The 56,229-nt window shown below is 69.3% G+C and carries 55 protein-coding genes, 2 pseudogenes and 1 riboswitch (2 of these 58 only partly in view); of the genes and pseudogenes, 29 read left to right on the plus strand and 28 right to left on the minus strand.

Translation table 11 applies throughout. The features are described 5' to 3' along the window. Positions 1-996 carry the 3' portion of an O-succinylhomoserine sulfhydrylase gene (locus tag OG947_RS12810; RefSeq protein ID WP_027506211.1) on the plus strand. It extends 210 nt beyond the left edge of the window, so 996 of the gene's 1,206 nt are visible here — the last part of the coding sequence; the start codon falls outside the window, past its left edge; it ends in the stop codon at positions 994-996. 72 nt (positions 997-1,068) lie between these two features. On the opposite strand, the gene OG947_RS12815 is transcribed toward OG947_RS12810, so the two are convergent. Together OG947_RS12815 and OG947_RS12820 are read right to left on the minus strand one after the other, a co-directional pair. After that, the gene (locus OG947_RS12815; protein ID WP_328812005.1) at positions 1,069-2,154 is read right to left on the minus strand and encodes an isochorismate synthase; all 1,086 of its coding nucleotides are present in this window, start codon (positions 2,152-2,154) and stop codon (positions 1,069-1,071) included. Beyond that, the gene (locus OG947_RS12820; protein WP_037186095.1) at positions 2,151-2,912 is read right to left on the minus strand and encodes an HAD-IIA family hydrolase; all 762 of its coding nucleotides are present in this window, start codon (positions 2,910-2,912) and stop codon (positions 2,151-2,153) included. Before OG947_RS12820 ends, OG947_RS12815 begins: the two co-directional genes overlap by 4 nt. A gap of 163 nt (positions 2,913-3,075) precedes the next feature. Between OG947_RS12820 and OG947_RS12825 the strand changes: the two genes are divergently transcribed. After that, positions 3,076-3,792, plus strand: coding sequence for a GNAT family N-acetyltransferase (locus tag OG947_RS12825; protein WP_308119324.1), 717 nt, complete (start codon positions 3,076-3,078; stop codon positions 3,790-3,792). Beyond that, positions 3,792-4,991 carry a GNAT family N-acetyltransferase gene (locus OG947_RS12830; protein ID WP_328812006.1) on the plus strand — a complete coding sequence of 400 codons (1,200 nt, stop codon included), beginning with the start codon at positions 3,792-3,794 and terminating at the stop codon, positions 4,989-4,991. Before OG947_RS12825 ends, OG947_RS12830 begins: the two co-directional genes overlap by 1 nt. Before the next feature lie 69 nt (positions 4,992-5,060). Here OG947_RS12830 and OG947_RS12835 read toward each other — a convergent pair whose 3' ends face one another. Both OG947_RS12835 and OG947_RS12840 read right to left on the minus strand, forming a co-directional pair. Beyond that, a complete protein-coding gene (locus OG947_RS12835) occupies positions 5,061-5,306 on the minus strand; it encodes a hypothetical protein (protein WP_307109663.1) in 246 nt (81 codons plus the stop codon). Positions 5,307-5,360: 54 nt separating this feature from the next. Further along, positions 5,361-5,465: pseudogene (locus OG947_RS12840) on the minus strand (DUF2510 domain-containing protein); the annotation flags it as partial. Positions 5,466-5,687: 222 nt separating this feature from the next. Between OG947_RS12840 and OG947_RS12845 the strand changes: the two are divergent. The 5 genes from OG947_RS12845 to OG947_RS12865 are packed head-to-tail and all read left to right on the plus strand — an operon-like array spanning position 5,688 to position 10,789. Beyond that, positions 5,688-6,599 carry an LLM class flavin-dependent oxidoreductase gene (locus OG947_RS12845; RefSeq protein WP_328812007.1) on the plus strand — a complete coding sequence of 304 codons (912 nt, stop codon included), beginning with the start codon at positions 5,688-5,690 and terminating at the stop codon, positions 6,597-6,599. Beyond that, entirely contained in the window at positions 6,596-7,906 is a 1,311-nt protein-coding gene (locus OG947_RS12850) for an LLM class flavin-dependent oxidoreductase (RefSeq protein ID WP_328812008.1), read from the plus strand. Before OG947_RS12845 ends, OG947_RS12850 begins: the two co-directional genes overlap by 4 nt. After that, on the plus strand, positions 7,903-9,030 hold the full coding sequence (locus OG947_RS12855) for an LLM class flavin-dependent oxidoreductase (protein ID WP_328812009.1): 1,128 nt from the start codon (positions 7,903-7,905) through the stop codon (positions 9,028-9,030). Before OG947_RS12850 ends, OG947_RS12855 begins: the two co-directional genes overlap by 4 nt. Continuing rightward, positions 9,027-9,821, plus strand: a complete 795-nt coding sequence (locus tag OG947_RS12860) for a DUF1684 domain-containing protein (RefSeq protein WP_027506217.1) — start codon at positions 9,027-9,029, stop codon at positions 9,819-9,821. The genes OG947_RS12855 and OG947_RS12860 overlap by 4 nt, the downstream gene beginning before the upstream one ends. Next, positions 9,818-10,789: an isopenicillin N synthase family dioxygenase gene (locus OG947_RS12865; protein ID WP_328812010.1), complete on the plus strand. Its 972-nt coding sequence runs from the start codon at positions 9,818-9,820 to the stop codon at positions 10,787-10,789. Before OG947_RS12860 ends, OG947_RS12865 begins: the two co-directional genes overlap by 4 nt. Here the strand turns inward: OG947_RS12865 and OG947_RS12870 are convergent. Next, on the minus strand, positions 10,779-11,549 hold the full coding sequence (locus OG947_RS12870; protein ID WP_222646309.1) for a 2-phosphosulfolactate phosphatase: 771 nt from the start codon (positions 11,547-11,549) through the stop codon (positions 10,779-10,781). The genes OG947_RS12865 and OG947_RS12870 overlap by 11 nt on opposite strands. Further along, positions 11,546-12,205, minus strand: coding sequence for a DUF998 domain-containing protein (locus tag OG947_RS12875; protein ID WP_328812011.1), 660 nt, complete (start codon positions 12,203-12,205; stop codon positions 11,546-11,548). Before OG947_RS12875 ends, OG947_RS12870 begins: the two co-directional genes overlap by 4 nt. An 80-nt stretch (positions 12,206-12,285) precedes the next feature. Here OG947_RS12875 and OG947_RS12880 point away from each other — a divergent pair, with 80 nt between their 5' ends. Beyond that, a complete protein-coding gene (locus OG947_RS12880; protein ID WP_328812012.1) occupies positions 12,286-13,632 on the plus strand; it encodes an HNH endonuclease signature motif containing protein in 1,347 nt (448 codons plus the stop codon). Here the strand turns inward: OG947_RS12880 and OG947_RS12885 are convergent. Beyond that, positions 13,614-15,434 carry an FAD/NAD(P)-binding protein gene (locus tag OG947_RS12885; protein WP_328812013.1) on the minus strand — a complete coding sequence of 607 codons (1,821 nt, stop codon included), beginning with the start codon at positions 15,432-15,434 and terminating at the stop codon, positions 13,614-13,616. The two genes, OG947_RS12880 and OG947_RS12885, sit on opposite strands and share 19 nt — an antisense overlap. A gap of 255 nt (positions 15,435-15,689) precedes the next feature. Between OG947_RS12885 and fgd the strand changes: the two genes are divergently transcribed. After that, positions 15,690-16,703 (plus strand): glucose-6-phosphate dehydrogenase (coenzyme-F420), encoded by a 1,014-nt coding sequence (gene fgd, locus OG947_RS12890; RefSeq protein WP_328812014.1) that lies wholly within the window; start codon positions 15,690-15,692, stop codon positions 16,701-16,703. Here fgd and OG947_RS12895 read toward each other — a convergent pair. Beyond that, positions 16,663-17,133 (minus strand): MarR family winged helix-turn-helix transcriptional regulator, encoded by a 471-nt coding sequence (locus OG947_RS12895; protein ID WP_307108174.1) that lies wholly within the window; start codon positions 17,131-17,133, stop codon positions 16,663-16,665. The two genes, fgd and OG947_RS12895, sit on opposite strands and share 41 nt — an antisense overlap. Continuing rightward, complete coding sequence (locus OG947_RS12900) at positions 17,126-18,532, minus strand: DHA2 family efflux MFS transporter permease subunit (RefSeq protein WP_328814019.1); 1,407 nt, start codon at positions 18,530-18,532, stop codon at positions 17,126-17,128. The genes OG947_RS12895 and OG947_RS12900 overlap by 8 nt, the downstream gene beginning before the upstream one ends. Positions 18,533-18,691: 159 nt before the next feature. Here OG947_RS12900 and pta point away from each other — a divergent pair, with 159 nt between their 5' ends. After that, positions 18,692-20,809: a phosphate acetyltransferase gene (gene pta, locus OG947_RS12905; protein WP_056441380.1), complete on the plus strand. Its 2,118-nt coding sequence runs from the start codon at positions 18,692-18,694 to the stop codon at positions 20,807-20,809. Beyond that, the gene (locus OG947_RS12910) at positions 20,806-21,993 is read left to right on the plus strand and encodes an acetate kinase (protein ID WP_027506225.1); all 1,188 of its coding nucleotides are present in this window, start codon (positions 20,806-20,808) and stop codon (positions 21,991-21,993) included. The genes pta and OG947_RS12910 overlap by 4 nt, the downstream gene beginning before the upstream one ends. Here the strand turns inward: OG947_RS12910 and OG947_RS12915 are convergent, their stop codons facing one another. Genes OG947_RS12915 through OG947_RS12925 form a run of 3 tightly spaced genes read right to left on the minus strand, consistent with a single transcriptional unit; the run spans position 21,994 to position 26,599 of the window. Further along, positions 21,994-24,315, minus strand: coding sequence for a serine/threonine-protein kinase (locus OG947_RS12915; RefSeq protein ID WP_328812015.1), 2,322 nt, complete (start codon positions 24,313-24,315; stop codon positions 21,994-21,996). A gap of 2 nt (positions 24,316-24,317) precedes the next feature. Next, a complete protein-coding gene (locus tag OG947_RS12920) occupies positions 24,318-25,289 on the minus strand; it encodes a glutamate ABC transporter substrate-binding protein (protein WP_027506227.1) in 972 nt (323 codons plus the stop codon). Beyond that, complete coding sequence (locus tag OG947_RS12925; RefSeq protein ID WP_051613449.1) at positions 25,289-26,599, minus strand: hypothetical protein; 1,311 nt, start codon at positions 26,597-26,599, stop codon at positions 25,289-25,291. The genes OG947_RS12920 and OG947_RS12925 overlap by 1 nt, the downstream gene beginning before the upstream one ends. Positions 26,600-26,717: 118 nt before the next feature. Between OG947_RS12925 and OG947_RS12930 the strand changes: the two genes are divergently transcribed. Further along, entirely contained in the window at positions 26,718-27,410 is a 693-nt protein-coding gene (locus tag OG947_RS12930) for an NUDIX hydrolase (protein WP_222646304.1), read from the plus strand. A 3-nt stretch (positions 27,411-27,413) separates the two neighbouring features. Here OG947_RS12930 and thiE read toward each other — a convergent pair whose 3' ends face one another. Continuing rightward, the gene (thiE, locus tag OG947_RS12935; RefSeq protein ID WP_056442251.1) at positions 27,414-28,097 is read right to left on the minus strand and encodes a thiamine phosphate synthase; all 684 of its coding nucleotides are present in this window, start codon (positions 28,095-28,097) and stop codon (positions 27,414-27,416) included. A gap of 135 nt (positions 28,098-28,232) precedes the next feature. Next, positions 28,233-28,340, plus strand: a riboswitch (TPP riboswitch). Here thiE and thiO point away from each other — a divergent pair. From thiO to OG947_RS12970, 7 genes are all read left to right on the plus strand, one after another. Beyond that, a complete protein-coding gene (gene thiO, locus OG947_RS12940) occupies positions 28,333-29,427 on the plus strand; it encodes a glycine oxidase ThiO (protein WP_328812017.1) in 1,095 nt (364 codons plus the stop codon). Its footprint overlaps the riboswitch before it by 8 nt. 9 nt (positions 29,428-29,436) lie before the next feature. After that, positions 29,437-29,643, plus strand: coding sequence for a sulfur carrier protein ThiS (gene thiS / locus OG947_RS12945; protein ID WP_222638008.1), 207 nt, complete (start codon positions 29,437-29,439; stop codon positions 29,641-29,643). Beyond that, positions 29,636-30,394 carry a thiazole synthase gene (locus OG947_RS12950; protein ID WP_328812019.1) on the plus strand — a complete coding sequence of 253 codons (759 nt, stop codon included), beginning with the start codon at positions 29,636-29,638 and terminating at the stop codon, positions 30,392-30,394. The genes thiS and OG947_RS12950 overlap by 8 nt, the downstream gene beginning before the upstream one ends. A gap of 102 nt (positions 30,395-30,496) precedes the next feature. Next, positions 30,497-31,456 (plus strand): ABC transporter ATP-binding protein, encoded by a 960-nt coding sequence (locus tag OG947_RS12955; RefSeq protein ID WP_056442255.1) that lies wholly within the window; start codon positions 30,497-30,499, stop codon positions 31,454-31,456. Continuing rightward, positions 31,453-32,247 carry an ABC transporter permease gene (locus OG947_RS12960; protein ID WP_027506235.1) on the plus strand — a complete coding sequence of 265 codons (795 nt, stop codon included), beginning with the start codon at positions 31,453-31,455 and terminating at the stop codon, positions 32,245-32,247. The genes OG947_RS12955 and OG947_RS12960 overlap by 4 nt, the downstream gene beginning before the upstream one ends. A 25-nt stretch (positions 32,248-32,272) precedes the next feature. After that, positions 32,273-33,757, plus strand: a complete 1,485-nt coding sequence (locus tag OG947_RS12965; RefSeq protein WP_328811127.1) for a M28 family peptidase — start codon at positions 32,273-32,275, stop codon at positions 33,755-33,757. Between the two features lie 42 nt (positions 33,758-33,799). After that, positions 33,800-34,618 (plus strand): adenylate/guanylate cyclase domain-containing protein, encoded by an 819-nt coding sequence (locus tag OG947_RS12970; RefSeq protein WP_197027813.1) that lies wholly within the window; start codon positions 33,800-33,802, stop codon positions 34,616-34,618. Here the strand turns inward: OG947_RS12970 and thiD are convergent. After that, positions 34,580-35,434, minus strand: coding sequence for a bifunctional hydroxymethylpyrimidine kinase/phosphomethylpyrimidine kinase (gene thiD, locus OG947_RS12975; protein WP_328812020.1), 855 nt, complete (start codon positions 35,432-35,434; stop codon positions 34,580-34,582). The genes OG947_RS12970 and thiD overlap by 39 nt on opposite strands. Before the next feature lie 210 nt (positions 35,435-35,644). Between thiD and OG947_RS12980 the strand changes: the two genes are divergently transcribed. After that, complete coding sequence (locus tag OG947_RS12980; RefSeq protein ID WP_056442260.1) at positions 35,645-35,971, plus strand: GNAT family N-acetyltransferase; 327 nt, start codon at positions 35,645-35,647, stop codon at positions 35,969-35,971. An 87-nt stretch (positions 35,972-36,058) separates the two neighbouring features. Continuing rightward, positions 36,059-36,439 (plus strand): GNAT family N-acetyltransferase, encoded by a 381-nt coding sequence (locus OG947_RS12985; protein ID WP_051613451.1) that lies wholly within the window; start codon positions 36,059-36,061, stop codon positions 36,437-36,439. On the opposite strand, the gene OG947_RS12990 is transcribed toward OG947_RS12985, so the two are convergent. From OG947_RS12990 to OG947_RS13000, 3 genes are read right to left on the minus strand one after another with little or no spacing between them, the layout of a single operon-like run. Then, complete coding sequence (locus OG947_RS12990; protein ID WP_328812021.1) at positions 36,346-37,179, minus strand: exodeoxyribonuclease III; 834 nt, start codon at positions 37,177-37,179, stop codon at positions 36,346-36,348. The genes OG947_RS12985 and OG947_RS12990 overlap by 94 nt on opposite strands. An 11-nt stretch (positions 37,180-37,190) precedes the next feature. Next, complete coding sequence (locus OG947_RS12995) at positions 37,191-38,120, minus strand: N-acetylglutamate synthase, CG3035 family (protein WP_328812022.1); 930 nt, start codon at positions 38,118-38,120, stop codon at positions 37,191-37,193. Then, positions 38,117-38,713 carry a peptide deformylase gene (locus OG947_RS13000; protein ID WP_027506240.1) on the minus strand — a complete coding sequence of 199 codons (597 nt, stop codon included), beginning with the start codon at positions 38,711-38,713 and terminating at the stop codon, positions 38,117-38,119. The genes OG947_RS12995 and OG947_RS13000 overlap by 4 nt, the downstream gene beginning before the upstream one ends. Positions 38,714-38,984: 271 nt before the next feature. Between OG947_RS13000 and OG947_RS13005 the strand changes: the two genes are divergently transcribed. The 4 genes from OG947_RS13005 (at position 38,985) to OG947_RS13020 (ending at position 41,835) form a co-directional block, all read left to right on the plus strand. Beyond that, the gene (locus OG947_RS13005; RefSeq protein WP_027506241.1) at positions 38,985-39,293 is read left to right on the plus strand and encodes a DUF3263 domain-containing protein; all 309 of its coding nucleotides are present in this window, start codon (positions 38,985-38,987) and stop codon (positions 39,291-39,293) included. Between the two features lie 129 nt (positions 39,294-39,422). Continuing rightward, the gene (locus tag OG947_RS13010; protein WP_222632640.1) at positions 39,423-39,899 is read left to right on the plus strand and encodes a LytR C-terminal domain-containing protein; all 477 of its coding nucleotides are present in this window, start codon (positions 39,423-39,425) and stop codon (positions 39,897-39,899) included. Between the two features lie 47 nt (positions 39,900-39,946). Continuing rightward, the gene (gene sodC / locus OG947_RS13015) at positions 39,947-40,678 is read left to right on the plus strand and encodes a superoxide dismutase[Cu-Zn] (RefSeq protein ID WP_222649848.1); all 732 of its coding nucleotides are present in this window, start codon (positions 39,947-39,949) and stop codon (positions 40,676-40,678) included. A 41-nt stretch (positions 40,679-40,719) separates the two neighbouring features. Beyond that, a complete protein-coding gene (locus OG947_RS13020) occupies positions 40,720-41,835 on the plus strand; it encodes a glutamate--cysteine ligase (RefSeq protein ID WP_328812023.1) in 1,116 nt (371 codons plus the stop codon). Positions 41,836-41,850: 15 nt separating this feature from the next. On the opposite strand, the gene mnhG is transcribed toward OG947_RS13020, so the two are convergent. From mnhG to OG947_RS13050, 6 genes and pseudogenes are all read right to left on the minus strand, one after another. Then, a complete protein-coding gene (mnhG, locus tag OG947_RS13025) occupies positions 41,851-42,198 on the minus strand; it encodes a monovalent cation/H(+) antiporter subunit G (protein WP_204869188.1) in 348 nt (115 codons plus the stop codon). 95 nt (positions 42,199-42,293) lie between these two features. Beyond that, a pseudogene (locus OG947_RS13030) lies at positions 42,294-42,545 on the minus strand (monovalent cation/H+ antiporter complex subunit F); the annotation flags it as partial. After that, positions 42,542-43,174 carry a Na+/H+ antiporter subunit E gene (locus OG947_RS13035; protein ID WP_328812025.1) on the minus strand — a complete coding sequence of 211 codons (633 nt, stop codon included), beginning with the start codon at positions 43,172-43,174 and terminating at the stop codon, positions 42,542-42,544. The gene OG947_RS13035 and the pseudogene OG947_RS13030, both read right to left, overlap by 4 nt. Before the next feature lie 5 nt (positions 43,175-43,179). Continuing rightward, entirely contained in the window at positions 43,180-44,820 is a 1,641-nt protein-coding gene (locus OG947_RS13040) for a Na+/H+ antiporter subunit D (protein ID WP_328811130.1), read from the minus strand. Next, positions 44,817-45,386 (minus strand): Na(+)/H(+) antiporter subunit C, encoded by a 570-nt coding sequence (locus tag OG947_RS13045; RefSeq protein WP_328811131.1) that lies wholly within the window; start codon positions 45,384-45,386, stop codon positions 44,817-44,819. The genes OG947_RS13040 and OG947_RS13045 overlap by 4 nt, the downstream gene beginning before the upstream one ends. After that, positions 45,383-48,208, minus strand: coding sequence for a Na+/H+ antiporter subunit A (locus OG947_RS13050; protein WP_328812026.1), 2,826 nt, complete (start codon positions 48,206-48,208; stop codon positions 45,383-45,385). Before OG947_RS13050 ends, OG947_RS13045 begins: the two co-directional genes overlap by 4 nt. 135 nt (positions 48,209-48,343) lie before the next feature. On the opposite strand from OG947_RS13050, the gene OG947_RS13055 reads away from it, so the two are divergent. Beyond that, entirely contained in the window at positions 48,344-48,754 is a 411-nt protein-coding gene (locus OG947_RS13055) for an NUDIX hydrolase (RefSeq protein WP_027506248.1), read from the plus strand. Between the two features lie 11 nt (positions 48,755-48,765). Here the strand turns inward: OG947_RS13055 and OG947_RS13060 are convergent, their stop codons facing one another. Then, entirely contained in the window at positions 48,766-50,178 is a 1,413-nt protein-coding gene (locus OG947_RS13060) for a hypothetical protein (RefSeq protein WP_328812027.1), read from the minus strand. Beyond that, positions 50,175-51,425: a hypothetical protein gene (locus OG947_RS13065; RefSeq protein ID WP_328812028.1), complete on the minus strand. Its 1,251-nt coding sequence runs from the start codon at positions 51,423-51,425 to the stop codon at positions 50,175-50,177. Before OG947_RS13065 ends, OG947_RS13060 begins: the two co-directional genes overlap by 4 nt. 67 nt (positions 51,426-51,492) lie before the next feature. Here OG947_RS13065 and OG947_RS13070 point away from each other — a divergent pair, with 67 nt between their 5' ends. Next, on the plus strand, positions 51,493-52,242 hold the full coding sequence (locus tag OG947_RS13070; RefSeq protein ID WP_027506251.1) for an isocitrate lyase/PEP mutase family protein: 750 nt from the start codon (positions 51,493-51,495) through the stop codon (positions 52,240-52,242). A gap of 1 nt (position 52,243) precedes the next feature. On the opposite strand, the gene OG947_RS13075 is transcribed toward OG947_RS13070, so the two are convergent. Beyond that, positions 52,244-54,436: an AAA family ATPase gene (locus OG947_RS13075; RefSeq protein WP_328812029.1), complete on the minus strand. Its 2,193-nt coding sequence runs from the start codon at positions 54,434-54,436 to the stop codon at positions 52,244-52,246. A gap of 75 nt (positions 54,437-54,511) precedes the next feature. Between OG947_RS13075 and OG947_RS13080 the strand changes: the two genes are divergently transcribed. Further along, on the plus strand, positions 54,512-55,222 hold the full coding sequence (locus tag OG947_RS13080; RefSeq protein WP_328812030.1) for a type 1 glutamine amidotransferase: 711 nt from the start codon (positions 54,512-54,514) through the stop codon (positions 55,220-55,222). Here OG947_RS13080 and OG947_RS13085 read toward each other — a convergent pair. Both OG947_RS13085 and OG947_RS13090 read right to left on the minus strand, forming a co-directional pair. Continuing rightward, positions 55,219-56,073 carry a CDP-alcohol phosphatidyltransferase family protein gene (locus tag OG947_RS13085; protein ID WP_231476405.1) on the minus strand — a complete coding sequence of 285 codons (855 nt, stop codon included), beginning with the start codon at positions 56,071-56,073 and terminating at the stop codon, positions 55,219-55,221. The two genes, OG947_RS13080 and OG947_RS13085, sit on opposite strands and share 4 nt — an antisense overlap. Before the next feature lie 83 nt (positions 56,074-56,156). After that, positions 56,157-56,229: the end of a phosphatidylserine decarboxylase gene (locus OG947_RS13090; protein WP_056441430.1), read on the minus strand. The gene runs 641 nt beyond the window's last position; 73 of the gene's 714 nt are visible here — the last part of the coding sequence; its start codon lies off the right edge, out of view; it ends in the stop codon at positions 56,157-56,159.

The following is a 56,229-nucleotide window of genomic DNA, read 5'->3' on the forward strand; positions in this document are numbered from 1 at the left end:
CCGACCGTCACCATGTTCGAGGAGCGGCTGCGGTTGCTCGACGGCGCCGAGGCGGCCTTCGGCACCTCGAGCGGGATGTCCGCGGTCTTCACCGGGCTCGGAGCGCTCCTGAAGGCCGGCGACCGACTCGTCGCGGCGCGGAGCCTGTTCGGCTCGTGCTTCGTCGTGTGCAACGAGATCCTGCCGCGTTGGGGAGTCGAGACCGTCTTCGTCGACGGCGACGACCTCGACCAGTGGGAACAGGCGCTCGCCGTGCCCACCACCGCGGTGTTCTTCGAGACGCCGTCCAACCCGATGCAGTCGCTCGTCGACGTCCGGCGCGTGACCGAGATGGCGCATGCGGCCGGTGCGAAGGTGGTGCTGGACAACGTCTTCGCGACGCCCGTGCTGCAGCGCAGCTTCGACCTCGGTGCCGACGTGGTGGTGTACTCGGGGACCAAGCACATCGACGGACAGGGGCGCGTGCTCGGGGGCGCCATCCTGGGATCGAAGGAGTACATCGACGGTCCTGTACAGACGCTCATGCGCCACACCGGTCCCGCGCTGAGCCCGTTCAACGCCTGGACTCTGCTGAAGGGTCTCGAGACGATGCCGCTCCGCGTGCGGCACATGAACGCCTCGGCGCTGGCCGTCGCGGAGTTCCTCGAGGCGCAGCCGGGTATCGGATGGGTGAAGTACCCGTACCTGCCGTCGCACCCCCAGCACGATCTCGCGGTCTCGCAGATGAGCGGCGGCGGCACCGTCGTCACGTTCGAGCTCGAGGGCGGCAAGGCGCGCGCCTTCGAGTTCCTGAACAAGCTGCGCATCATCGACATCTCCAACAACCTCGGCGACGCGAAGTCGATGACGACGCACCCCGCCACCACCACCCACCGGGCCATGGGTCCGGAAGGCCGTGCAGCCGTGGGCATCACGGACGGAGTCGTGCGCATCTCCGTCGGCCTGGAGGACCTCGAGGACCTGCTCGGCGATCTGGCGGGAGCGCTCGCCCGGTAGAGCCGAGTGCATCAACGGCCGGCTTCGGTGCGCTGAGCCGCGGTATCCGCGGCTCAGCGCACCGGATCGACGTCAGAGGCCGAAGGGCCTGAGCACCGTCGCGAACTTCGCTGTCGTCTCCTCCAGCTCGGCGCTCGCGTCCGAGGCGGCGACGATGCCGCCACCCGCGGTCGCGACCCCGCTGAGGCCGTCGGCGGCGATGTCCAGGCAGCGGATGGCCACCATCCACTCACCGTCGCCCGACGCGTCGCACCACCCCACCATGCCGGCGTAGAAGTCGCGGTTGCGTCCGGACTCCAGCAGATCGATGGTCTGGAGCGCCAGGTCGGTGGGGCTGCCCGCGACCGCGGGTGTCGGGTGCAGTGCGAGCGCGAGATCCAGTGCCGTGGTGGCGGGGTCGGCCAGTGTCGCGGTGATCGGGGTCGCCAGATGCCACACGGCCGGCGTGCTGGTCAGCGTCGGCCCGTCGGGGACGGACACCTCCGAGCACAGTGGCGCCAGGGCCTCGGCGATGGCGTCGACGACGAAGCGGTGCTCGGCCAGGTTCTTGGCGCTGGCGAGCAGGTCGGCGCCCGCCTGCTCGTCCGCCACCGGATCCTGTTGTCGTGCAGCAGTTCCGGCGAACGGTCGGCAGATCACCTGGGTTCCGGTACGCCGCACGAGGAGTTCCGGGCTCGAGCCCACCAGGTGGCGGCCGAAGTACGGACCACCCGCCGCGGTGAGATCGACGGCGAAACCGTTGTGCATCGGATTCGCCTCGATGAGCGTGTCCGCGAGCGCCGTCGGGGACAGCGGGGCATCGAACACCAGCGTGATCGACCGCGCGAGAACCACTTTGCGTAGTGCGGATCCGGGATGGTTCAGCACCGTCAGGGCACGCTGCACCCGCGCGACGTGCTTGTCGGGTGGCGGGTTCTGGGAGGCGATCACGGCTCCGGGCAGGGTGCTCTGCTCGGGTGTCCGCGGCTCGTCGCGCCGGTCGAACGTCGACGGTTCGACGAGTGCACACCGCGTGGACGCATCGAACCCGATGGCCCCCACGAGAACCCGCGCCGACCCGTCCTCGAGAGCCTCGCGCGCGTCGTCGATGTGATCGAACGCCTGCCGGGTGCCCGTCGCCTCGACGCTGCGGTCGGGCCGGGAGTAGACGAATCTCATCCGAACGGGTTCGCGGTGTGCCCGATGAGGTCGGCGACCGACTCGATGACACGGGTGGGGCGGAACGGGAACATCTCGACGCTGGCGGGGGTCGAGATACCGGTGAGCACGAGGATGGTCTGGAGACCGGCTTCGAGCCCGGACACGATGTCCGTGTCCATGCGGTCACCGATCATCAGCGTGTTCTCCGAGTGCGCGCCGATGGCCCGCAGAGCGGACCGCATCATCAACGCGTTCGGTTTGCCCACGTAGTACGGCTCACGTCCGGTCGCGCGCGTGATGAGCGCGGCGACGGATCCGGTGGCGGGCAGCGATCCCTCGCGTGACGGGCCGGTGGCGTCGGGATTGGTGGCGATGAAACGGGCTCCGCGTTCGACCAGCCGAATGGCGGTGGTGATGGCCTCGAAGGAGTACGTGCGGGTCTCGCCGAGCACCACGTAGTCGGGATCGATGTCCGTGATGATGTAGCCGATGTCGTGCAGGGCCGTCGTCAGGCCGGACTCCCCGACCACGTAGGCGGTACCGTTCGGCCGCTGGTTCCCCAGGAAGGTGGCGGTGGCGAGTGCCGACGTCCAGATCGACTCCTCGGGGATCTCGAGGCCGGTCCGTCGCAGGCGTGCCTGCAGGTCGCGACGGGTGCGGATCGAGTTGTTCGTCAGGACGATGAACGGGGTGTTCGTGTCCTGGAGTTCCTTCAGGAAGCGGTCCGCTCCGGGGACGAGGTGCTCCTCGTGCACCAGGACACCGTCCATGTCCATCAGGTACGTCCACGGGGGTGTCCCCGTCGTGGACGGAGCATCGTCAGGTCGCACGGCGTCGTCAGGACTCACTCTGTCGGGGCTCACGACACCATTCTGCCCCTCCGGAATCGTCGCGAGTACAACGCGCCGCGGCGTCGGAGCCGACCCTTACAGTGGCCTGGTGCAGTGCGACGACCGAGTTCCGGTGATCCCGACCCTCCCCGACGCGCATCCGCTGGACGATCCCATCCGATCGTCCCTCGTCGGCGCCCACTCCCGGTTCGCCGAATGGCGGGGCCGGATCGCGCGTTACCACCCCGAGGTGGCCGGGTTCTTCGGTCACCCCGAGGACATGACGGCGGAGGACTGGGCGGATCTCGGCGCCCTGCTCCCGGTGGGTGAGCAGGCTGCACTGCGGGGCGACGGCATCACCCCGCCCGCCGGGTGGCGCGTTCTCGACCGGATCGGGCTGCTGCAGTTCGACGGATCCGCGCTGGTGGTGGAGCCGGAACCGGCCGCGCAGGTGCTCACCGCCGACGACGTGCCGGAGATGCTCGATCTCGTGCACCGCACCCGGCCGGGACCGTTCCGCTCGCGGACCATCGAGATGGGCACGTACCTGGGCGTCCGGGACGGGTCGCGGCTCGTCGCCATGGCCGGGGAGCGCATGCATCCCGACGGCTGGACCGAGATCAGCGCCGTGTGCACCGACCCCGAGTACCGAGGGCAGGGCCTGGCCACCCGCCTCATCCGCGCTGTCGGGTACGGCATCCGGGAGCGGGGCGAGGTGCCGTTCCTGCACACGAGTGTGACCAACACCCGCGCCGTCGCGCTCTACGACACCCTCGGATTCGTGCTCCGCCGACAGACCACCCTGACGATCGCCGAGGTCGCCTGATGGTCGACATCCGCATTCTCGAGTCGCGGTCCGACCTGCTGGAATCGCAGCGCGTCTTCCGTGCCGCGATGGTGGGACTGCCCACGCTGCAGGTCACCGAGGACGAGATCGCGAGTCTGCGCGAGCCCGGTCGGACCTACGGCGCCTTCGACGGCGATCGACTTGTCGGGACCACCGATTCGGCCCGCGGAACCCTGACGCTGCCGGGCGGCGCTCGGGTTCCCCACCTGGCCGTCACCCATGTCGGGGTGTTGCCGACCCACACCCGCCGCGGTGTCGTGTCCGCTCTGCTGCGGCGCCAGCTGCGGGACGCGCGCGATGCCGGGGACGTCGTCGCCTCGCTCCGTGCGTCGGAGGCTGTCATCTACGGCCGCTACGGCTACGGCGTCGCCACCTCGTCCGTGTCCGCCGAGGTCGTCACCGCGCGTGCGTCGGTGCGGGAGGAGGCCGTGTCCAGCGGCACCGTCCGCCTCGTCGACGACGGGGACGTGTTCGACGTGCAGGCCGGCATCGTCGCGTCGCACCCGTCGAGTCGACCGGGCACCATCACCCGACTGCCCGTCTGGTGGAACGCGTCGAGGCTGCGCGGGCGGACCGACACCGGTCCGGTGTGGAACGCGGTGCACTCCACCGGCGGGGTCGACGACGGATACGTCCGGTACCGCCCGCGCGACCCGCGGACGTGGTGGTCCGGGAACGACCGCCGGGTGGTCGTCGAGGACCTCCATGCGCCCGACGACGCGGTGTTCGCCGACCTGGTCCGCTTCCTCCTGCGACTCGACCTCGTCGACCGCATCACGTTTCCCGCACTGCCCGTCGACACCGTGCTGCCACTGCTGATGCACGATCGCCGATCCGTACGACTCGATCGCACCGAGGACGAGACCTGGCTGCGCATCCTCGACGTGTCCGCGGCACTGTCCGCGCGCACGTACGGGCCCGGGGACGCTGTGACCATCGCCGTGCAGGACCAGGACCTGCCGGAGAACGCCGGGACCTACGCCGTCGCACCGGACGGCGTGCGGGTGGTCGACGCGGCGCCGGATCTGACGGTGCACGTCCGAGATCTGGCGTCGGTGCTGCTCGGCGGGACGTCGTGGGCGGCCCTGGTCACCGCCGGTCTCGCGGAGGGTGAGGCATCGGCTGCCGACGAGCTGTTCCGGACTCCGCAGGCCCCCTTCGCCGGAGTGGGCTTCTGACCTTCCGGATCTTGGTGTTCGGCTCCCGTCGCCAGTACGGCGTGCCCTACACGCCGACGTGAGGGTCGATTACTGATCGAACACACGCGACAGTTCGCCGCGTCTTTCCGACATCTCGTTCTCGATAGTCACTGCGTTCACTACACCCAACACCAGAGCTAACACCGCGAGAAGGCGCACGATCGTTGAGGCTCCAAGGAAGAAGGCCAGAGCCGTTCCCACAGCGATGACCGCGACACCTGTCCAGATGGGCCCGGAGCCGGTGAGGAGGCTCACCGATTGCATGGACATGAGTAGCCCGATGGCGACGAGCACGAAAGCACCGAAGTTGGCGGCTGCCCTACGGCCCTTGCCTGTCGGGCCTGCTGCTGCTGGACCGGCGGGCCCCACCCACGAACGTCCATCCCAGTAGATGTGGCGACTCGCGTCGGATGGATCGGGATACCACCCTGGTGGTGGAGGGGCTGGGTTCATCGGCTGAGATTATCAAGATGACCGCCCGGTTTATTCGCAATCCGAACACGCCCGGGCTTCGATTCGAGGCGCCACTGAGCGCAGCGGAGCACTGTCGTCGAGTGAGTTCATAACGAACAGGTGGCGAAGCATTCCCCTCCGATCTCTGCGATTCCAACCCGTGTGCCGGGTGCGGATCCCTCCTAACCTCGGGTGTCCGGGGGCGATACGAGGGAGCGCACGATGACCAGGACGGTGACACTCGGCTTCGACGTCGGGGTCGGTTCGGCCGACGGACGAGCCGTGGCCGCCACGGTGACCGCGGCCGAGAACGCAGGATTCGGCTACGTCACGTTCGACGACGACGACGTGGCGACGGGTGGTGTCGACGCCGTCACGCGCGCGGCCTTCGTCGCCGCGACCACCAGCACGGTGGGCCTCGTCGCCACCGCCAGCACCACCTACGCGGAACCGTTCCACCTCTCGTCGCAGCTCGCGTCGTTGGACTACGCGTCCCGCGGCCGGGCGGGTTGGGTGGCATCCCGGTCGCTGGCACCCGACGTCGCGGCAGCATGGGGTCGCGAAGTCGTCTCGGCCGATACCGATCTGGTTCGTGAACAGCGTGATTCGGTGACCGTGGCGCGTGGACTGTGGGACTCGTGGGAGGACGACGCGGTGATCCGCGACTTCCCGACGGGCCGGTTCCTGAACCAGCAGAAGCTGCACTACGTCGACTTCGTCGGGGAGGAGTACTCGGTGAAGGGCCCCGCGATCGTGCCTCGCCCGCCGCAGGGTCAGGTGGTGGTGTTCGGCCGATTCGGCGAGATCGACGCCGATCTGCTCGACGTCGTCCTCGTGGAGAACGAAGCGGACGCGCGCGCGGTGACCGGGGCGCACGTCGTTCTCGACGTCGAGGCCCCCGGAAGCCCGACGGCCGCAGCGGCTCTCGTCGAGCGCATTGCTGCCCTCGACGACGCGATCGGCGGGATCAGGTTGCGTCCTGACCTGATCGACGACGATCTCCGCGTCGCCGCACGCTACGTCCTTCCTCAACTGTTCGAGCGGGACCTGGCCCATCGGCCGGTCCCGGCCACGACGCTGCGTTCCACTCTGGGCCTGGCCCGCCCGGTCAACCGATTCGAGGCTGCGCGATGACCGCTCTCTTCCGTCCCGACGCCACCGTCCACCTGGGTGTCTTCTACCAGGGCGTCAACCACACGACGATCTGGTCGGACCCGGCCAGTGGCTCGCAGATCGACTTCGAGACGTTCCGTCGGCTGATCACGACCGCCGAGCGCGGACTGTTCGACGCCTTCTTCCTCGGTGAGGGGCTCCGACTGCGCGAGCAGGGCGGCAAGATCCTCGACCTGGACATCGCCGGTCGTCCCGACGCCATCACACAGTTGGCGGCGCTCGCCGGCATCACCACGAACATCGGACTGGTGGCCACCCAGAACACCACCTACAACGAACCGGTGGACCTCGCGCGTCGACTGTCGGGACTGGACGTGCTGTCCGGTGGTCGCGCCGGCTGGAACGTCGTCACGACCGACAACGCGTGGACCGGCGAGAACTTCCGACGCGGCGGCTACCTCGACCACGCGGACCGCTACGTGCGCGCCGGAGAGTTCCTCGACGTCGCCAGAGCCCTGTGGAACGCAGGAGGCACGCCCGACTCCGTGCGCATCCAGTCCTCGCAGTTCGACATCGCCTCTGCTGCACCGATTCCCCGCAGTCCGCAGGACCACCCGGTGATCTTCCAGGCGGGAGATTCCAGCACCGGTCGCGACTTCGCCGCCCAGCACGCCGACGTGATCTTCTCCGCGCACGGCACCCACTTCGACGACGCACTCGACTTCGCGAACGACATCCGCGCGCGACTCGTGGCCCGAGGGAGACCGGACGACGACATCAAGATCCTGCCCGGCACCCAGATCGTCCTCGCGGACCACGAGCGGGACGTGGACGAGAAGGTGCGCTGGGTCAAGGAGGGTCAGTTCACCGGCCCGACGACGCTGTCGATCGCCGGCCAGGTGTGGGGGCGCGATCTGTCCGATCGTGATCCCGACGGACCACTCCCCACCGAGGATCCGATCGTCAGTGGCGTCGTCGGTGCTCGTGGCTCGGCGTTCAACGGCATCGATGTGGATGCACGCGTGCGGGAATGGCGGTCGCTCGCCGAGGCGAAGAACCTGTCGCTGCGGCAGGTCGTCATCGAGACGTCGGCGCGTACCGGATTCGCGGGTACGCCGAGCCAGGTCGCGGACGAGCTCACCCGGTGGGTCCGCGGAGGGGCGAGCGACGGCTTCAACATCACGCCGTACCTCGTGCCGAGCGGGCTCGACGACATCGTCGACAAGCTGGTTCCCGAACTGCAGGAACGTGGTTCGTACCCAGCCGCCTACGGGGGGTCGACCTTGCGGGAGCACCTCGGACTACGTCGACCCAGCATCGGCGAGTGAGATTCCACTGGTTCCTCCCCACCGGGGGTGACGACGAGAGGCTCGGTGCGCGCTCGCACGGAGTCGCCATCGGCGGTGGGGGCGCCTCGGCAGCGGGTGCGGGACATCGGGACGCGACACTCGACTACCTGACCGAATTGGCCGTGACCGTCGAGGAACTCGGTTTCGAGGCAGTGCTCACTCCGACGGGCGGACACTGCGAGGACGCGTGGTTGGTCACCGCGGCGCTGATCCCGGCGACCACTCGTCTGAAGTTCCTGGTGGCGTTCCGGCCGGGCCAGGTCTCGCCCGTGACGTCGGCGCAGATGGTCAGTACATTCCATCGACTGTCCGGTGGCCGAGTGCTCCTCAACGTGGTGGTCGGGGGCGACGACGTCGAGCAGCGGTCCTACGGCGACCGTCTGGCGAAGGAGGGCCGCTACGCGCGGGCGGGTGAGTTCCTCGGCATCGCGCGCGCCGTCTCCGACGGCCGGCCGGTGCGGCCGTCCGGCGACCACTACGCTGTGGACCGACCGAACGGCGGCGGTTTCGGCGGGCATCCTCCGGTGCCGCTTCCCGACGTCTATCTCGGCGGATCATCGGACGCCGCACTGGATGTCGCCGCCGAGCATGCCGACGTCTTTCTCACGTGGGGCGAGTCTCCCGAGGCGGTGGCCGAGAAGATCTCCCACGTGCGGGAGCGTGCGGCTGCCCGCGGCCGCACCCTGCGTGCCGGACTGCGGATGCACGTGATCACCCGCGAGCGCGCGAAAGATGCGTGGGCTCGAGCCGAGGACCTGATCGCCGATGTCGACGACGCGACCGTCCGGACCCGACAGGCACAACTGGGCGCCGTGGGATCGGAAGGCCAGCGACGCATGCTGGCGTTGCACGGCGGTGATCGTCGGAACCTGGTGGTGGGCCCCAACCTGTGGGCGGGCATCGGTCTCGTCCGCGGCGGCGCCGGCACCGCGCTGGTCGGCAGCCACGACGAGGTGGTGGCCCGCATCGAGGAGTATCGCGAGGCAGGTGTCGACGAGATCATTTTGTCGGGGTACCCCCATCTCGAGGAGGCACGTCACGTCGGCGCCGGTGTCCTCGGCAGAATCGCATCGTCACCGTCCGAGAAGGAGTACGCATCATGACAACATCCGTCACCACGTTCGAGCAGGACTGGGCTGCATGGCATTCCGATCGCGAGGAGTACTTCCGCGATCCGTTGGGCTGGGTCGCGCTCACAGGTCTGTACTGGCTGACCGAGACCGACGCGGCCGTGGGGGATCTGCCCGGTGTGTGGCGCGCCGACGACGACGCTCTGCACGTCACCGCGAGCACGGGCGACGGGTTGTCGGTCGACGGGGTGGTCGTGGACGGGACTGTCGCTCTGCACCCTGTCGAGGGGGCTCCCGGCCTCCTCGTGGCCGCCGGTGAGCGGCGCGTCGAGGTGATTCGCCGCACCGGCTCGGTGGCCCTGCGCGTGCACGACCCCGCGGCCCCCACCTTGGCGTCGTTCGGCGGGATCCCCACCTTCGCACCCGACGAGAAGTGGCGCGTGAGTGGCACGTTCACGCCGTACGACTCCGAGCGCACGGTCACCACCGCGGCCGTCGTCGAGGGTCTGGAGCACCACCACGCCGGGCTGGGCGTCATCGACTTCACGCTCGGGAACGCACCGCAACAGTTCGTCGCATTCCGAGGGAAGGCGGGCGGCTTCCACATCCTCTTCACCGACGAGACCAGCGGCGTGAGCACCTACCCCGCGTGCCGGTCCCTCGCCGTCGGCGATGCGGACGCCGACGGCCTGGTGACACTGGACTTCAACCGCGCGTCCAACCTGCCGTGCGCCCTCACCGACTACGCGACGTGCCCGGTGGCACCTCCCGAGAACCGGCTGACCGTCGCGGTGGAGGCCGGCGAGAAGCTTCCGATCAGGTGACAGCTCTGCCCGTTCTCGACATGTCGACCGCGGATGTCGACGGGTTTCGCTCGGCAGTGCGCGAGGCCACCCACGACCACGGCTTCTTCCACCTGACCGGTCATGGTGTCGACCCCGAGCTCGTGTCGACGGTCCTGTCGCTGGCGCGCACCTTTTTCGCGCTGCCGGCGGACGCCAAGGACGAGATCAGTCAACTGAACTCGCCCCAGTTCCGCGGCTACAGTCGGCTCGGCGGCGAGCTGACCAACGGCGCCGTCGATTGGCGAGAGCAGATCGACATCGGTCCGGAGCGCGAGGTGATTCCCGCGGCGCAGGGATACTGGAACCTGCAGGGCCCCAACCAGTGGCCGTCCGCGCTACCCGAACTGCGTCCCGCGTTCGAGGCCTGGGACGCCGCCCTGTCGGACGTCGGGCTGCGGCTGCTCCGACACTGGGCAGTCTCCCTCGGCGCGGCCGAGGACACATTCGATGCCGCCTTCGCCGAGCTCCCCGCGACGTTGATCAAGGTGGTGCGGTATCCCGGCAGCACCGAGAACCCGCAGGGGGTGGGCGCGCACAAGGACTCGGGGGTGCTGACGTTGCTTCTCGTGGAGCCGGAGTCGACCGGCTTGCAGGTGGAGCTGCGCGGCGGCGAGTGGATCGACGTACCGCCCGTGGCCGGCGCGTTCATCGTCAACGTCGGGGAACTGCTCGAGGTCGCGACGGGTGGGTACCTGCGTGCCACTCGGCATCGCGTCCTCGCGCCGACGCCTGGCACGGACCGGGTGTCCGTTCCCTACTTCCTCAGCCCCGCACTGGATGCGCGCGTGCCGCTCATCGATCTTCCACCCGAGTTGGCGGCGCGGTCCCGGGGCGTCGACACTGATCCGGACAACCCCCTCTTCCGGACCTACGGCGAGAACGCGTGGAAATCGCGTACCCGTGCACACCCGGACGTGGCCGAGAAGCACCACGGCATCAGGCGCTGAGGCCGCCGCTCGCAGCATCGACGAAGATCCCCTGACGGAGAATCGGAACGCCGGCGCTCTCCCCGACCTCCGCTGCCACCGCGACATCGCCGTCGAATCCGAGGGCGATCAGCTCGCGACCGGAACTGCAGTCACGCAGTGCCGTCGACGGATCATCGGCCACCGCCGTCCAGGCTGCCTGCGCTGCGTCGGCCTCGGGAGACGGGTCGAGAAGACGCCCGACGGCGGCGAGTGCCGCGACGACTGCACCCGCTCCCCAGAAGTCCTCGATCGCGGGGCGTAGCGATCCGTCCGGCCATCTCTCGCCCGCAGCGATGATCGCCACGGAGTCGTCCGGTCCCGCGGTGCGCGCGATCCAGTGCGCGATCGCCGTCGCCGTGCGCAGGGACGCCGCTGCCAGGACGGGTGTCGCCGCCAGCGCCTCGGCGATGGTCGATCCGTTGGGTGACGGAAGAACGAGCCGGGCGGGCACGTCGCGCGCGGACCGGATCGATCCGGGGGACAATGTGATGCGGCCCGGAGCCGATTGCGAGCGGCGGAACGCCACGGACGCGTCGTGACGTCGGGCGACCTCCTCGGTGTCGGCGCCCGCGTGCGGGACGACGCCGATCCCTCGGTCGAGAGCGACACTCACCGTGGTGGTGAACGACAGGACGTCCACGATCACGGCGATGTCGGCGTCCGACGCGATCGCCTCGGCTCCGCGCAGGCCCCAGTCCACCCGGGTGCGATGTCGCCGCTGACGGTGCTCGGGGTTCACGGCTGCTCGGCCAGCTCGGTGCCCCGCAGCTCGTAGGACTTCAGTGCCCAGTACACGCCGAAGGTCATGACTGCGACCGCTTCCACCACCAGTACCGCGAGCGCGCCCTGGCGGAGGACGAGCACCAGGGCGAGCGCCGACGCCGGAGCGACGACGACCACGACCGCCACGACTCGATAGGCTCTGCGGTAGCGGCGGATTCGCCGTTCGGAGTCCCGGGACGGATCCAGGGTGTCGTCCGCGCACCGCCAGACCGACACCGCGAAGCTGACGAAGAAGGCCACGGCGGCGACGGCGTGGACCGTCATACGCAGGCCGAAGTCGCTCTGCCCCGGTGGATCCGTGGGCACGAGCGCGACGACGACGAGGAAGGCGCCGGCCGCGTTCAACAGTCCGTTCTCGAGCGTCCCGTGACCGCGGTAGCAGATCAACGCGATACCGGTCCCGGAGAGCACTCCGACGAACACGTCGCGGGCCGGGCTGTAGTAGTACTCGCTCATCGATCCGAGCACAGGAAGGTCGGGATCGAGCAGCGACCAGGCGACGAGCAGGAGAGGCAACCCGACGGCCATGATCGCCATCGCCGCGCGCAACGCGAAATACGTGCCGACGATGTGCTCGGCGAGCGGGTCGGACCAGGCGCGGAGCGGGCTCATGGGCTCGACTCTACGGCGCGCGGAGGGTGTCGGACCCTCGAGTTACCTTCTGCAGGAATCGAGGATCCGGGGGGAGATCGATGAACGACACGGTAGAGCTGCACCCACCGTCGGTGGACGAGATACGGCTGTTCACAGCGCGTTTGGGGCTGGTGGAGGACGGCGGGTCGGCGCGGGAAGGAATCGATGCCGTGACGGCCATCGAAGCCCTGAAGAGCGTGGGCGCGGCGACGCAGGCGGTAGTGACCGCCGGGGTGGCGGCGAGCGTTCGAGCCGATCGGCGTGATCGCGGGCTGCCGAGGAAGCAGTGGGATCTCGGGATCGCGTCGCAGGTGGGTCTGGCACGTCGCGAGTCACACCGGCGTGGTGGCACATACCTCGGACTCGCACGGGCACTGGTGCACGAGATGCCGTACACCCTGCAGTCGATGCGCGAAGGCCGCCTGAGCGAGTACCGCGCGATGCTGCTGGTGCGGGAGACGGCGCACCTCACCGTGGCGGACCGGCGGGAGGTCGATCGCCGGTTGTGCGCCGACGCCTCGACGTTGGAAGGGAAGGGCGACAAGCAGGTGGTCGCGCTCGCGGTGGCCGCGGCGGTCGAGCTCGATGCCGCGGCCGTGGCGCGGAGGAACGCGCGTGCGGCTGCGCAGCGCCGCGTGAGCGTGCGTCCGGCTCCGGATTTCATGGGATACGCGACGGCGCTGCTGCCGATGGACAAGGCGGTGTGCGTGTACGCCACGTTGCGCCGAGACGCGGACGCGCTCGTCGCAGCCGGCCGTGCCGAGGGTCGAACGCGTGATCAGGTGATGGCGGACCTGTTGTTCGAGCGCGTGACCGGGGGAGATGCAGCGGCGGGTCCCCCGGTGGCCGTGCAGCTGGTCATGTCCGACGAGTCGTTGCTCGCCGGCGGTGACGAGGCCGCGCACGTTCCCGGCTACGGCATGGTTCCCGCCGAAGTGGCCCGCCGTGCGGTGGCCGACCGCATCGACGGCGGGAGTGTCGGTGCGACCCTGCGGCGGCTCTACGCCGTCCCGTCGACGGGACAGCTCACGGCGATGGACTCGACGGCGCGTGTGTTCCCGGCGGGACTCGGTCACTACATCGACGTCCGCGACCGGACGTGCCGCACACCGTGGTGCGATGCGCCGATCCGACACCACGACCACATACGCCCCTTCAGGTTCGGTGGCCCGACGACGGCGGAGAACGGCATGGGACTGTGCGCCGCCTGCAATTACGCGAAGGACGCGGAGGGGTGGGAGGCCCAGCGGGTCGTCGAGCACGTCGACGGCGGCCACATCGTCAGATTCCGGACGCCGACGGGCCACACCTACGACTCGGCTCCGCCGGCAGTACCGTTGCCGCTTCCCACCACGATGGTGGAGACGCAGCTGTACGAGCTGCTCGTTCAGCGTCGAGCCGGGTGAGACACAGCACGGTGGCCGGCCACGAGATCCGCGGCGATCGCGTCGTTGTGCCGGAAGAAGCCGGCGTCGATGCCGGGCCGGGCGAAGGCGCCGGACCAGGCGTGGCCCGCCACCCACATTCCCACCGCGTACCGATGGGGGTGCGCCGTGCCCGATGCGTCGATCACGCGGGACGAGCCGTCGACGGCCAGTTTGGCCGGACTCGTCGGAGACGCACTCACCTCGCGGACCTCACCGCGCTCGTGCAGCGATCGCAGCAGGGCGTCGGCGCTGCGCGAGATGGACGCTCTGGGCAGTCGGGCTTCGATGAGCGTCCGCGCTCGCACCACGTCGTGGTGCACGTGCGAGGTCGCCCGGAAGCCGTCACCGTCCGCCTCGAACCGCACCTCGGGGCCGAGGTAGCGAATGACTCCGGCGCGGCCGAGTGCGAGCAGCTGCTCCAGGCGCTCGGGCGGGGGACCGCTCGCGAGGAAGCTGAAGAAGGAATGCAGCTGTCCCTCCACCTGCGACGCGACGTCGTCCGGGCGCAGTCGCTCTGTCCGAACGAGCTCTCCCACAGTCCGATACACCGACAGCAGGGCCGAGAACACGGCGGCGTCCGCGCTGAAGCGGGGGTCGCGCCGTCGTGCCAGGTCTGCCTCGATGTAGCGGTGCACCTGCTCTGCGGCATCGGCCGCTGAGTCGAATCGGGCGTGCCGCAGCGGTCGGTCGAGCGTGTCGATGTCGAAGTGGTCCTCGGGATCGGGGACCATTCGTTCGACCAGTTCACCGACTGCACGGGCGCCGTCACGGCCCAGGGCGGCCTCGAGTTCGATGAACGGCCCGCGGACACGGTCGGGGTGGGAGCGGAACAGCTCGTGATAGTGCGCCCACGCAAGTTCCGCGACCGCGAGAGGCCAGACCGCCGTACGGAAGTCGAGCGTCTCCGTCCCGGGAAAAGCCTCGGGTACGAAGAACCTCGGGAGAGGCGGTGCCGCATCGGCGATGGAGTACGAGATCTTGGCGTGATACGGAACCCCGCGTCGAGATCCGGCGTACACCAGGGATTCCCGGCCGGAGGCCGTGTACACCAGGGTGCCGTCACCGGAGCGCGAGAAGGTGCCGCCGCGTGACTCCGCGAGCAGCACCATCCAGTCCACGAAGGCGAGACCGAGGCCCGAGATCAGGACGGGTTCGGCCTCGGGAACCAGCGCCGGGTCGAGGTCGGCTGTGTATCCCGGCCCGATGTACCGGAGACCGTGGGTCTCGGCATGGGCGGCGAATGCCTGGACGTCTGCCGGCGGCAGAGTGTCGGGTTGGCCCTGCGCCAGAACGACATCGGTCACCTCGAGCACGGTGCCGTCGTCGAGGATCAGACGCTGGTGGACACCCCGATCCTCGATGTCGACGACGCAGGCCCGGTGCACGTGCACTCGAACACGATCCGGCCGCGCCTTCACCGCGCTCTCGAAGACGTGAGCGAGATAGAGGGACTGCAGCGACCGGGACGCGAACGACGACGGGGTGAAACGGAGAACCTCCTCCCGCAGAGCCGGATCCGTGACGAGGGTGTCCCGGTTCGCCGTCACCCACTCCGCGAGGGTGGGACCGCCCGACCCGTCGGGCAGCATGGCCACGTCCGCCGCGACGGAGTTCATCCACAGCAGGGGGTCCTGGTTCCGTCGCCAGATCCGCCCTGCACCCGGCGGGTGGGGGTCGACGACATGGACGTCGATCGGTTCGGTCAGCTCGTCGGCCCGGCCGACGATCCGCTCGAGGATGCCGGTCGCGCGGGGTCCTCCGCCCACGAACGCGATGCTCACGAGTACGGTCCCGCCGTGAAGCCCGCAGCGCGCCGGGAATCGTCCTCGCCCCACAGCAGTGGTTCAGAACGTTCGTTCTGCACCTCGACACCCACCACAGCCTCCTTGCGCTCGTGCAACCTCCCACGGTGCCGGGCCGCCCGCCTCGGTGACAGGGTTGCGCGCACTGCGATTCGAAGGCCTCGGGCGGATCGGAGGCCTCGACTGATAGACATGACGGTGACCGGGGTTCGGCGGTAGATGAGGGAGTTCGGCGTGGCACAGGAACTGAAGCTGGGATACAAGGCGTCGGCCGAGCAGTTCGGCCCCCGCGAGCTCGTGGAGATCGCCGTTCTCGCGGAGTCGTCGGGCATGGATTCGGCGACCGTGAGCGACCACTTCCAGCCCTGGCGCCACGAGGGCGGCCACGCCCCGTTCTCGCTCGCGTGGATGACGGCCGTCGGTGAGCGCACGAAGACCCTGCAGCTGGGCACGTCGGTGATGACCCCGACATTCCGCTACAACCCGGCCGTGATCGCCCAGGCGTTCGCGACGATGGCGTGCCTGTACCCGAACCGGATCATGCTCGGTGTAGGCACCGGTGAGGCCCTCAACGAGATCGCGACCGGATTCGACGGTGAGTGGCCGGAGTTCAAGGAGCGGTTCGCGCGTCTGCGCGAGGCTGTGTCGCTGATGCGCGAGCTGTGGCTGGGCGATCGCGTCGACTTCGAGGGTGAGTACTACAAGACGAAGGGCGCATCGATCTACGACGTGCCCGAGGGTGGGGTCCCGGTGTACGTGGCGGCCGGCGGTCCCGTGGTCGCGCGCTACGCCGGACGCAGCGGCGACGGCTTCATCTGTACGTCCGGCAAGGGTATGGAGCTCTACACCGACAAGTTGATCCCCGCGGTGGCGGAAGGTGCGGAGAAGATGAACCGGTCCGTGGGCGACATCGACCACATGATCGAGATCAAGATCTCGTACGACACCGATGCCGATGCGGCGCTGGAGAACACGCGCTTCTGGGCGCCGCTGTCACTGACGCCGGAGCAGAAGCACTCCATCGACGATCCGATCGAGATGGAGAAGGCCGCGGACGAGCTGCCGATCGAGCAGGTGGCGAAGCGGTGGATCGTCGCCTCCGATCCGGACGAGGCGGTGGAGAAGGTCAAGCCGTACGTCGATGCAGGCCTGAACCACCTTGTCTTTCACGCGCCGGGTCACGATCAGCGTCGGTTCCTGGAGCTGTTCAAGACCGATCTGGAGCCCCGTCTGCGCCGTCTGGGCTGACGACGCCGGAGGACACCGCGCCCGACAGGATCCGGTGCAGCACCGCGGCGTCCTCGTCGCCGAGGTCGGCGAGCGAGTCGGGTACCGGGTCGGTGATCGCGTGTACGCGGTCCATCAGGGCGCGGCCGTCGTCGGTGATCGTGACGCGCTTGCTGCGACGATCGCTGTCGTCGACGGTGCGGCGGACGTAGCCGCGAGACTCGAGTTCGTTGACGCACACCGTGGTCGCCGGTGCGTCCATCGCCGCCGCGGTGGCCACCCCGCTCATCGTCAGCGGTCCGTCGACCAGGCGCCGAAGCACCCGCACCCGGCTGAACGGCATGTCGACCTCGGCCGCCACCCGTCGGCGCCAGGTGTCGCGGTTCTCGAAGACCAGCGAGGTCATCGCGGCCCAGGCCTCGTCTATCGGTCGGCTCCGGCGGTCAGGCACGGGCGGGCTCCGGTGTGCGGAACAGTGCGGCCACGTCGTCCGCGGTCCGCGTGGCCCGTCTGCTGGCGCTGACCAGCCCGAGGCCCGCGACGATCACACCGATGGCGGCCAGAGCCCACCAGACCGTGTGTGTGGAGGCGGCGAACCCCGCGTCGATGCCGGCCGCGGCGCCCGCGGTGGTGAGGCTCCCGCACAGCGCGACGCCGATGCTGACACCGATCTGGCGGCTGGTCGATGCGACCGCCGACGCCGCACCCGCGCGATCGCGGGGCATCCCGCCGACGGCCGCGTTGGTGATGGGGGCGTTGACCAGCCCGAAGCCGACTCCGAAGATCGCGAACATGACCAGCAGTGCGCTGACGGGGGTGGTGGCGGAGAGGCGGGTGAGGGTCAGGCCGGCGACGGCGATGACCACACCGGCGATGGTCATCGAGGGGCGGGCACCCCACCGCGCCACCATCCGCCCGGACAGCGGCGAGCAGATCAGCGTGGCGAGTGCGAGCGGTAGGAAGGACGCTCCCGTGCCGATCGCGCTGAAGCCGCGCACCTCCTGCAGGTACAGAGACATGAGGAACAGGAACGCTCCGTATCCGCCGAAGGCGCACACGGCCACGATCGTCGCCGACGAGAACGGGATGCTGCGGAAGAAGCGCAGATCGATGAACGGATCGACGCGCCTGTTCTCGTAGCGGACGAACGCGACGAACGTGGCCACGGACAGGGCGAACACCGCGAGGGTGATGGGCGACGACCATCCGAGCGAGGGACCCTCGATGAGGCCGAACACCAGGGAGGCCAGCATGACGACACCGAGCAGCTGACCGACCGGATCGAACGCGCGCACGACGGGCGACCGCGACTCGGGGACGAACACGGCGGCCAGAACGAACGCTGCGAGACAGACCGGGATGTTGATCCAGAAGACGGACCGCCACCCGGAGATCTCGATCAACAGTCCGCCGAGCATGGGACCGAGGGCCATGGAGATGCCGACCACGGCGCCCCACATACCGATCGCCCGGGCACGCTCGGCCTTCCCGGTGAAGACCTGCGTGATGATCGACATGGCGACGGGGTTGAGCATCGACCCACCGATCGCCTGGATCATGCGCGCGAGGATGAGGACCGGGGCGGTGGGGGCGAGGCTGCAGAGCAGCGAGCCGACGGCGAAGCTGACGAGTCCGATTTGGAAGACACGGCGCCGCCCCACACGGTCGGCGGTGGTGCCGGACAGCAGCAGCAGACTGGCGAGCACCAGTGTGTAGACGTCGATGGTCCACTGGAGCTGGGACACGGATGCGCCGAGTTCGGTGCGGACGGCGGGCAGCGCGACGTTCACGATGGTGGCGTCCATCGAGACGATGAGCAGGCTGAGGCAGCACGTGGCCAGCACGATCATCTTGTGACGCTGGTCGAGACCGCCTGACGCGACAGTTGTGGGCACACAAGTATTATGCTTGCGTAGGCTAAGAAAGTGCGGAGTTGTTCCCGGGATCACAGCCCGACCGCGGGACATCGTCTCGGACGACCGCGGCGGCGCGCCCATTAGGCTGAGACCATGGTCGCCGCGCCCGCAGACACGCCCAGTTCGCCCGTCTCCAGCATCTACATCGCGTCGCCCGAGGGGGACACCGGCAAGTCGACCATCGCGTTGGGGCTGCTGCGCATGCTCGGTGCCTCGACGGCTCGGGTCGGTGTGTTCCGGCCGATCGCTCGGTCGTCGTCCGAGACCGACTACATCCTCGAGCTCATGATCGACCACACCACCGCGGACACCACGTACGAGCAGTCGCTCGGCGTCACCTACGACGAGGTGCACGCGGATCCCGACGCCGCGCTCGCCGAGATCGTGCGCCGCTATCACGACGTCGCGTCCCAGTGCGATGCCGTGGTGATCGTGGGCAGCGACTACACCGACATCGCCAGTCCCAGCGAGCTGGGGTTCAACGCGCGCGTCGCCGTGAACCTGGGCGCCCCGGTGCTCCTCGCGCTGCGTGGCTCCGAACGCACGCCCGAGGAGATCGCCCACCTCGCCGACGTGTGTCGATCGGAACTGTCGACGCACCGCGCCCATCTGGCCGGCATCGTCGCCAACCGGTGCGATCCCGACGCGTTGGACGACGTCATCGCGCAGCTCTCGACAGAGGACGTGCCGGCGTGGGCTCTGCCCGAGGTACCGCTGCTGGTCGCACCGACCATGGACGAACTGCTGCACGCGATGAAGGGCGAACTCTACAGCGGCGATGCCGAACTGCTGCAACGGGAGGCCCTGCGCGTGATGGTCGGCGGCATGACGGCCGAGCACATTCTCGAGCGACTCACCGAGGGAGTCGTCGTCATCGCTCCGGCCGACCGCTCCGACGTCGTGCTCGCGCTCGTCAACGCCCACGAGGCCGAGGGGTTTCCGTCGCTCGCCGGCATCGTCATGAACGGCGGACTGACACCGCATCCCATGATCGCCAAGCTCATCGAGGGTCTGCAGCCCCGACTACCGATCCTCACCACCGAACTCGGAACCTTCGACACCGCGAGTGTGGCCGCGTCCACTCGCGGGCGGGTGGCCGTCGGATCGCAACGCAAGGTCGACACGGCGCTGGCGCTCATGGAGCGCCACGTCGACGCCGCCGAGATCCTGGGCCGCCTCGACGTCGCGATGCCGTCGGTGGTGACGCCGCAGATGTTCGAGTACCAGCTCATCGACCGGGCCCGCGCCGACCGCAAGCACATCGTGTTGCCCGAGGGGTCGGACGACCGGATCCTGCGCGCGGCCGGACGACTGCTGCAACGGCAGGTCGCGGACCTGACCATCCTCGGTGACGAGGCGGCGATCACGCGCAGGGCCGGGGAACTGGGGGTGGACCTGTCCGAGGCCACCGTGCTGGATCCGACGAACTCGGAGTACACGGACGACTTCGTCGCGGAGTACGTCCAGCTGCGCAAGCACAAGGGCATGACCGAGGACAAGGCCCGCGACATCATGTCCGACATCTCGTACTTCGGAACCATGATGGTGCACAAGGGCATTGCCGACGGCATGGTCTCGGGTGCCGCGCACACCACGGCGCACACCATCAAGCCGTCCTTCGAGATCATCAAGACCATGGACGGGGTCTCGACGGTCTCGAGCATCTTCCTGATGTGTCTCGCGGACAAGGTGCTCGCCTACGGCGACTGCGCCGTGGTTCCCGACCCCACGTCGGAACAGCTCGCCGACATCGCCGTCTCGTCCGCGGCCACCGCGTCGATGTTCGGCATCGAGCCGCGGGTGGCGATGCTGAGCTACTCCACCGGCGATTCCGGATCGGGTGCCGACGTGGACAAGGTCCGGACGGCGACCGACCTCGTCCGCGACCGGGCGCCGGATCTGCTGGTGGAGGGGCCGATCCAGTACGACGCGGCCATCGACCCGTCGGTGGCGAAGTCCAAGCTGCCCGACTCCGAGGTGGCGGGCCGGGCGACCGTGTTCGTCTTCCCCGACCTCAACACCGGCAACAACACGTACAAGGCGGTGCAGCGCAGCGCCAACGCCGTGGCGGTGGGACCGGTCCTGCAGGGACTGCGCAAGCCCGTCAACGATCTCAGTCGAGGAGCCCTGGTGCAGGACATCGTGAACACCGTGGCGATCACCGCCATCCAGGCCCAGTCCGGTACCGACGGTCTGGAGGTCGCGAAGTGAGCACGGTGCTGGTCGTCAACTCGGGATCGTCGTCGGTGAAGTTCCAGGTGGTGGACCCCGACTCGGGACACAGCGTCCTGCAGGGCATCGTCGAGCGCATCGGGGACGCCGACGGGCGCGTGGCCGTCACCCGCGGCGACGACACGACGGAGAAGACGACCGACATCCCCGATCACGTCACGGGCCTCCGGCTGGCGTTCGAGATGATGGCCGACGCGGGACTGCCCCTGGCGGAGGCGGGCATCACGGCAGTGGGGCATCGAGTGGTGCACGGCGGCACCGTCTTCAGCGAGCCCACCCTCATCGACGACTCGGTCGTGGCCACCATCGACGAGCTCAGTGCGCTGGCGCCCCTGCACAATCCGGCCAACCTGCGCGGGATCGAGGTGGCGCGCCGGGAGCTGCCCGACGTGCCGCAGGTCGCCGTGTTCGACACGGCGTTCTTCCACACCCTCCCCGCCGCCGCCTCGACGTACGCCATCGATGCGGCCACCGCCGCCGAACACGACATCAAGCGGTACGGGATGCACGGCACGTCCCACGAGTACGTGAGTGGCCGTGTGGCAGAGCATCTGGGACGGTCGCCGTCGGACGTGAACCAGATCGTGCTGCACCTCGGCAACGGCGCCTCGGCATCGGCCGTGCGCGGCGGCGTCGCGGTGGACACGTCCATGGGCCTCACCCCGCTCGAGGGGCTCGTGATGGGAACCCGCAGCGGCGACATCGATCCCGGCATCGTGATGCACCTGCGGCGCAGTGCCGACATGGACGTCGATGCCATCGACGAACTGCTCAACCGCCGCTCCGGTATCAAGGGATTGAGTGGTGTCACCGACTTCCGTGAGCTCCGGCGCCTCATCGACGACGGTGACGAGGCCGCGGCCCTGGCCTTCGACGTGTACGTCCATCGCCTGCGGCGCTATCTCGGCGCGTACATGATCGAGCTGGGCCACGTGGATGTCGTCACGTTCACCGCCGGCGTGGGCGAGAATTCGGCCGAGGTGCGCGCAGCGGCCCTGGCGGACCTCGAGATGTACGGGATCGAGCTGGACGAGGAGCGTAATGCCGAGCGCGGCAAGGGAATCCGTGTCATCTCGACGGACGATTCCCCGGTGACGGTCCTCGTGGTGCCCACCAACGAGGAGTTGGCCATCGCCCGCGCCGCGGTGGCCCTGATCGGCTGATCAGAAGAGGGACTTGGGCCGCACCGCGTTGGCCAGGTCCACCAGGGCGAAGCGGTGCGATCGGGTGCGCGCGGTCCGGGCGAGAGATCGCAGGGCGGTCTCGGCGCCCGTCCGGAGGCCGTCCCGCGTGAAGGGCACGCCGAGCAGCGGCACCGTGGACTCGGGCGCGTGCCCGGACTCCATCCATTCGAGCGCGGTGCCCAGGACGACCGTCCGCAGTTGCAGCGCACGGGGTTCGCGCGCCGGCAGCGCCTCGACGCGCCGCGCCGCCTCGTGGAGCGCACCCTCGTCCATGTCGGCCGCGGAGCCGGAGAGCAGTGTGAGTACGCCGGTCATCCGTGCCATCGAGTAGTGCCGTGACGTGGCGGGCACCAGATCGAGAGTCATGATGGCGTCGAGCAGCGCACCCCGTTCCGCGAGCCTGCGGGCGAGACCGAACGCGGCGCTGACGATGGTGCGATCGGTGCGCCACACCGTGGTGTACATCGTCTCGGCCAGGGCGCACCACGTGTCGTGGCCGTCGTCGGAGGTCTGCTGCGCCAGCAGTTCCGCCGTCGCCGCGAGCGCGAGCTTGGGTGCGACCTCGCCGGGCATCGCGGAGAGCACCGAGTCGAACTTGTCGGCGGCGTCGACGAAGTTACGGCACAGCAGCGCGATGGTGCCGCGGTGCCAGTCGACGCGCCAGTTGCCCGTCACGTCGTCCAGCCTGCGCATCACCTCGGCGGCCGAATCTCCCTCGCCCAGATCGAGATACGCGCGGGCCTCGGTCAGCACCGCTTCCACGGACCCGACGGAGTCGTCGCCCACGGTGCGATCGAGGCCGTTCTCGCGAGCGAGGCGCAGCGAGTCGAGCGTCTGGTGCGGTTCGCTGTGCACGGCCGCGGCGATGAGCTGCGCGCTCGGGTCCGACGTGTCGATCAGGGGGACCGGAAGCGCGGCCACCACGTCGCGCGGATCCAGCCTGGCCACGCGGTGCCGTCCGTCGATGTACACGTCGGTGACGGCGACCTGCTCGTCGGTGCCGAAGGTGGTGCGCTGCGGGCTGAACACCGACGACAGCGACGGGTGGCTGTCACCCGTCTGCTGCGAGAGGATCTCGCGCAGAACACCACTGAGCTGACTCGCGGCCTCGTCGGCGCTGCGGAACCGGGTGAGCGGGTCGGCGGCCGTCGCGCGTCGGAGCAGCCGGGCGAAGAACTGGTACTCCTGCAGGACGGGCGCGTCCTCGGGGATGCCGTCCACGTACCGCCCGTGCTCCGAGGCGATCTCGAGCGTCAGGACCGCGAGAGTGCGCCCCACGGTGAAGATGTCGGACGCCACCGTGGGTCCGGTCCGCACGATCTCCGGTGCCTGGTACCCGGCCGTGCCGTAGAGGTACCCGTAGTCCTCGAGCTGGCTCACCGCGCCCAGGTCGATCAGCTTGATCTGGTCCTGCGTCACCATGACGTTCTCGGGTTTCAGATCGTTGTACGCCAGACCGATGGAGTGCAGGTAGGCCAGCGCGGGCATCACCTCGAGGAGGTAGGCGATGGCTTCCTGCACAGGCAGTTTCGTGCGCGCCGGGTTGTCGGTCATGATCTGGCGCAGCGTGCGACCGCCGACGTACTCCATGACGATGTACCCCGTCGACGACGGCACCTCCTGCGAGCCGGGCGCGAGGGGGCGGGGGTGCTCCACGAAGTTGTAGATCTTGACGATGCCGGGGTGGGTCACCTCGGCGAGGAACTGGCGTTCCGCCATCGCCACCGCGTGTGCCTCGGCGTTGCCGAAGTGCAGCAGGCCCTTGAGCACGACCCAGCGATCGCTGACGTTGCGATCGATGGCGAGGTAGATCCACCCGAGTCCGCCGTGCGCGATACACCCTTGCACCTCGTACTGCCCGGCCACCATCTCACCGGGTTCGAGTAGCGGGGAGAAGTCGAAATGCGTTCCGCACCTAACGCAGTCACCTGACGGGTGGGCGGGCCGGCCGTCGACGCTCCGCCCGACGGGGGCGTTGCACTTCCAGCAGAACCGCTTGCTCTCCGGGACGCGGGGGTCCGACATGACAGCGGTCGCGGGATCGACCTCGGGAATGCGCGGCAGTTCCACCAGCCCACCACCGAGGCGACGACGCTTTCCGGTTCGTACGCGGCGGCTCGGCCGGGAGGTGCGCCCGGTGGTGTCCTCGCGCAGCGCGGCCCGCGTGGCGTCGTCCTCCTCGGGGCGCACCGAGGCCCTCGTCGCGTCGGAGTCCTGCTCGCGCAGGGCGGCGCGGGTGGCGTCGGGATCCTCGTCGCGCAACGAGGCCCGGGTCGCCTCGAGATCGGGTTCGGTACTCATGATCAGCCGTTGTAGACGGGAAAGGGCGCGCCGGGAGACGGGCCGAGGACGGACAACCACTGGGTGTAGATGCGGTTCCAGGTGCCGTCGCCGCGAATGCGTTCGAGCGTCCTGTTGACGACGCGCACGAGGTCGTCGTGACCCAGCGTCACGCCGATCCCGTACGGCTCCGCGGCGATGGAGAACCCGACGATCTCCAGGTACGGATCCTGGGCGGCGAGTCCGGCGAGGATCGCGTCGTCGGTGCTGACGGCGTCGACACCGCCCTGCTGCAGCACCACGAGACAGTCCGCCCAGCTGGGCACACTGACGATCTGGGCACTGGGCTGCAGACGCTGGATGCGCAGCAACGACGTGGTGCCCGCCGCGGCGCACACGCGCCGACCGCCGAGGTCACCGACACCCGTGATGCCCGAGCCCTTGACGGCCAGAACCCGTTGATCCGCCTGGTAGTACACGGTGGAGAAGGTCACCCGTTCGCGCCGGGCACACGTGATGGTCATGGTCTTGACGACGATGTCGACCTCGCCCTCGGCCAGGGCGTCGATCCGCTCGGCGGACGCGAGGATGCGGTACTCCAGCCGGTCCGGGTCCCCGAACAGATCGCGGGCGACCTCGCGGGCGATGTCGACGTCGAAGCCGACGATCTCACCGCTCACGGGATCGCGGAAGCTGAACAGGTTGCTGCCGGTGTCCAGCCCGACGACGAGGCGCCCGCGGGCGCGGATCGCGTCGACGTTCGGAGCGGGTACGGGTGCGCCGTCGGGCGCGGCGTAGTTGGGCCGCAGGCTCGCACGGGGGTCGCCGCAGTCCTCCGCCGGTGGCATCGGTGCGCCCGGGGTGACGCCGGTGGCCCCGTCGGGCAGCGGTTCGGCGACAGTGGCGCGGTCCGGCGCCTCCGGCACCGGCGTGGTGTCCGCGCAGCCGGTCAGGACGAGGATGAGCGCGGCGGCGATCACGGCCGCGCGGCGCATCACAGGTACTCCCGGATACGCGACCACATACCGCCCACGACGGCGAGCACGGCCAGGCCGCACACGATGCCGGTGCCCACGGTGAGGCCGGCCAGCACGCCCGACGCACGCTGGACGTCGTCTCGCAGGGACGCGCGGGACGCCTCGATCTCCTCGACGAGAGCCGAGTCGAGCCGACCGAACACGTCGCTGGAGTCGCCGGCAGCCGTTCCGGTGGCGATGGTGACCGCCGTGTCGAAGTCGCCGACGTCCAGCGACGCGTTCATCCGGTCGTGCGAGCTGGTCCAGAGCGACACCAGCGCACGGGCGTCGTCCATCCGGGGACTGTGCGTGTCGTCGTCGTGCGCGAGTGTGCCGAGGGTGTCGGCGAGGCCGGACACCGCGTCGGAGTACGACTTCTCGTAGTCGGCGAAGCCGCCGCGCCGCGTCATGCCGATGGTCTCGTCGGCGCGTGCCTGCTGGGCGAGGATCCGGCTGGTGGTGAGCAGGTCCAGGGGCTCCGCGCCGCGCACCAGAGCGCGGTCGGTGGCGGTCGAGGAGATGAGCCCCGCGACGAGCATCCAGCCGAGCAGCAGTACGACGCCCACCGTGGCACCCGCGAAACCGACGTTGACGGTGCGCTTGGTCTTCCGGCTCAGGAACATCTGCGCGCCGACGAGCACGAGCACGGTGATGCCCAGCACGACGAACGCCGACCAGGGTGGTGTCGCGAACTGGCGCTGCGCATCCGACACGTCACCGGACTTCTCCGCGTGCAGTTCCTCGGCCCACGGCAGGATCGTGTTCTGCATGAGGGTCGACGCCTCGGCCAGATACGCGGAACCCACCGGATTGCCGACGCGGTTGTTCGTCCGCGCGGTCTCGATGATGCCGGCGTACAGCGGCAGGTTCGTGGAGATCGTCGCCAGCAGTTGCCGCGACGTCGCGTCGTCGCTCGCGAGTCCGGTGGACGCGCGGACCACCTCGCCCGCCGCCGCTCCGAGCGAGTCCGTGTACCGACCACGGACGTCGCCGGGTTCCAGACCGCCCGAGAGGAAGGCCGTCGCCGCCGTCGCGTCCGCGACCGACAGCTGCACGTACAGGTTCTGCGCCGCATCGGACAGCGGCTCGGTGCGCGCGAGCAGAAGTTCGAGGGTGCGCTGGCGGTCCGACACCGACAGCGTCGTCACGAGAGCGGTGGTCACGAGCGTCGCGACCACCAGCAGACCCACCGCCAACAGCCGGACGGGAGTGGAACGGAGGAACTCCGACCGTTCGGAGCGGGTGTCGACGGGCGCGCGCAGAGTCAGCGCACTCGTCTGCTGTGACACCTCGACCCCTTCCCGCGCGATCGGTCGCCCTCATGTCCGGATTCGAGCATAGGCCCACCGTGGTCCGAGCACAGGCAACGCGAGGAGCAATAAGGTGGGGGAATGCGGACGGTGAACCATGCGCGGTGACGGGGACGGCTGGGTCTTCAGCAGCGACGGGAGCCGGCACTGGGGACGACACGGCGCGGCCGGTCTGCTGTTGCGGGCTCCGACCGGGTCGGCGGGCTCCGTGGTGTTGCTGCAGCACCGTGCGGCCTGGAGTCATCAGGGCGGGACGTGGGCGCTGCCCGGTGGTGCCAGGGACAGTCACGAGAGCGCCGTCCACGCGGCCGTACGCGAGGCCGGCGAGGAGGCGGGCATCACGGACGACCTGCTGACCGTGCGGGACGAGCACGTCACCAAGATCGAGGACTCGGGGTGGTCCTACACCACTGTGATCGCCGACGCGGAGCGCGAACTCGACACGGTTCCCAACGGTGAGAGCACCGAACTGCGCTGGGTCGCCGAGCACGAGGTGGACTCGCTGCCGCTGCACCCCGCCTTCGCCGAGAGTTGGCCGTCGCTGCGCACCGTGCCCGTCCGCGCCGTCCTGGCCGCCGACGCCCCCGACGATCTCCCGGCGCGCACCGTACGACTCGCCGTCGGCAGCTTCGGGTGGATCGTCGACACCGTACGGGCCGAGAACGTGGACGCGGCGCTCGCCGCCGTCCGGAACGACACCGACCTGCGCGTCGTCGTCGTGACGGCCGACGACGCGGTGCGCTCGGCGGTTCCCGCCGACGTCACCGTCCTGTCGCCGGACGGACTCTGACGGTCAGACCGACGGCAGCAGATCGAGCAGTCGACGGGCCGCCGCCTCGGGGTCGCGAGCCTGCGTGATCGCCCGCACCACCGCGATGCGGGACGCGCCCGCCTCGAGCGCCTGCGCGACGTTGTTCTCCTCGACCCCGCCGATGACGAACCACGGCCGGGTGGGATGCGATTCGGCGACCTCACGCACGACGTCCAGGCCCGCGGCCGAACGGTTCGGCTTGGTGGGAGTCGCCCACACCGGTCCCGTGGCGAAGTAGTCGACGCCGTCCTCGATGTCGGCGAGCGTGGCCTGTGCCCGGTTCTGCGTGGAGCGCCCGATGACGACGTCCGGGCCCACGATGCGGCGCGCGTAGTGCACCGGCAGATCGTTCTGGCCGAGGTGCAGCACGTCGGCGCCCGAGGCGAGCGCCAGATCGGCACGATCGTTGACGGCCATCAGCGCGCCGTGACGGCGGCACGCGGCGGAGATGACCGCGAGAGCGGCGAGCTCGTCCTTCGCCTCGATGGCGCCGTACTTTTTCTCGCCCGCCGACCCCTTGTCGCGGAGCTGCACGATGTCGACGCCCCCGGACAGCGCCGCGTCCACGAACTTGGCCAGGTCACCGGTGTCGCGGCGGGCGTCGGTGCAGAGGTACAGACGAGCGGTGGCGAGCCGCTCGCGGGCGGTGGTCCTCGAAGTCGTCACGAGTGTGAATGTAGTACCACCCAGTACTGCGGGAAGGCCGGAGGCCGGTCGGGTGATGGCGGGAAGGCCGGAGGCCGGTCGGGTGATGGCGTGAAGGCCGGAGGCCGGTCGGGTCATCAGCCGGTTAGGGTGAAGGGGAACGAACACGGGAGTCCCGGACGGGGCTGAGAGTGGGCGAGGCCGCCCAGACCGTAACCACCTGACCCGGGTCATGCCGGCGGAGGAAGTGAGTTTCATGCAGCGATCCGTCTCCGTCGTGGGCGGCGGGGTGATCGGCCTGTTCTGCGCCCGCGCCGCCGCGGCGGCGGGATGGTCCGTCACCCTGCACGACCCGACGTTCGGTGCACGCGCTGTCGGCGACGGCGCCGCCAGCTGGGTGGCGGGCGGCATGCTCGCGCCGCTGTCCGAGGGCTGGCCCGGCGAACACGCACTCTTGGCACTCGGTTCCGCGTCGCTGCGGCGGTGGCACGATCCGGTGCTGCGCGCGGACCTGGAGGGTCGGGGCGTCGTCGTGTCGAGTGGATCGTTGACCGTCGCGTTCGACTCGGCCGACGCGGCGGACCTGCGCACTGTCGCCGACTGGGTGGGTGCGCAGGGCCACGATCTCGAGATCCTCTCGCGCAGCGAGGTGCGCACTCTGGAGCCGTCGCTCTCGCCGCGCGTTCGTCTGGGCCTGTCGGCGCCGGGGGAGTTGTCGGTGGACAACCGGGCGTTGGTGCTCGCGTTGGAGTCCGCGGTCCGCGACCGGGGAGTGCGGATCGAGCGTGCTCCCGTCACCGACCTCGACGCGCTCACCACCGATCGTGTGGTGGTCGCCGCGGGGTGGTCGACGTCCCGTCTGCTGCCGGACGTCCCGGTGCGGCCGGTGAAGGGCGAGATCCTGCGCCTGCGTGCGCGCCCCGGCTCCGCGAGTTCGCCGACGCGCACCGTCCGCGCGAGCGTCAACGGTCGCGCGGTGTACCTGGTCCCCCGTGGCGGGGGTCTGGTGGTCGGTGCGACGCAGTACGAGCACGGTGACGACACCGCCGTGACCGTCGCCGGCGTCCGCGACCTCCTGGCGGACGCCGAGGCCGTGTTCCCGGCCGTCGGTGACTACGAGTTGGCGGAGACTGCGGCGGGCCTGCGGCCGGGGAGCCCCGACAACATCCCCGTGGTCGGGCGGTGGGACGACCGCGTGATCGTCGCCGCCGGGCACGGTCGCAACGGGGTGCTGCTCGCGCCCGTCACGGCGGACGCCGTGGTGGCAGAACTGGAGGGCGAGCCGTTGACGGAAGCGGCATGTGCTCTCCCCGAACGATTTTCGAGTCTCACGCGGACTCGGGCACGGTAGGAGACGAACATGACCGCAGTGGGTGTCACCGTCAACGGCGCGGATCACGACCTCGAGCCCGGCACGACGGTGCGGGACATGCTGACCCAGCTGGGTCTTCCCGAGAAGGGCATCGCCGTGGCGGTGGACGGAATCGTGCTGCCGCGCTCGCGGTGGGGCGAGGACGTGGGCCGCGGCTGGACCATCGAGGTGCTGACGGCGGTGCAGGGTGGCTGATCAGTTGACCATCGCCGACCGTACCTTCACCTCTCGCCTGATCATGGGGACCGGGGGCGCGGCCAACCTCGCGGTGCTGGAGGAGGCCCTCGTCGCATCGGGGACGGAACTCACCACCGTCGCCCTGCGCCGCGTCGACGTCTCGGGCGGCACCGGGGTGCTCGATCTCCTCACGCGCCTCGGCATCGCCCTGCTGCCCAACACGGCGGGATGTCGCGGCGCCGCCGAGGCCGTGCTCACCGCGCAGTTGGCTCGAGAGGCGCTGGAGACCGACTGGATCAAGCTCGAGGTGATCGCGGACGAGCGGACCCTCCTGCCCGACGCCATCGAGCTGGTGCGCGCCGCGGAGCAACTCGTCGACGACGATTTCGTCGTGTTGCCCTACACCACCGACGATCCAGTGCTCGCGCGTCGCCTCGAGGACGTGGGGTGCGCCGCGGTCATGCCGCTCGGATCGCCCATCGGGACGGGGCTGGGCATCGCGAATCCGCACAACATCGAGATGATCACCTCGGCCGCAGGGGTTCCCGTGGTGCTCGACGCCGGCATCGGCACGGCGAGCGACGCGGCACTCGCCATGGAGCTGGGGTGCTCGGCGGTGCTGCTCGCCACCGCGGTGACACGCGCTCGTGATCCGCGAATGATGGCCTCCGCCATGGCCGATGCAGTGCGCGGCGGACGATCGGCGGCGCTGGCGGGCCGGATCCCGAAACGGTTCTGGGCGCAGGCGTCCTCGCCCGACGTCGACTGACCACCCCGGGGGCGGCTCAGGGTCGCGTCATCCCTTCGGATGACCCGGGTCGAGACCCGGGAGCGATGTGGTCGGTGGTCCTGCTCGGGCATCCTGATGCACATGATCGAAGTGACAGGTTTGACCAAACAGTTCGGCGCGAAGAAAGCCGTGGACGATCTCTCCTTCACGGTGCGCCCGGGTATCGTGACGGGCTTCCTCGGCCCCAACGGTGCCGGCAAGTCCACCACGATGCGGATGATCCTCGGGCTCGATCAGCCCACGTCCGGAACGGCACTCATCGAGGGTCGGCCCTACCGTGAGCTGAAGAATCCCATTCGCACCGTCGGCGCTCTGCTCGACGCGAAGTGGGTGCACCCCAACAGATCCGCGCGTGCTCACCTGCAGTGGATGGCGGCCTCCAACGGCATAGCCTCGTCCCGCGTCGACGAGGTGCTCCGCCTCGTCGGTCTGTCCGAGGTGGCCAAGCAGAAGGCCGGCGGGTTCTCCCTCGGCATGTCGCAGCGACTCGGTCTGGCCGGTGCGTTGCTCGGTGACCCGAAGGTCCTGATGTTCGACGAGCCGGTCAACGGACTCGATCCCGAGGGCATCGTCTGGATCCGCAAGTTCATGCAGCGCCTCGCCGCCGAGGGGCGGACCGTGCTGGTGTCCTCGCACCTGCTCTCCGAGATGGCGCTCACCGCAGAACAACTGATCGTCATCGGCCGCGGCCGGCTCATCTCGGACTCGTCCGTGCAGGAGTTCGTCGACCGCGCCTCGGAGGCGTCGGTCCGCGTCCGCAGCCCCCAGCTCGACGCCCTGCGCAGCGCGCTCACGTCGGCAGGTCTGACGGTCAAGGAGCCCAGCAGCCTCGATCAGGTGCATCCGACCCTCGTGGTGGCCGAGTCCACCACGGAGGCGATCGGCGAGATCGCCGCGCGCCACAACATCGTCCTGCACGAGCTGGCGTCCCAGCACGGTTCGCTCGAGGACGCGTTCATGAAACTCACCGGTGACGACGTGCAGTACCACGGCGCCGGTACCGGTACCGATACTGACGTGATGGGAGGGGCACTGCGATGAGTGTGCTTGCAGCGGAACGAATCAAACTCACCTCGACGAAGTCGCCGTGGTGGTGCACCGTCATCATCGTGGCGCTCGGGCTGGGCATCGGTGCCGTCATCGGCATCACGGCCAAGTCGACGGTCACCACCGTGCAGAACGACATCGCCGCCGGAAACGACCCCGGCTTCGAGCCGTACCTGCCGACCCTCGCGGACGCCGTCGCCGGCGTCAGCGGGTTCGGCGTTCTCGTGCTCATGATTCTCGCGGCGCTGTCGATCACCAGCGAGTATCGCTTCGGCATCATCCGGACCACGTTCCAGGCCATCCCCAGCCGTGCCTCGGTACTCGGCGTGAAGGCGCTGCTCATCGGCGTCTTCGGTGCGGTGTTGTCCCTGGTGCTCACGCTGGGCGCGTTCTACATCGCGAAGGCCACGGCCGGTCCCGATGCGGGCGCCGCACTCGTGCTCGAGGGTTCGGACGCGTGGCGTGCCATCTACGGTGTCCCGATCTACGCCTTCCTGTGCGTCGTCCTCGCCGTGGGAGTCGGTGCGCTGCTGCGACAGTCGGCCGCCGCGATCGCACTGCTGCTCCTGTGGCCGCTGTTGATCGAGTCGCTGTTCAACCTGTTCGGCAGCATCGGGCGCGACATCATGCCCTTCCTCCCGTTCATGAACGCGAACAACTTCCTCGGCTCGCCCGGCGGAGTGGAGTACCACTGGGGACCGTGGGGCAGCCTGGCCTACTTCGCGGCCTTCGTCGCCGTCGTCTTCGGCGCCGCAGTGGTGGTGGTGAACAAGCGAGACGCGTGACCGCTCTTTCGTTAGGGTGACGTTCATGCGGACGACACGATCGACCCTGTCCATCGCGATCTGTGCGGCGGGAGTGCTCGCGCTGTCGTCCTGCTCCTCCGGCTCGTCCGGTGAGGAAGCCACCCCGTCCGAGGAACCCGTGGCCGCACCGGTCACGGGTTCCTCGCTGTCCGAGGCCGTCACCCTCGACGCGGTGGTGAGCCACCTGCAGGAGCTCTCCGACATCGCCGACGCGCACGACGGGAATCGCGCCGCCGGCACCGCCGGATACGACGCCAGCGTCGACTACGTGGCCGGCGCACTGCGGGACGCGGGCTTCGACGTCGAGACGCCCGAGTTCTCGTTCGACAGCTACACCCTCGACTCGGTGGCGCTGCGCGCTGCCGACCGCGACGTGCCGGTGAGCGCGTTCACGTACTCACCGGCCACGCCCGCCGGTGGGGTCTCCGGTCCGATCGTGGCAGCACCTGCCGACGACTCACCCGGCTGCGAGGCCACCGACTACGACGGCCTCACGCTGACCGGCGCGGTCGCTCTGGTCCCGCGCGGGGTGTGCTCTTTCGCGCAGAAGGGGCAGATCGCCGCCGAGCGCGGCGCCGCCGCGATCATCGTGTCCAACAACGAGGACGGTCCGCTCGACGCCGGCACGCTCGGCGCGAAGGAGGATGCCCGCATCCCGTCGGTGGGTGTCAGCCGTGAGGACGGTGCCGCTCTGGCCGCGGCCCCGACCACCGCGCAGATCACGCTCGCCGCGGAGACCGAGACCACGACCAGCCGCAACATTCTCGCGCAGACCACGACGGGATCCACCGAGAACGTCGTCATGGCGGGAGCGCATCTCGACTCGGTCCCCGAGGGCCCGGGCATCAACGACAACGGCACCGGTACCGCCGCCGTGCTCGAGTCCGCTCTGCAGATGGGTGGCTCGCCGGACGTGACCAACGCCGTGCGGTTCGGGTTCTGGGGCGCGGAGGAACTCGGTCTGGTCGGATCCACGAAGTACGTCGAGGGACTGTCCGACGAGGACAAGGCCGCGATCGCGCTCTACCTGAACTTCGACATGGTCGGGTCGAACAACGCCGGCTACCTCGTCTACGACGGAGACGACTCGGATCAGGTCGGCGAGCCCGCCGGCCCCACCGGCTCGGACGCGATCGAGCGAGTCTTCGAGGAGCAGCTCACGACGCAGGACGCCGACGGCACCGACTTCGACGGGCGCTCGGACTACGGCCCCTTCATCGAGGTCGGCATCCCCTCGGGCGGTGTCTTCAGCGGCGCCGACGACGTGAAGACCGAGGAGCAGGCCGCGCGCTGGGGCGGGACGGCGAACGAGCCCTTCGACCCGAATTACCACACCGCCGAGGACACGCTCGAAAACGTCGACCGGGAGGCTCTCGGCATCAACTCGAAGGCCGTCGCCTACGGCATCGGCACGTACGCCGAGTCGGTGACGGGCCCGAACGGCGTCCCCGTGGGTGCCGATCGAGACGCCGCCCGTCAGGCCGAGTGACGTTTACTGTCACTCGGAGTAACGACAAGATATGGTCGAGCGGTGAAGATCAGCGCAGGTGACGCCGCCCGTCGGGCTGCCGACGCTGCCCGCACCGTCAACCGGACGCCGCGGGTCGTCGAACTGGTCCGCCGCGTACGCGGAGTGCTGCCCGGTGATCCGTCGTTCGGCGATCCGCTCTCGACGGCCGGACCCGGAGCCGCGCGCATGGTCGCGCGGGTCACCGACCGGCTGCAGGGCGACGCTCCCGGCGCCTCGAAGGAACTCTCGCTGGGTGCGCTGCAGGTGTGGCAGGCGGTGCTCGAACGCGCGGGCCGCGGGCGGGGCGAACGCGAGGTCACCATCGTCTTCACCGATCTCGTTGGCTTCTCCACGTGGTCGCTGTCCGCCGGTGACGCCACCACGCTGGTGCTGCTCAAGCAGGTGGCCCGTGCGGTCGAGCGGCCGATGCTCGATCGCGGCGGTCACATCGTCAAACGCCTGGGAGACGGGCTGATGGCCGTCTTCCCGAGCGCGGACAACGCGGTGCGGGCCGTCTTCGAGGCGCAGACTGCTCTGGCGCGTGTCGACGTGAACGGCTACACCCCACGGATGCGCGTCGGCATCCACACCGGCTGTCCGCGCGCCGTGGGATCGGACTGGCTCGGCGTCGACGTCACCGTGGCCGCTCGCGTCATGCAGACCGGTGCCGACGGCAACGTCATGATCTCGAACGCCGCGCTGGATCTGGTGTCACCCGAGGTGCTGGACACCGTCGGGCTGGCCACCAAGCCCTACCGGCGCGGGTTGTTCTCGCCGAAGCTGACCGGTGTTCCCGAGGATCTACGCATCAGCCGACTGGTGCAGTCGCCAGAGCGGTGAGACCGGGCCGTGCCCGTGGCCGAGGTCGTACGCGGCCTCGAGCGACTTCGTGACCCACTCCTTCGCGAACTCGAACGCGTCCGGCACCGCGTAGCCGTGGGCGAGGGCGCACGCCAGCGCTGCGGCGAGGGTGTCGCCGCCGCCGTGATCATTGCCCGTGTCGATACGAGGGTTCGTGAACTCGAGCATCCGCTCACCGTCGAAGAGCAGATCGGTGCTCGACGACGAGGTCCGCAGGTGCCCACCCTTGACGACGGCCCACTGGGCGCCGAGAGCATGCAGTGCCTCGGCGGCCCGTCGCGCCGTCGCCTCGTCCTCGACGTCGATGCCGGTGAGCAGCCGGACCTCGTCGAGGTTGGGCGTGACGATCGTGGCGAGGGGAATGAGTTTGGTGCGCAACGCATCCAGCGCATCGGCGTGCAGGAGGGAATCGCCGTGCATCGACGCCGAGACCGGGTCCACGACGAGCGGTACCGAGCCACCGCGGCCGATCCCGACCTCGGTGCACACGTCGGTGACGGCCTCGATGATGGCGGTGGACGCCAGCATGCCGGTCTTGGCCGCGCCGATGCCGATGTCCGACACCACCGTTCGCACCTGGTCGGCCACCACGGCGGGTGGGATCTCGTGAAAACCACTGACTCCCACCGTGTTCTGCACGGTCACGGCGGCAACCGCGACGCAGGCATGCAGTCCGCACAGAGCGATGGTGCGCGAGTCGGCCTGGATTCCGGCGCCGCCGCCGGAGTCGGTGCCGGCGATGGTGAGGACGCGCAGTGGCGTCGTCCCGGAAGGTGCCAGGGGCAGCGTTGTCACACGCCGAACTGTACTCGAGCGCTTTTCCCGTGAGTTCGCCACATATTCACCCGCTCCCCCGGCGAAGACGCGAATCCTGTGCAATAGTGGTCTACGTCACATGCACCCATGTGATGCACACGACCGCGGCGACGAGGCTGCTCGTGTCCCGCCCCGCGCCCGGGTTCGCACAGGAACCGGGTGAGCCCCACGGCCGCCAGGAGAAGAATGATGCTGTCGGATGCGCCCGTCACCGATGTGACAGACAACCCGCACCAGAACCGGTTCGAGCTCCGGCTCAACGGTGACCTCGTCGGGATCGTCGGGTACTTCCCCGTCGACTCCGTCGGACGCGGTGCGCGTCGTCAGCCCGTCGTCAGCTTCATGCACGCCGTCATCACCGAGGACTTCGGGCATCGCGGCCTCGCCGCCATCATGGTCCGCAACTCCCTCGACGCTGCTCGCGGCTACGGCTGGAAGGTCAAGCCGGTCTGCACCTACGTGCAGCGCTTCGTCGCCGAGAACCCCGAGTACCGCGACATGGTGACCGCCGACTGATCTCGACACCGTGACGACTTCGTCGCGATTGCGCATCAACAGTCACAGGAACACCATCCGTCACAACATCGGTGATGAACTGTTGTCATGGACACCAGTCTCGTGTCGGACGATCCGAGCAACTCGCGCTTCGTCCTGACCGTCGGCGATGCGCTCGTCGGCATCCTCGCGTACGAGGTCGCACCCGACAGCGACACGGTCGTGCTTCAGCACACCGTCGTCAAGGAGGAGTTCGGCGACCACGGGTGGGCAGCGGTCCTCGTGCGCGGCGCCCTCGACATCCTGCGTATCGGTGACCTGTCGATCTGGCCCCAGTGTTCCTACGTGCGGCGATTCATCGGCGCGAACATCGAGTACCTCGACATGGTGGCCGATCAGGCCCCGGCCGGCTCGGTCACCGCGGCGTCCCCACCCAGCTCGACGACGACCGGCGCGTGGTCGCTGGCGCCCTTCCCCTTGCGCTCCTGACGATCGATCGAGGCGTCGGTGACCTGCGCCGCGAGTGCGGGTGAGGCCAGCACGAAGTCGATGCGGAGCCCTTCGCGGCGCGGGAAACGCAGCTGCGTGTAGTCCCAGTAGGTGTAGACACCGGGGCCGGGGGTGAACGGTCGCACCACGTCCGCGAATCCTTCGTCGACGATGGCTCGGAACGCGTCGCGCTCCGGTCCCGAGGTGTGCGTGCGGCCCTCGAACAGCGCCGGGTCCCAGACGTCGTCGTCGGTGGGGGCCACGTTCCAGTCACCGACCAACGCGATGCGTGCCTGCGGATCGGCGGCGAGCCACGACCGGGCGTCGTCGCGCAGGGTCGCGAGCCAGTCCAGCTTGTAGCGGTAGTGCGGGTCCTCGAGGGACCGTCCGTTGGGGACGTACAGGCTCCAGACGCGCACGCCCCCGCAGGTCGCGCCGATGGCCCGGGCCTCGTCGGCGGGCGGGACCTCCGGGTCCTTGCTGAACCCCGGCTGGTTCTGGAACCCGATCTGCACGTCGTCGAGCCCGACGCGTGACGCGATGGCGACACCGTTCCACTGACTCGTGCCCACGTGCGCGACCTGGTACCCGATGTCGGTGAAGCGCTGGTACGGGAACTGCTCGTCCTTGCACTTCGTCTCCTGGATCGCGAGAACGTCGACGTCGGAGCGCTCGAGCCAGTCGACGATGCGGTCGACTCGCGAGCGGACGGAGTTCACGTTCCAGGTAGCCAGGCGCACGGTGAGCGACCCTAGCCCGGGGCGGTGACACCCTCCGGGCTCGCGTAGCGGTAGCGATGATGCTCCGTGAAGCCGAAGCGCTCGTACAGCGATCGCGCCTCGTCGTTGTCCACCTCGACCTGGACGTAGGCGTGCGTCGCGCCGTGGTCGGCTCCCCACCGCATCGCGTCGGCACACACCGCGGACCCGTGACCGCGCCGACGCTCGTCGGGTCGAGTGGCCACCGCGGTGATGCCGACCCAGCGTCGTCCGGTCGGCGATGCGGTGACGGCAGCGCGGGCGACCGCGGTGTCGCCTCGTCGGAGAAAGGTCACGACACCGTCGTGGACCGCGGTGAGGAGGTCCGGACGATGCCGGTAGCGGGGATGGTGCGCCAGCCATCGGTCGTCGGGCGCGGCGATGCGCTCGGTGTCCGTGTCCGTGTCCGTGTCCGGCCCGGTCGACGACGGGATCGGCAGCGTCAGCACCAGTGCCTCGGCCGACAGGCTCCATCCCGCCGGCGCCCCGAGAAGTCGGTCCGGCAACGACAGCGAGGGTTGCAGGTCCCGGTCGCCATACCAGGCGGCGACGGCCGGCAGGTCGACGGTGGACGCGTCGGGACGCAGGGGGCTCGCCGAATTGCCTCGTCGGGTCACGCCGGCGCCGGCGCGGAGCAGCCATCCACCGATCCACTCCTGCTCGAGGCCCGGCCACGCATCGGCCGCCGCACTCTCGAGACCGCGGATCTCCGAATTGCGAACGGGCCGAGGTGCCAACGCCTTGAGTGCGACGATGCGCTCGGCCGGCACGGTCACCGGGTCACCGGACTCCGGCTGCACGGTCACCGCGGTGCCGGACGCCGCGAGGACGCCGATCACGTCGGTGAACGGCGGGGTCGACCCGTCCGGCAGGCGGTACCGCAGCACCACCCGCGAGCCCGGAACCGGGGCGTCCGGAGTCACTCGTCGTCGTCGTGGCCGAACGGATCCGCGACGGTGCCGGGGATCCAGCTCAGCCCGGGTACGCCCCACCCGTTCTTCTTGATGGCCTTCTTCGCCGCCCGCGCGTTGCGTCCGACCAGCACGTCGACGTAGAGGAACCCGTCGAGGTGGCCCACCTCGTGCTGCAGCATGCGCGCGAAGAAACCGTGCCCCTCGATGTCGACGGGCTCACCCTTCGCATCGGTTCCGGTGACCCGCGCCCACTCGGCCCGACCCGTCGGGTGCTGCTCGCCGGGAACCGAGAGGCACCCCTCGTCGTCGTCGTCCGGATCGGGCATCGTCTCGGGAATCTCCGACGTCTCGAGAACCGGGTTGATCACCTCGCCGCGGCGGCGCGTCACCGTGCCGTCCTCGCTGTGGTCGGGGCAGTCGTAGATGAACAGACGGAGCGGTTCACCCACCTGGTTGGCGGCCAGTCCGACACCCTTGGCGGCCTCGAGCGTGTCGTACATGTCCGCGATCAACGTCTCGAGTTCCGCGGGCGACGCCGTGACCTGCTGGGTGGGGGTGTGCAGCACCGGGTCACCGACGATACGGATGGGGAGAATTGCCATGGTCCAGAAGGATACTGCCCGCCCGGTGGACGATTTCTGGTCCGGTCGGCCGGGCCGAGACGCGCCGCGGTGTCGCCGCATCCCGGAGCCCGGTCCGTGGTTAGATTGGCGGCGAACGACACGGATGTGATTCACCGCCGTGCGCGGACCTCTTCGGGTCCGGGGGACGCGCGAGAACACGGTCACGGCCGGGTTCACACGGCACAGCCCGAGGTCGACGGCAGAGCTCGCGAGACGGGATGCCGAGGGCGGCACAGACGACAGGAGTGAGATGGACAGCGCTGCAGCGCGAAGTCACGGGCGAGCCGACGGGGCCGACGAGCCGAGTGACGGACTCTCCCGCCGGGAACACGACATTCTCTCGTTCGAGCGCCAATGGTGGAAGTACGCCGGCGCGAAGGAAGAAGCGATCAAGGAACTGTTCGACATGTCGGCGACCCGCTACTACCAGGTGCTCAACGCCCTGGTGGACAAGCCGGAGGCGCTGGCCGCGGACCCGATGCTCGTGAAGCGCCTGCGACGTCTGCGCGCGAGCCGGCAGAAGGCACGCGCTGCGCGTCGACTCGGCTTCGAGATCTGACGGGTGTCGTCCCGCGCCGCCCCGGGTCACCCGGTTCGGCCGAGTCGCTAGGCTCGCAGCGTGACTGATCAGACCCCCGCGAGCACTCCGACCCCGGACTCGTCCGGCCCACCGTTGCGAGCGCTGGCCATGGTTCTGCTGTCGCTGGCCGTCGTCTTCGCAGGTCTCGGCTTCTTCTCCCTCACGGGCTCGGACGAGGACACGCCCACCTCCACGGCAGCGGCCGTGACCACCACCGCCGCTGCCGCAGCACCCGCCGCGCCGCAGTCCGACGCGAGCGCCGGGTCGGCCGCCACGACGACGACCAGTGCGCCGTCCTCCACCACGGCCGCGGCACAGTCGTTGCGCGTCCTCAACAACAGCAATGTCAGCGGACTGGCCGCCGAGGTGGCGCAGACGCTCGAGTCGGCCGGTTTCACGGTCGGCGAGACCGGCAACTACAGCAGCGGCACCATCGCGGCCTCCACGGTCTACTACGACCCGTCGGTGTCCGGTCAGCAAGCCGAGGCCGAACGCATCGCGACCACACTGGGCTTCGGTGTCGAACCACGTTTCGAGGGCATCGAGTCCTCCACGCCCGGCATCATCGTCATCGTCACCGGGTGACTAGAGTTCAGGTCAGCACGTCCCCACACATCTAGGAGACCTTCACCATGGCCAGCTGGAAGCGCAGCCGAGTCGCACCTCGCACCCTCGTCGTGGCGCCTCTCGCCGCAGTAGCCCTGTTCGGCATGGTGGCCTGCAGCAACGGCGAGGAAGCCAGCGACGTCGCCGGCACGACCCCGCCCGTCTTCACCAGCTCCGCCGCGCCCGCGGGTTCCGAGCACGGCGAGGAGTCCCACAGCGCGGGCGGCGAGGGTTCCGAGGGAGGGGGCTCGGCGACCGAGGCCGCGATGACCGGCGACCTGCGCAGCCCCGAGGGCGAGACCATGGGCACGGTCTCCTTCGCCGAGGTCGACGGACACCTCGAGGTCACTGTCGAGGCTGAGGGTCTGACCCCCGGCTTCCACGGCCTGCACATGCATCAGAACCCCGTGTGCGAGCCCGATTCGGTCGCTCCCACCGGCGGCGAGCCCGGCGCATTCCTGTCCGCCGGCGGTCACCTGCAGGTGAACGGCAACACCGGCCACCCGGCCAGCGGCGACCTGACCTCGCTGCAGGTGCGTGAGGACGGCACCGCCGACCTCACGACGACGACCGACTCGGTCACGCTCGACGACCTACGCGGCGGTGTGGCCGTCATCGTCCACTCGGGCGCCGACAACTTCGCCAACATCCCGACGCGCTACACGCTGCCCGACGGCCAGCCCGTTCCCGACGCGACGACCCTCAGCACGGGCGACGCCGGCAGCCGCGTCGCCTGCGCGGTCGCCGAGTCCGAGTAGACGGGCACGTCCCCCTGAAGAACGAGTCGAGATCGACCACGGTGCCGTTCGCCGGGTCGGAGCGTCCGACCATCGGCGTCGAGTGGGAGATCGCGCTCGTCGACCGCGTGTCGCGGGATCTGTCGAACACCGCGTCCGAGGTGATGGACGGCGTCGTGGAGCTCGCTGGAGCGCACACGCCGCGCGTGACGAAGGAACTCCTGCGCAACACGGTCGAGTTGGTGACCGACATCTGCGACACCGTCGGTGAAGCGATCGACAATCTGAGCGAGTCGCTGGATCTGGTGCGCCGCGCCGCGGATCCGTTGGGAGTCGACCTGTTCTGCGCCGGGACACACCCGTTCGCCGAGTGGTCGTCGCAACAGCTCACCGCGGCCCCGCATTACGACGAGCTGATCGAGCGCACACAGTGGTGGGGTCGGCAGATGCTGATCTGGGGCGTCCACGTCCACGTCGGACTCCGCTCGGCCGACCGGGTCTTCCCGATTCTCAACTCGATCCTGCTGCAGTACCCGCACCTGCTCGCGCTGTCCGCGTCGTCCCCGATGTGGGCCGGGTCGGACACCGGCTACGCCAGCAACCGCGCGCTCATGTTCCAGCAGCTCCCCACCGCGGGACTGCCGTTCCAGTTCGAGACCTGGTCGCAGTTCGAGGGTTTTGTGCACGACCAGATGAAGACCGGCGTCATCTCGCAGCTCGGCGGCATGCACTGGGACATCCGTCCCGTGCCGCGGCTCGGCACCATCGAGATCAGGGTGTGCGACGGGGTGTCCACCAAGCGTGAGCTCGGTGCCCTGGTCGCCCTGATCCACTGCCTCGTGGTGTATCTCGACGAACGGCTCGATGCCGGCGAGCCGTTGTTCACGATCCCGCCGTGGCACGTGCAGGAGAACAAGTGGCGCGCCGCGCGGTACGGGTTGGACGCCGAGATCGTGCTCGACGCCGACAGCAACGAGCGGCTCATGACCGACGACCTGTTCGACCTGCTGGAGAAGCTCACCCCGATCGCCGTACGGCTGGGGTGCGCGGACGAGCTGGGCCGCGTCGCGGACATCCCGCGCCAAGGTGCGTCGTATCAGCGTCAGCGTGCCGTGGCGGAGAGGTCGGGGGGCGACCTCATCGCCGTCGTCGACTCGCTGATCTCCGAACTTCGCTGACCAGAACCTCGCTGATCAGGCTCGGTCGTTGCGCTCGTCGTCGCGGAGATCGTCGACCATGAAGAGGTCGTCCCGGCTGCTGTGCTCGCGGTAGGCGACCTGGCCCACGGTGTGCGCGATGATCGGCGCCGTGAGCACCGTGAAGACGCCCACGAGGAAGATCATCCAGATGTCGACGTTGCCGCGCAGGCTGATGAACGCGCCGATGAGAATCAGGATCAACCCCACCACCTGAGGCTTGGTGGCGGCGTGCATGCGGGACAACGTGTCCGGGAAGCGGACGACTCCGATGGCCGCAGTGAGCGCGAGGATCGATCCCAGGATGATCATCGTTCCGCTGATGATGTCGGCGACGAGCTTCATCGCTTCTCCTGCCGTCTGTCGCGGGATTCGGTGTCGCGTGGGGGATGAGGCGTGCGTGCTGCGGCAGCGGCGGCGGCCTTCCGCTTCTCCGGAGTGTCGGAGACGCGGAATCGTGCGACGCTGACGGAGCCGACGAAGCCGACGACGGACAGCGCGACGATGGACGGCACCAATGTGGTGTCCCGGCTGTAGACGGACCAGACCATGACACCGCACACCGTCAGCGCGATGATGGTGTCCACTGCCACGAGTCGGTCCAAGGAGTCGGGCCCGGCCAGCAAGCGGTACGCGGTGATCACGGCGGCCGCGAGGAGCATGACCCCCGAGATGGTGAGAACGACGGTCACGGGCGGTCCTTCTTCCGGGAGTCACCGGTCGTCTCGGAGTAATCCGCGGAGATGTCGTCGATCGTGTCGGCCACGGAGTCGACGTCACTGTCGTCCGTCGGCGCGACGATGCTTGCTGGATGCCACTCGAGGTCACGCTCGAATGCGGCGATGAAGGCCGACTCGTAGGTGCGGACAATGGTGCGGAACTGGTCCACGGCATCGGGTTTGCCGACATCGAGGACGTGAATGTAGAGAACTCGATCCTCGCGGTCGATGTCCAGCACCATCGTGCCCGGAACCATGTTCAACGCGTCGACCATGAACGTGAGCACGAGATCCGACTTGATCTCCACGGGATATCGCAACACCGCGTTCACCGGCGGTGGACCGGGACGGATCGCCGCCCACGCGACCTGAACACTGGACTGAGCAGCGTAGTAGACGAGGACGACCACCAGTCGGACCACCGACAGCGGGTGCACCCGGCCCTCGACCGGAACCCTCGGCAGCGCCAGGACTGTCATCACGAAGAGTCCGACCACGATCCCGCCGAGAACGTTCGCAGCGGAGAGGTTGCCCCACAACAACACCCACACCCCGGTGAGCCATGCCAGAAGCGCAGCCTTGAGGGCTATGTCACGACCCATGACGGTCATCGTCCCCCCTCCGACGTGTCGCGTCCGTCCGCGTAGGTGACGGGATCCTCGACGGTGCCCAGAACAGCGGTGATGTAGACGTTCCGATCGCGGAGGTCCTCCGCGGCCCGATCACTGATGCCGATGAACGGGCCGGCGAAGACGGTCAGCGACAGGCCGACAGCGACCAGGCCGATCGTCGGGACGAGCATTCCCACCGGCATGCGGCCCGGGTCGACGCGCGAGTCGAAATCCACGTCGCTGGCGTTGTCCAGTAGTGCGGTCGGAGAGTCGTCGGACACGCCACCTTCCGGCGCGTCGGCGCGCGCCCGCCAGAACGCCTTGGTCCACACACGGGCCACGACGTAGAGGGTGAGGAGGCTGGTGACCGTGCCACCGGCGACGAGTATCCAGGCGAGGGAACTCGCCTTGTCTGCGCCGGCCTGCAGTAGTGCGACCTTGCCGATGAAACCGGAGAACGGCGGAATGCCACCGAGATTCAGAGCGGGAACGAGGAACAGGATGGCCAACAACGGGCTCGCGGCAGCCAGACCGCCCAGGCGACGCAGGGACGACGATCCGGCCTGACGCTCGATGAGGCCGACGACGAGGAACAGCGTGGTCTGCACGAGGATGTGGTGCGCCACGTAATACACGGAGCCGGACAACCCTGCCTTGGTGGACAGCGCGACACCGAAGATCATGTAGCCGATGTGCGAGACCAGCGTGAACGAGAGCAGACGCTTGATCTCGCTCTGGGCGATGGCACCGAAGATGCCGATGACCATCGTGAGCAACCCGGCGACGAGGAGCACGTTGTCCATCGCACCGTCCGGGAACAGCAGCGTGTGGGTGCGCATGATGGCGTACACACCCACCTTGGTGAGCAGGCCCGCGAACACGGCGGTGACCGGCGCGGGCGCTGTCGGGTACGAGTCGGGGAGCCAGGCCGACAGCGGGAAGACCGCGGCCTTGATGCCGAACGCGACGAGGAGGATCGAGAAGATCGCGAGCCGCGTGCCCTGCGGGATGTCGTCGAAACGCAGCGCGAGCTGGGCGAAGTTCAGGGTGCCCGTGGCCGCGTACGTGGCGGCGATGCCCGCCAGGAAGATCATCGACGAGACGACGGAGACCATGACGTACGAGACGCCCGCTCGCACGCGTTCGGCGCTGGCGCCGAGCGTCAGCAACACGAACGATGCGACGAGCAGTACCTCGAAACCGACGTACAGGTTGAACAGATCGCCGGCCAGGAACGCATTGCTGACGCCCGCGGTGAGGGCGAGGTAGGTGGGCAGGAAGATCGAGACGGGCTGATTCGCGTCGCCGTCCCGGATGCCCTGGCCCACTGCGTAGACGATGACCGCCAGCAGGACGATGGACGACACGACGAGCATCAGCGCGGACAGCCGATCGACCACCAGCGTGATGCCCATCGGGGCCTCCCACCCGCCGACCTGCAGAGCCGTGGTGCCGTCTCGGTCGGCAAGATAGAGGAGCACGCACGAGACGGCCGTGACCGCGACGAGCGCCGCGATGGTGACCACTCGCTGAGCGCGCGGCTTGCGACCCAGGACGAGGCACAGCGCCGCAGCGAGAAGTGGGATCACGACGGGGAGGGGCGTGAGGGTCCCGATGATCGTCGGCGACAGCGTCATCGGGAGTCACCCGCCGGCGAGGAGACGTCGTCACGGTCGCGGAACTTGCCCTCGTGGAGATCCTCGTAGCACTCGAGGTCCTCACGGTTGGCGATCTGGTCGAGAGGAATCGGGTTTCCGTCCTTGTCGAAGGCGTCTCCGGCCTCGCCGGGCTCGCCGGTGATCGGATCGTCGGACTTGTCGCGGTCGGGAGCGTCCGCGAGGCTACGACGCGTGAGGACCTTGGTGTCCTCGGGGTCGTTCTCGACGACGTCCGCGACGTTGATCGTGTACGACCGGTAGGCCAGGGCCAGCACGAAGGCGGCAATGCCCATCGTGATGACGATGGCCGTCAGGATCAACGCCTGTGCCAGCGGATCGGCGTCGCCCTCGGCGACCTCGGACACGCGTCCCACCACCGGCGGATTTCCCGGGCCGCCGCCGGCTGTGAGGATCAGGAGATTCACTCCGTTGCCGACCAGCAGCAGGCCCAGGAGCATGCGGATGATGCTGCGCTCGATCAACAGGTAGACGCCGGCGGCGATGAGTCCTGCGATGACGACGAGCATTCCGATGTTGGCGGTCACTGGCGACTCAATTCGATCTGGGCGTCGAGACGCGCGCCGAGGCTGCGGAGGACGTCGAGGACGAGGCCGACGACGATCAGGTAGACACCGAGGTCGAAGAACAGAGCGGTGACCATCTTGATGTCACCGAGAATGGGCACCGTCACTTCGAAGGTGGCCGACGAGAGAATGGGCGCCCCCAGGAAGAGGGATGCCACGGCGGTTCCGCCTGCGAACAGGAGACCGATGCCGAGAATCTTCCCGGCATCGAACGGGAGGGTCTCGCCCAGTTCGTAGCGACCACCGGCGAGGTACCGCAGCACGAGTGCGAGACCGGCGGTCAGTCCGCCTGCGAACCCGCCACCGGGGGCGTTGTGGCCGGCGAAGAAGAAGTAGATGGACAGCATCATCACCGTCGGGAACACCAGTCGGGTGGTGATCTCCAGGACCAGGACACGGTGCCTGGGGTCGATCAGATCGCTGCCGCTGAGCCAGGTGATCTCGGATGCTGCCTGGGTGCTGTCCATCGCGGACGGTGCATCGGACACACGCGGGGCACTACCGAAGCGCCGGTTGCGGAAGACCAGACTGGCGACCCCGGTCGCGGCGACGAGCAGGACCGAGATCTCTCCGAAGGTGTCCCAGGCACGAATGTCGACGAGGATCACGTTGACGACGTTGCTGCCGTCTCCGAAGTCGTACGCCAGGTCCGGGAGCAGTTCGGCGATGGGTCTCGTCGAGCGGGCATTCATCGCGTAGGCACCGACGAGCGTGACCGTGATGCCGACGAGCGCGGCCAGGGCGGCGCGGGCCGGCTTGCGACCGAACGAACGACCCTCGTCGATCTCGGCAGGCAGTTTGCGGAGCACCAGGACGAACACGACGAGCGTCAAGGTCTCGACGAGGAACTGTGTCAACGCCAGGTCGGGTGCACCGTGCACCGCGAAGATCAGACCGCAACCGTAGCCGGTGACACCGACGAGCAGCACCGCCGCGAGTCGGTTGCGCATGATCGTGGCGCCGATGGCCGCCGCGACCATGATGCCGCCCACGATGATCTGGTACGGCGAGTCCGCGAGACGGATGTCGACGCCGTCGCGGGTGTAGACGATCAGGGACACGAGAGGGAAGAGAGCCAGTGTCGCGAGAACCGTCGCCAGAGTGCCGGGGAGGGAACCGCGCTGGGTGGTTCCGGTGAGGCGCAGCGACAGCAGGTCCATCAGGTAGAGGACGCGGTCGTACACCCGGTCGGCGTTCAGCGGCACGGCCGGGACCGTTCGCGCGATCGCCTTGTGCACTCGGTAGAGCAGGACGCCGACGAGGATGACGACGACGGTCAGACCCAGCGGGAGGTTGACGCCGTGCCACAGCGCGAGGTGGTAGTCCTCCGCGCCGTAGGACGGCAGGGTCTTGCTGTACGGCGCGATCAGGGTGTCGACGACCGGCGCGGCGAGGCCGGCCACCAGTCCGAGGACGGCGAGCAGCACGGGCGGGAAGAGGAAGAACCATCCCGGTGCGTGCATCGAGGCGACGGCGGCGCTGGGCTGCCGCAGCTTCTTGCGACCGAAGGCGCCCCACACGAAGCGCAGGCTGTAGGCGACGGTCAGGATCGAGCCGACGACCATCGCGGCCAGCACCAGCGCAGACGAGAGCGGACCCATCGCGTCCGAGTCGAGCGTCGACTCGAACGCGGTCTCCTTGCCGATGAAACCGAGGAACGGCGGAAGGCCCGCCATGCTCGCCGCTGCGATCACGGCCGTCGCGGCGAGAACGGGTGACCGGTCCCCGAGATGCGCGAGCTTGCGCACGTCGCGGGTGCCGGTCGAGTGGTCGATGATGCCCACCACCATGAACAGCGCGGCCTTGAAGAAGCCGTGGGCGAGGACCATCGCGAGGCCCGCGAGCATCGCCGTCCGCGAACCGATGCCGACGATGGCGACGAGGAAGCCGAGCTGGCTCACCGTGCCGAAGGCGAGCACGAGCTTGAGGTCGTACGCACGCAGTGCGCGGTAGCCGCCGACGAGCATCGACGCCAGACCGAGCGTGAGGATGGTGAAGCGCCAGGGCCCGGCGTCGGCGAAGCCCGGTGCGAGACGCGCCACCAGGTAGATGCCGGCCTTGACCATCGCCGCGGCGTGCAGGTACCCGCTGACGGGTGTCGGCGCGGCCATGGCGCCGGGCAACCAGAAGTGCAGAGGAACGATGGCCGACTTGCTCAGCGCGCCGACCAGGACCAGGACCAGGGCGGTGCCCGCCAACCAGCCGCGCGGAGCCGCCTCGATGACGTCGGAGAGGTTGTAGCTGCCCACCGTCTGGCCCAGCACGATGATGCCGACCAGCATGGCGAGACCGCCGGCCGTGGTGACCAGCAGAGCCTGCGTCGCGGCGCGTCGACTCGAGGCGCGCTCGGCGTAGTGCCCGACCAACAGGAACGACAGCACCGTCGTCAGTTCCCAGAAGATGTAGAGCATCAGCATGTTGTCGCTGGTGACCAGCGCGAACATGACACCGGCGAATGCGACGAGCTCCGCGGCGAAGATGCCCAGACGGGGCTCGTCGTCCTCGAAGTAGCGAGCGCAGTAGAGCAGGATCAGTGCGCCGATGCCGAGCACCAGCGTGGACATGACCGCGGCCAGGGAATCGAAGCGCAGATCGATGTTCATGGAGAGTCCGGGGACCCACTCGATGGACAGTCGCTGCTCGGTGTTCCAGTTCGCGGCCACCCAGACGAGCGAGGCGGCCGGCACCGCGGCGAGCGGAAGAAAAGCCTGTCGTCCCCACTGACGCACGAGAAGCGGCGCGATCAGCGCGGCCACCGTGTGGGCAACGAGAATGGAAAGCAAGAGGCACTCCGTCGTGGACGTCGGGGCGGCGGGGTGTCGGACGCACGAGACGTCGTCGACTCCATACTACCGGTGCGGGTCCACGCCCTCGCGGTCAGCGATACCCACCCCCCGTACGGGTATGGTCACCGGGCGATGACCGAACCACTGCGCACCGCCGCCCTCGCCCTCGTCCGTGACGGCCGGATGCTGCAGGCCCGGTCGGTCGGCAAGCGTGCGTTCTACATGGTCGGCGGCAAGATCGATCCCGGTGAGACACCACTCCAGGCGCTGCACCGCGAGGTGCGAGAGGAACTGGGCGTCGACGTCGTCGAGTCGTCGGTGCACCTGCTGTGCGTGGTCGAGTGCCCGGCGTTCGGCGACCCCCTCGGCCGTGATCTGCACATGACGTGCTTCTCCGCCGACCTCACCGGCGAACCTCGGGCCACCAGCGAGATCGCTGATCTGCGGTGGTTCACCGTCGCCGAGTACGCCGCCATGCCGGACGTCGCGCCGGGATCGATGCGCGTCTTCCGGCACCTTCAGGCGCAGGGCCTGGTGATCTGAGGAACCCGTGCTCACGCACGGGGTGCAGGGGGTTCGGCGTCCGGCTCGGGGGCATCTGTGCGCCGGGACAGCCACACGATGCGCAGCGTGCAGAGCGCGGCGACCCCGAGCAGGAGGTAGGCGGAGACGAGGTCGGTGGACGTGTTCTCCGACAGCAGTCTGTCGAGGTTGTCGTAACCGAGCACGGACACGCTGCCGGTGGTCCCGGTGGACTGGTCGGACCCGATCGACAGCTGATTCAGCCATTCGGGGTCGAGTGTCTGCGCCGGTACCGGCGCCGCCGCACTGAAGAGGATCGCGATCCCGGGCAGCGCCGCCGCCAATGGCCGCACCGTCGCGTGCGGATCCGCGGTGACGGCGGTCAGGGCGATCGGAACGAGCGCGGCCACCACCCCGAGTGCTGCCGCGGACACCTCGTCGACGCTCACGAGGGCAGCGCCCATCGGCAGCGCGGTGAGTGCCAGGGCCGCGAGCCCGGACGTGATGCGTCCGACCGGGAGCCGCCAGGCCAGGACGGCGCCGAGGACCAGTCCGACCACGCCCACCACGGTGAGCAGCCGGGAGTCGAGCAGGGTGCGGGCGCCCACGTTCCACATCGCGACGGCAGCGGCGGTGACGAGGATCGCGACCAGCACCGTTCGTGCATCGGCCGACTCCCACCGTGCGGCGACGCGGTCCACGACGACGAGCGCCACGATCAGCACGACGATCGCCTTCCACAGTGCGTACTCGCCGGTGCCGACGATCTCGACACCCACGCGGCAGACGACGGCGACGATCACCGCGTAGACGCTGAGCCGCACCAATTCGCGGGCGGTCGGGTCGTCGTCGGGATCAGCGGCCGGTCGATGCAGAACGGCGGCGACGATGCACGCCGCGAAGGCGGAGCCGATCAACCACCAGGCCGGTTCGCCGAACACGCTGGTGCTGTCGAGACGCGTCGCCACGAAGGCGGCGGACGCGGCGGTCGTTCCGACGGAGGCGAGCAGCGTTCCGCCGAGCACGCCGGTCGCGAGGGCCACCCATCCGGCGGCGGATCGCCGGGTGGCGTGCAGGACGAGGCCGACCAGGACGCCGGCCACGCACGACTTGAGAATGTGCAGTGCGGTGAAGACGGCCAGGCTCGCCGCTTCGGGAATCGCCACCTTGGTGAAGGCGAGCACCACGACCAGCAGGGCCGCACACACCCAGGGGGCGATGCGTGTCGGCATCCGCAGTCCGACGGCCAGCGCGACGGTGACCACCACCAGCACCTGCCCGACCACGGTGGCGGTGGACTGGGTGGACGACCACCCGATCAGATCGTCGACGGTGGCCGCGAACGGCCACGTGTCGCTGCGGGGGCCGGACCACGCGAGAGCGCCGAGAGCTCCGACGAGCGCGGCTGCGAGGAGGGAGGCGGCGAGGGCGATGTGGTGTCTCACCCGCGGCGCCGTCGGATCAGTTCGGCGCCGACGGCGCACAGAGCGAGGCAGGTCACCGTCACCAGTGTCCCTGCCGTGGGCTCGGTGAGGGTGACGGACCCCGACTGCAGGGTGAGGGGCGTGTACGCCGTCCAGCCGAAGTCCGCCGAGATCGGGGACGAGGGCATGGTCGTCAGAGCGAGGGGGACGAGCAGGCCGGCGCCGACGACAGCGGCGGGTGACGGCACGTCGACGGACGCGGCGCCGGCCCCGACGACGGCGCCGGTCGCGAGCGCCGCCGCGATGACGGCCACTCCGGTGAAGGACGTCCCGAGGTGGATCGCCGCCACCACGGCCGCGCAGCACAGGATGGCCAGCGGTGTGCCCACCGCGGGTCGTGCACGGGCGCCTGCCGCGGCGCCCACGGCGCAGGCGAGTGCGACCCCGACGACGAGGAGAAGGGGGAGGGCCGTGGTGCCCGCCGTCGTGAGGACGACGACGGAGGCCGGCCGCGTCGACAACCACAGCACGGTGCCCGCGACGACGAGGACGCCGCCGCTCGGCAGTGCCAGAGCGACACCGACGAGCACCAGGGTGACGACGATCGTCGACACCGACCACGCGGCCGTCGTGGTCACCGCGCCCATCCCGGCTGCTCCGGCGGCGGCCGTCAGGTTCGTGACCAGCACCGGGACGAGTCCGACGAGGGCGACGATCACTGCCGTCAGGGCGGTGCGAGTCGAGGAACTCCGGGACGAGCGCTGCGTCCTCGACTGCAGACCGATCGCGAGCACTGTCACCACCATCGCGGCGACGAGTGCGACCGTGCGGGACGTCGTCGTGTCGGTGTCGACGTAGGAGGCGTAGCGCCGCGGTATCGCGACGACGGTGATGCTCAGGACCAGAGAGACGGTCGACGCGACTCCGAACGCGGCGACCCACAGGCGTCGGACCGAGGCGAGGACCGCGAGCACGCCGAGGACGACGCCACTGCCGAGCGCCCCCAGCAGGGACAGGGCGGCCGAGGATCCGAGAGTGCCCAGAACCAGCGCTGCGCCGCCGACGGCAGCGAGGACCGCGGGTGCGGCTCTGCTCGATCGCCCCGTGAGCAGCGCGGCCACGGCCACGGCTGCCACCACCGCTGCGGGGCCGTTGCCGGTGTCGGCGACGAGATCGGGCGACGTCACGGCATGCACGGCGGTGCCCGCACCGACGACGAGGGCGATCGGCGTCGACACGGCGTCGAGACGTCCACCGGATGCGCTCACGCGGCGAACCTATCGGTCTTCATCCGGTTTCGGGAATCGACAGCGGCCCCCCTCGGTTGCCCCGAGCATGACACTCGCAACGAAGGCCACGACCCTCCTCGAACTGCACGTCCCCGGAAACCCGGTGATCCTGCCGACCGTCTGGGACGCCTGGTCCGCGAACCTCGCGGTGAGCGCGGGTTTCACTGCCCTGACCGTCGGCTCGCACCCGGTGTCCGACTCGATCGGCAAGCCGGACAACGAGGGCATCACCTTCGACGAGCTGCTCACTCGCATCCGCCAGATCACTGCCGCCGTCGACGTGCCGATCTCCGTCGACATCGAGTCGGGCTACGGCGAGGACCCGAAGCGTCTCATCGAGGGGCTGATCGACGCGGGTGCGGTGGGCCTGAACATCGAGGACACCGTGCACAGCGAGGGCGGCCGTCTGCGTGAGGCGCAGGAGCACGCCGACTTCGTCGGTGCACTGCGAGCAGCCTCGGATGCCACCGACGTCCACGTGGTGATCAACGCCCGTACCGACCTCTTCGTCAAGCAGATCGGTGACGAGAATGACCGCGTCGACCGCGCGATCGCCCGCCTGAAGCTGGCGGCCGCTGCCGGTGCCGACGTGCTCTACCCGGTCGGCTTCCACAGCGACGACGATCAGAAGCGACTCACCGCGGAGCTCCCGTTGCCGGTCAACGCCATCGGCCACCCGGTGAAGAACTCGAAGTCCGCCCTCGCGCAGCTGGGTGTCGGTCGTGTCAGCTTCGGCCCCATCTTCCAGATGGTGCTCGCCGAGCGCGCGAACGAGGTGCTCGCCGACTGGGCGTGACCTAGTCCCTCGTGCTGTAGGCCTCGAGAGCGGCCACCTGCACCGGATCGAGTGACGGCCGGACGGCGTCGCGCGCGGTCGCGACGTCGTCCGCTGTCACGACGGCGGTGTCGACGTTGCGGCGCATCGCGGCGAGAGCCGCCTCGCGCAGCAGTGCCGCACAGTCCGCGGCGGAGTACCCGTCGAGATTTTCGGCCAGAGAGTCGAGATCGACGTCGTCCGCCAGCGGCACCGAGGCTCCGGCCGTCGCGAGGATCGCGCGACGCGCCTCGGCGTCGGGCGGCGGTACGAACACCAACTTCTCCAGTCGTCCGGGCCTCAGAAGTGCCGGGTCGATGAGCTCGGGCCTGTTGGTCGCGCCGAGGATCACGACGTCCTGCAGCGGCTCGACACCGTCCATCTCCGTGAGCAACGCGGCCACCACGCGATCTCCGACGCCGGAATCGCTGCTCTGCCCGCGGCGCGGTGCCAGGGCGTCGACCTCGTCGAGAAAGATGAGCGACGGTGCCGAGTCCCGTGCTCGCCGGAACAGTTCGCGGACGGCCTTCTCTGACGAGCCGACCCACTTGTCCATCAACTCCGCGCCTTTGACGGCGTGCACGCTGAGTTGCCCCGAACTGGCGAGTGCCCGGACGACGAACGTCTTGCCGCACCCCGGCGGGCCGTAGAGCAACACGCCCCGCGGCGGCTCGACACCGAGCCGCGCGAAGGAGTCGGGATGGCGCAGCGGCCACAACACCGCTTCGGTCAGCGCCCGCTTCGTCTCCACCATGTCGCCGACGTCGTCGAGGGTCAGGCTGCCGACCGCGAGTTCCTCGGTCCCCGACCGGGAGAGTGGCCGGATCACCGACAAGGCCCCGACCAGATCGTCCTGTGTGAGAACGGGATCGGCCGAGTCCCGGTGGGCACGCACCGCGGCCCGGACGGCTGCCTCCCGGCACAGGGCTGCGAGGTCCGCGACGACGAATCCGGGTGTGCGCAGGGCGATCTCGGCTGGGATGATCTTCCGGGTCGGAACATCACGTAGCAGCGCTTCGAGCAACGCGGCGCGCTCGACCGACCCCGGAAGCGGGAGTGCGAGCTCGCGATCGCACAGATCAGGTCCGCGCAGACGCGGATCAGCGGCGTCCGGCCGTGACGTCGTGCAGATCAGGACGGTCCCCGGTGTCTGCACCACCTGTCGCAGGCGATCGAGGACGAGAGTCGACACCGGATCCGCCGCAGAGCCCCGTCCGTCGGCGGACAGGGGGAGCAGCGCATCCACGTTACCGACGAGAAGCACTGCACCGGTGGGGCTGTCGGTCAGTCGATCGGCCGCGGCGACCACCGCGGCCAACCGGTCCTCGGGGGCGAGCGACCCGACCGACGGACCGTCGATCTCCACCAGCCTGCGACCGGCGGCGACGGCGCGGACGAAGGTGGACTTGCCCACGCCGCCCGGCCCGGTGACCAGGACGCCGAGCTGGGCCGACGCGCCGAGAGTGCGGAGCAGCTCGGGGCGATCGAGCGAGAGTTCGAGCCACTCCGTCAGTTTCGCCGCCTGGTCGCGTACACCGACCAGGTCGTCCACCGGAATCACGGGCTGGGGCGGAGCCTCGACAGGTTGGGGTGTCGCGCGGTCGTTCGACTGTCCGCGGGCAGCGGCGCCGCGCGTCACGGCCGTCGTGGGCTGGATGCTGACGATGCCGGCCGGGTCGGTCGACGTGACGGTGAGCAGTTCGGTGGTCCACGCGACACCGACCGTGCGCGAGAGCGTCTGCGAGACCGACGCGGTGGAGGTGCCCGGCCCCAGGTCGCGGGGCAGGAGCGACACGGCGTCGCCCGCGACGACCACCTTTCCCAGCAGTGCTCGGCGCAGCGTCGCGTCGTCGAGCGCGGTGGTCGTCGCGGATCCGTGCACCAGGACGGTGCGTGCCGCCTGCACCGAGACGGGTGCGACGACGACCGACGCGTTCTCCGTCAGTCCCGCGTTCGACATCGTCACGTCGTCGAGCAGCACGGTCCCCGTGGGCGTTCCGGCCGGTGCCTGTGCCACTACGGTGGCGGTACGCCTCGCGCCGATCAACTCGACGGCGTCCCACTCGCGCAGTCCGAGCGCGGTGAGCACCTCCGCGTGCACACGGACCACCCCGCGGCGGGCATCGGCGGCGGAGGTGGTGAGGCGAACGGTCAGGGCGAGATCGGGGGTGCTCACTCCCCGAGCCTATCGAGCCGACCGGCCCGGGCTCTCGCTCCAGCGTGTGCAGTCTGGCCCGTTTATGCTGCGCGCATGACTCGTGCCGCCCTCGTCTTCCACGAACGTGACCACGCCCTCGGCGTCCGGAACGTCGGCTCGATCGGCCCGGCTCTCCGCGATCGCGGATTCGAGACGACGACCTTCTCGTTCGAGGGTGACAGCCGCGACGCGGACCGGCCCACGGCCTCGTCGTTCGACCTGATCGTGCTGATGGGCTCACCCGACGCCGCCTACGACGATGCGCTCCCGTGGCTGGCGGAGGAGATCACCTGGCTCGGTGACGCTGTCGCGCAGCGCGTTCCGGTTCTCGGTGTGTGCTTCGGTGGTCAGCTGCTCGCGCGGGTGCTCGGCGGGACCGTCACGCGTGCGGCCGAGTCGGAGCACGGATTCGTGACCGTGCGGACGGAGTCCGACGAGCTGATCACCCAGGGTCCGTGGATGCAGTTCCACGACGACACGTTCACGCTCCCGCCGGGCGCCGAGCCGCTCGCGACCACGGCGGCCGCACTGCAGGCCTTCGTCTCGGGACCGCACATCGGTCTGCAGTTCCACCCGGAGATCACGGTCGACGTGTTCGAGTCGTGGATCGAGGGGTGGGACGCACGGGGAGTGCGGGCGGAGGTGGAGGCGAATGTGGACGTCCCCACGATCCGCGCCGAGGTCGCGCGGCGGGAGCAGGCCTCCATCGAGGCCTGCTCCCGGTTGATCGACGCGGTCCTCGCTCGTGCGGGAGTGGCCCGCTAGATCTCGTCGCGGGGCGGGACGTCGGCTGCTCGGGCGCTCGGTGACCGAAGTCGGAGCCGAGCCGAACTCGCCGTGGCGCGGGCGGGACGACGCCGCCGGGCGATACCGGTGCGTGCCGGGCGGTCCTTGCGCATCGCTCGTCGTACGGCCCGTCGCTCGGCGGGCTTGGCCTCCCACGTCTCGGGCCGCGCGGCCACCCATCGCTGCGACCGCACCGCGAACGGGATGTGGAGCAGATACAACACGATGAGGACCATGAGCAGCACGAACGGGAACGTGATCAGTGCCGCGCCCGCCAGGCCGACGAGGATCAGCAGCAACGTCGCCATTCTCGGCGGAACCGAGACGGTCTTGAACGCCATCGTCGGGATACGGCTGACGATGAGTAGGGCCGACAGCACCACCCAGGTGGCGACGACGTAGTACGAGGACCACCAGCCGTTGCCCCACTGCTCCTCCGCAGCGAGCGGGAGGAGTGTGACCAGGGCCCCCGCCGGAGCGGGGACACCCACGAAGTACTCGCCGGCGAACGCGGGCCGGGAGTCGTCGTCGAGAAGTGTGTTGAACCGGGCGAGGCGCAGCACGATGCTCACCGCGTAGATGAGGGCGATGACCCACCCGCCGCTGCTGCCCTCGAGGAGCGTCACGTACAGCACCAGGGCCGGCGCGACGCCGAAGGAGATGGCGTCGGCGAGCGAGTCGAGCTCGGCTCCCATCCGGCTGGTCGCGTCGAGCATGCGTGCGATGCGACCGTCGAGGGCGTCGAAGACGGCGGCTGCGCCGATCATGGCGAGCGACAACCCGAGTCGACCGTCGAGCGCGAACTTCACGGCGGACAGTCCTGCGCACATCGCCAGCACCGTGACGGCGCTGGGCAACAGGCGGACCGCGCCCTGGCGGCCGGTGGACTCGTCGGCCTGCTCGCGTGCCGCGCTCACGGAAGCTCGGCCAGAACCGTCTCGGCTCCGATGGCGCGCTGCCCGACGATCACCGCCGTCCGCGACCCC

Source organism: Rhodococcus sp. NBC_00297 (assembly GCF_036173065.1).
Taxonomy (GTDB): domain Bacteria; phylum Actinomycetota; class Actinomycetes; order Mycobacteriales; family Mycobacteriaceae; genus Rhodococcoides.

What these genes read in the sequence shown, in the direction of transcription:
- OG947_RS12815 (WP_328812005.1), bottom strand. Translation starts at nt 2,154, where the DNA reads ATGAGATTCGTCTACTCCCGGCCCGACCGCAGCGTCGAGGCGACGGGC.
- OG947_RS12820 (WP_037186095.1), bottom strand. Translation starts at nt 2,912, where the DNA reads ATGGACATGGACGGTGTCCTGGTGCACGAGGAGCACCTCGTCCCCGGA.
- OG947_RS12830 (WP_328812006.1), top strand. Translation starts at nt 3,792, where the DNA reads ATGGTCGACATCCGCATTCTCGAGTCGCGGTCCGACCTGCTGGAATCG.
- OG947_RS12845 (WP_328812007.1), top strand. Translation starts at nt 5,688, where the DNA reads ATGACCAGGACGGTGACACTCGGCTTCGACGTCGGGGTCGGTTCGGCC.
- OG947_RS12850 (WP_328812008.1), top strand. Translation starts at nt 6,596, where the DNA reads ATGACCGCTCTCTTCCGTCCCGACGCCACCGTCCACCTGGGTGTCTTC.
- OG947_RS12860 (WP_027506217.1), top strand. Translation starts at nt 9,027, where the DNA reads ATGACAACATCCGTCACCACGTTCGAGCAGGACTGGGCTGCATGGCAT.
- OG947_RS12875 (WP_328812011.1), bottom strand. Translation starts at nt 12,205, where the DNA reads ATGAGCCCGCTCCGCGCCTGGTCCGACCCGCTCGCCGAGCACATCGTC.
- OG947_RS12880 (WP_328812012.1), top strand. Translation starts at nt 12,286, where the DNA reads ATGAACGACACGGTAGAGCTGCACCCACCGTCGGTGGACGAGATACGG.
- OG947_RS12900 (WP_328814019.1), bottom strand. Translation starts at nt 18,532, where the DNA reads ATGATCGTGCTGGCCACGTGCTGCCTCAGCCTGCTCATCGTCTCGATG.
- pta (WP_056441380.1), top strand. Translation starts at nt 18,692, where the DNA reads ATGGTCGCCGCGCCCGCAGACACGCCCAGTTCGCCCGTCTCCAGCATC.
- OG947_RS12915 (WP_328812015.1), bottom strand. Translation starts at nt 24,315, where the DNA reads ATGAGTACCGAACCCGATCTCGAGGCGACCCGGGCCTCGTTGCGCGAC.
- OG947_RS12920 (WP_027506227.1), bottom strand. Translation starts at nt 25,289, where the DNA reads ATGCGCCGCGCGGCCGTGATCGCCGCCGCGCTCATCCTCGTCCTGACC.
- OG947_RS12930 (WP_222646304.1), top strand. Translation starts at nt 26,718, where the DNA reads ATGCGCGGTGACGGGGACGGCTGGGTCTTCAGCAGCGACGGGAGCCGG.
- thiO (WP_328812017.1), top strand. Translation starts at nt 28,333, where the DNA reads ATGCAGCGATCCGTCTCCGTCGTGGGCGGCGGGGTGATCGGCCTGTTC.
- thiS (WP_222638008.1), top strand. Translation starts at nt 29,437, where the DNA reads ATGACCGCAGTGGGTGTCACCGTCAACGGCGCGGATCACGACCTCGAG.
- OG947_RS12955 (WP_056442255.1), top strand. Translation starts at nt 30,497, where the DNA reads ATGATCGAAGTGACAGGTTTGACCAAACAGTTCGGCGCGAAGAAAGCC.
- OG947_RS12960 (WP_027506235.1), top strand. Translation starts at nt 31,453, where the DNA reads ATGAGTGTGCTTGCAGCGGAACGAATCAAACTCACCTCGACGAAGTCG.
- OG947_RS12965 (WP_328811127.1), top strand. Translation starts at nt 32,273, where the DNA reads ATGCGGACGACACGATCGACCCTGTCCATCGCGATCTGTGCGGCGGGA.
- OG947_RS12980 (WP_056442260.1), top strand. Translation starts at nt 35,645, where the DNA reads ATGCTGTCGGATGCGCCCGTCACCGATGTGACAGACAACCCGCACCAG.
- OG947_RS12985 (WP_051613451.1), top strand. Translation starts at nt 36,059, where the DNA reads ATGGACACCAGTCTCGTGTCGGACGATCCGAGCAACTCGCGCTTCGTC.
- OG947_RS13000 (WP_027506240.1), bottom strand. Translation starts at nt 38,713, where the DNA reads ATGGCAATTCTCCCCATCCGTATCGTCGGTGACCCGGTGCTGCACACC.
- OG947_RS13005 (WP_027506241.1), top strand. Translation starts at nt 38,985, where the DNA reads ATGGACAGCGCTGCAGCGCGAAGTCACGGGCGAGCCGACGGGGCCGAC.
- OG947_RS13010 (WP_222632640.1), top strand. Translation starts at nt 39,423, where the DNA reads ATGGTTCTGCTGTCGCTGGCCGTCGTCTTCGCAGGTCTCGGCTTCTTC.
- sodC (WP_222649848.1), top strand. Translation starts at nt 39,947, where the DNA reads ATGGCCAGCTGGAAGCGCAGCCGAGTCGCACCTCGCACCCTCGTCGTG.
- mnhG (WP_204869188.1), bottom strand. Translation starts at nt 42,198, where the DNA reads ATGAAGCTCGTCGCCGACATCATCAGCGGAACGATGATCATCCTGGGA.
- OG947_RS13035 (WP_328812025.1), bottom strand. Translation starts at nt 43,174, where the DNA reads ATGGGTCGTGACATAGCCCTCAAGGCTGCGCTTCTGGCATGGCTCACC.
- OG947_RS13040 (WP_328811130.1), bottom strand. Translation starts at nt 44,820, where the DNA reads ATGACGCTGTCGCCGACGATCATCGGGACCCTCACGCCCCTCCCCGTC.
- OG947_RS13055 (WP_027506248.1), top strand. Translation starts at nt 48,344, where the DNA reads ATGACCGAACCACTGCGCACCGCCGCCCTCGCCCTCGTCCGTGACGGC.
- OG947_RS13070 (WP_027506251.1), top strand. Translation starts at nt 51,493, where the DNA reads ATGACACTCGCAACGAAGGCCACGACCCTCCTCGAACTGCACGTCCCC.
- OG947_RS13080 (WP_328812030.1), top strand. Translation starts at nt 54,512, where the DNA reads ATGACTCGTGCCGCCCTCGTCTTCCACGAACGTGACCACGCCCTCGGC.
- OG947_RS13085 (WP_231476405.1), bottom strand. Translation starts at nt 56,073, where the DNA reads ATGTGCGCAGGACTGTCCGCCGTGAAGTTCGCGCTCGACGGTCGACTC.